Here is a 56,976-nt window from a genome sequence, read left to right on the forward strand (position 1 = left end):
CCGGGCACCGACGCCGTGACCGCGATGCTGCACCTGATGGCGAGTCACATGGACCAGATCCTGCCGAACGCCGAGCCGGTGCTGGTCGACGTCCGGCGCGGCGTCACCCACCGTCTCGACGCCGCGGCCCGGCCCGCGCATGTGGAGAGCTGGCTGGCCGGCGAGGCGGCGGCCTTCACCGCGATGTGGGCCGCCACCGCAACCGACACCACCACCACCAGCACCGCCGCCTGATCCACCCGTCCGCCCCGGCGTGCCTCGTCACGCCGGGGCGGCCCGTGGCCGGACTGCCGGTCCGGTGGAGGCGCCGCCCGTACCGGTGGCGTTAAGCTGCCTGGCGTGAGTCTCAACCTCGGCAACCTCGGCCCGCCGCGCTCCTGACCGGAGCGCCCGTCGCGCTCCCTCGCGGAGCGCGCCCCTGACCGATCGAGCATCGCTCGGCCGGTCTCCTTTCGCTGCGCTCCGGTGCCCGCCGACACCGACTCACTTCTTCTTTCCGGAGCGCACGTGTTCAGCAAACGTTTCACCCTGTCCAATTCCGCGACGGCCGGCGCCCGCCTGAGCCTGTTGCAACTCTCCGCCGCCGGCATCCTCTGGGGCACCGCCGGCGTCGTCGTCCAGGTCGTCGCCGAAAGCACCGGGCTCGGCGCCGTCGCGATCGGCTTCTACCGGCTGCTCTCCGCGGCCGCCGTTTTGCTGCTGCTCGGCCTGTTCACCCGGGACTCCACGCCGGCCACCGGTGCGCGGCAACTGCTCGCGGCGTTTCGCGGCGCGCCCGTGGTGATCGTCCTGGCCGGCGCCGGGCTCGCCGCCTACCAGGCGCTGTACTTCGTCGCGGTCCGGCTGGGCGGCGTCAGCATCGCCACCGTGGTCAGCCTCGGCATCGCGCCGGTGCTGCTCAGCGCCTGGGAGACCGCACGCACCCGGCAGCGTCCGGGCACCGGGGTCCTGGCCGCCTCCGCGGCGGCGCTCCTCGGGCTCGCGCTGATCGCCGGGGCCACGGTCGACACCGGCGCGCCGGCCGCCGGGCTCGGGCTGCTCGCCGCCGTCGGGTCCGGTGTCGTCTACGCCGCGTCGACCGCGTTGAGCCGGCACACCACCCAGGGCGTGCAGCCGCTGACCCTGACCACCCTGTCGTGCACGATCGGCGCGATCACCCTGCTGCCGATCGCCGCCGTGGAGGGGCTCGCGTTCACGCCGCAGGCGAAGCCGATCGCACTGCTGGGTTATGCCGGGGCGATCACGACGGCGCTGGCATACGCGCTGTTCTACACCGGGTTGCGGCGCACGACGGGCAGTGTCGCCGTCGTGGTCACGCTGCTGGAGCCGCTCACCGCGGCCCTGCTCGCCGTGCTGCTGATCGACGAGCCGCTCGGCGCCGCCACGATCGCCGGCGGGGCGTTGCTGCTCGGCGCGGTGGCGACGCTGTACGTCGGCGCCGCCCAGCCGACAGAGCCGGCAGCCGAGCGGGCAGGGGAACCGGCAGCTGGGCTGGCAGGGGAGCCGGCAGCCGGGCCGGTTGGATCAGCAACCGAGCCGGCTGAGATCCAGCCCGCCGAGACCCGAGCCTGACAGCACTCAGAACCAGCCGGTCCGGCTGGCGCACAGCGCGGTCCGAACGCCCGGACAACAGCACTCAGAACCAGCCGGTCCGGCCGGCGCACAACGTAGTCCGAACGCCCGGACAACAGCACTCAGAACCAGCCGGTCCGGCCGGCGCACAGCGCGGTCCGAACGCCCGGACAACAGCACTGAGAACCAGCTCGCCCCGGCCGGCTGGCTCTCAGTGCTGCCAAACGCCGCCACGACGACACTGAGCACCAGCCGGCCCGCAAGAGTCCAAGATTCACGGCTGAGGGGAACCAACAGAACTCCGCTCGGCCAGCGGTCCCTGGCGTTCCGCGCCCGAACTCAACATTCACCGGGCGACCATCCCCGCCCCGCCCGGGGGGCACGCGACCGGCCGGGGTCAGGTGACTTCCAGGGGGAGGCGGATCAAAACCGTCGTTCCGGACTCGCCGCCGGTCAGCTCCACACTGCCATGATGCCGCTCCACCACGGCCCGGCTCAGGGTCAGCCCGAGCCCACTGCCCGGAATCGTCCGGTCGCTACCCCGGCTGGTCCGATAATGCCCGGTGAACAGCTCCTCCCGTTCCGCCCGGGGCACGTCGCCCGCCGCGTCCGAGACGGACAGTTCGGCGGCCCGGCCGGTGCTGCGCAGCGTCACCGCGACGTGGCCGCCGTCCGGGCTGTACCGGACCGCGCTGCCCAGCAGGTTCTGCACGATGTGGCGCAGCCGGTCCCGGTCGCACGGCACGATCAGCTCGCCGGGCAGGTCGGCGTCGATCACCACGGGCGCGCCGTCGATGGCCCGCCGGGTTCGCTCGACGACGTCGCGGACGACCGCGGCCAGGTCGACGGGTGTGCGCCGGACGTCCGCGTGCCCGGCGTCCAGGGCGGACAGTTCCAGCAGCTCGTTGATGATCTCGCGGAGGGAGAGGGTGTTCCGTTCGATCACCTGGATCAGCCGGGGACCGTCGCGGACCAGTGTCGCCTCGTCGGCTTCGCGGAGCAGTTCGGTGTACGCGCTGATCGACGTGAGCGGGGTCCGCAGCTCGTGCCCGATCAGCGCGAGGTACTCGTTCTTGCTGCGGGTCAGCTGGCGCTGCAGGTCCTCCACCCGGCTGCGCTCGACGAACTGGCCGAGGTGCGCGGCGATCCCGGACATCAGGGCGAGCAGCTCGTCCTCCGGGTCCTCGATCGCGTCGGCGAAGACGGTCAGCACCCCGATCGGGCCGGAGCCGTCGTGCACCGGGATGGCGACGGCGGTGTGCAGCCGGTCGGCCGAGGTGTCCGGTGAGATCAGGCTCTGCGGCCGTCCCACGTCCCGGATCCAGAGCGGCTTGTCGACCTGCCAGGCGCGTCCGGCGAGTCCCTGGCCGTACGCGAGCCGCTCCGGCACCGGGATCTCCCCCGGCCAGCCCGGCGCGCTCCACCGCGCCGCCGCCCGGATCGTCCCCTCCTCGACCAGCCACAGCTCGGCGTGCACCCAGTCGAGCGCGCCGACCACCGCCTCCAGCACCCGCGGCCCGGCCGCCTCGATGCTGGGCGCCTCGGTGAGGGCGGTCGTCACGGCGAGCTCGCAGCTGCGGAACCGTTCGGCGCGGCGCTGCCGGGTGACGTCCTGCACGGCCTGGACGGCGCCGAGCACCCGGCCGTCGACGCCGTGGAAGGGCTGGGCGTCCATCACGTAGTAGTGGGTGCGCCGGCTGCGGCCGTGCAGGGCGAGCGGCTCGTCCCGGATCACCTCGCCGCGCAGCGCGCGGACCAGGCCCAGGTCGTCGCGGGTGAGCGGGGTGCCGGTGGCGTCGGTGAGGCCGGGGACCGGCTCGGTGCCGAAGACCGTGTCACCCCAGAGGCGGCGCATCCGCTCGTTGACGAACGCGATCCGGCCTTCCGCGTCGCAGGCGACCACCCCGTCGTGCAGGCTGTCCAGCACGGCGTCGAGGAACCGGTGCTGCTGCTCGAGTTCGTGCCGCGCGATCTGCTCACCGATCAGCAGGGTCGCCACCTCGGACGCCTCGGAGACGGCCGCGACCTGCTCCGGCGTCCACGGGCGGGGCTGGTGGTCGTAGGCGAAGCAGACCCCGAGGACGGCGCCGGAGCGGTCGTGCACCGGGCAGCCGAGGTACGCACCGCCGCCCCGGCGCAGCAGGCCGTCGTCGATCCGCGGGTCGGCGCGGGCGTTCTCCACGATCAGGGTGGTTCCGTGGCGGACCACGAGCCCGCCGAGGGAGCGGTCCAGCCCGGTTTCGGCGAGCACCTCCCAGTCCGCGGCGACACCCCAGCTGCCGTAGAGGCGCAGCCGGTTCTCCTCGACGAACTGGATGCAGGCGCTGGGCGCTCCGGCGGCGCGGGCCACCAGTGCCGCGAGCTGGTCGGCGGATCCGGAGGTGAGCACGCCGCGGTGCAGGTCGGGCCCGGCGGCGGCGTCGGCGATCAGGTCGCGGAAGGAGCCGGTGGGCGGCCGGGCGGCGGGCGCGGCAGCCGCCGGCGGATGTCCACCGGCGGCCGTCCCCCCGTGAGGTGCGGTCACGCGTGCGAGAGCTCCACGGGTCCGTCCGGACCGCCCGGCGTCGATGCCGGCGTCATCTCGCCGCATGGCTGACCTCCACACTCAAGGGTAGAGGGGCGAAAAGGCTAAAAGGGGTGAAATGCGCGGGCACCCCAGCGGTCGTCCGGCACGCGGACCCGGCGACGGCCCGCGGACTCCCGCGCCCGCCCACCGGACTTCCGGGGACCTAGCTCCGCTCGTACCGTAAATCGGCAATCGGGCGACCGGCCTCGGCGCCGCGCCGTTCGAACTTGGTCTCCGGCCGCGCATGCGGCGTCGCCGGAAGGCGGCGCAGACCCGGATCCGCGTCCAAGGTCTCCGCCATCGCCTCCGCGTAGTGCGGCCAGTCGGTCGCGCAGTGCAGCACGCCGCCCGGCCGCAGGCGCTCGCGCAGCAGCGCCACGTTGCCCGGCCGGATCAGGCGCCGTTTGTGGTGCCGCGCTTTCGGCCACGGGTCCGGGAAGAAGACGTGCACGGCGTCCAGCGCTTCCGCCGGGATGCGGTGCACCAGCTCCATCGCGTCGCCGTGCGCCACCCGGACGTTGGTCAGGCCCCGCTCGCCGACGAGGGCGAGCAGGTTGCCGATGCCCGGCGTGTGCACCTCGACACCGAGGAAATCCCGGTCCGGATCGGCCGCGGCCATCGCCGCGGTCGCATCACCCATGCCGAAACCGATTTCCAGTACGACCGGAGCGGTGCGCCCGAACAATCCGGCGAGATCGAGCTCAGTCCGGTCACCATCGATGACAGTCAGTCCCAGATGGGGCCAGAGGGTGGTGTGGGCATCCGCATGGCGGGTGCTCATCCGTCCCCGGCGAGGGTGGAACGTGCGAATGGGCCGGATGTTCGTCTCAGTCATGGCGGCCCCAGTGTAGTTTTACCGGCTCACCGGCTGCACGCTCGGCTGCGAGCCGGACTTGAGCGGCACACGCAGGCCGTTCGCCAGGCCCACCACGGTCACCCAGGACGTCCCGGCCTTCTCGCTGGTGATCACGGCCCGGCTGGCGTCCACGTAATCGAGCTCGCGGTCCATCGCGTTGCCGATCGTCCTCGTCGCGCCGGTCACCGCGTCGTACTCGACCAGGTGCACCGGCTTGTTCTCGGACGCGACCTCACCCTCCTGGTACGCGGTGAACGCCAGCTTGGCGCCGTCCGACCGCCAGCTCGGCACGACCGCGAAACCGCTGTTCTGGACGCCGCCACCGCCGTACGCCGCGACCGTCTTCTCCCGGCCGGTCGGCAGGTCGCCGAGGCTCAGGCAGGAGTCGTAGATCGACTCGCAGTCGCCGCCGCGGAACGCCAGCTGACGCCCGTCCGGCGACCACGCGACCGCGTTGTCCGTGCTCAGCTCCTTCTGCACGCTGCTCTTGGCGGCCTCGGTCTCGCCCGGCAGCTCCTCGCTCCGGCAGTCCCGCGGGAAGAGCACCGCCGGGGCGCCCTTGCCGTCGGTCCGGATCTGGTAGACGCCCGGGCCGCCGCTGCAGGAGAGCGACGCGAACGCGATCCACTTGCCGTCCGGCGACCAGGACGGTCCGGCGGCCGGACGGGTGGTGAGCCGGCGCTGGCCGGTGCCGTTCGCGTTCATCGTCCAGAGCTGTCCGCTCTTCAGGAACGCGATCTGCTTGCCGTTCGGCGACCAGCGCGGGCGGGCACTCTTCCCGCCGGTGGTGAGCCGGGTCTCGGCGCCGCCCTTGCTGGTGTAGACATCGCCGTTGCGGACGTAGGCGACCAGGCCGGGCAGCTGCGCGGCCGCCGCCTGCTGTGCCGACGTGCCCTGCTCGCTGCTGACGGCGGTCTGCGCGCCGCCGGTGGCCTGGCCGGCTGCCGCCTGCGCCGCGCCAGGGTGGCACACCGCGCAACAGATGCCGACCGCCGCCGCTACCGCCACGTTCCCCGCGACATGACCGATGCTCTTCATGGCCGAACGCCCCCCGAAGTTCTGCCTCTGCTCTGCACTTGCACCGGAAGCATCGTCGCAACCGGCTCGCTGCTGAGCGGGAACCGCGCGGAGACCGAAAAATCACAGCTGTTCGGACGACCGCGGGGTGGATTCCGGGCTCGAATCCACCCCGCGACCGGTCAGCGCCTCGGGCGGACCACCGCTGCCGCTCCCCCGCCGCGCCGGACCGGCTCGGCCGACGCGATCAGGCCGCCGCCGCGGGTGAACTCGATCGCGGTGGCCGCGCCCAGCTCGGCCACGTCCGGGCCGAACGTGTGACCCAGCGCGGTGAGCTGCGGGCCGTACCGGGCACGGAACGCCGGCTCGGCCTGGATCCCGGCGCTGTTGCGCTGCGAGGCCCGCGGCGCGGCCATCGCCTCCGGCAGGGTCATCCCCAGGTCCAGGCGGTTGACGAGCACCTGCAGGACGGTCGTGATGATCGTCGCGCCACCCGGCGAGCCGAGCGCGAGGAACGGCTTGCCGTCCTTCAGGACGATCGTCGGCGACATCGAGCTGCGCGGGCGCTTGCCGGGGCCGGGCAGGTTCGGGTCGGCCGCCGTCCCCTGCGTCGGGGCGAAGTTGAAGTCGGTCAGTTCGTTGTTGAGAAGAAAACCCCGATCGGGTACGACCATCGCATTGCCGCCGGTCTGCTCGATCGTGAAGGTGTACTCGACGACGTTGCCCCACCGGTCGGCCACGGTCAGGTTCGTGGTGCTCTGCCCCTGCTCGACGGGTTTGCCCACGGTCGTCGGGGTGCAGCCGCTGGCGGTGATGTCACCCGGCGGGACCGGCTTGGTGAGCGCCTTGCCGGGGTCGATCCGGCAGGCCCGCTGGGCGGCCCACCGGTCGGAGAGCAGCTGCTTCACCGTCTGCGGGGAGGTGTCCGCGCCGACGTAGCGGTTCCGGTCGGCGAAGGCCAGCGCCGACGCCTCCAGGTAGTAGTGCAGTTTCTCGGTCGCCGAGGCGGAGCCCGGCAGGCCCTTCTCGATGATGTTGAGCGCCTCGCTGACCGCGATGCCGCCGCTGGACGGCGTGTTCATGCCGTAGACGGTGAGGCCGCGGTAGTCGGACCTGGTCGGCGACGGGAAGCGCAGCCGGTACCGTGCCAGGTCGGCCTTGGTCAGCTCGCCGGGCCGGATCGGGTACGCCCAGGCGCCCGTCGGGTCGTCCGCGACCGGCGGGTTCCGGACCGTCTCGATCAGGTCGTCCGCGATCGCGCCGCGGTAGAACACGCCGGAGCCCTGCTTCGCGATCAGCCGGTAGGTGTCCGCGAGATCCGGGTTCCGCAGGGTCGAGCCGACCGCGGGCGGCGCGCCGCCGGGGAGGTAGATCTCCCGGGTCGAGTCGAACTGCCCGAACGCCGCGGCGTTGTCGGCGACCTGCTGGCGGAACGTGGCGTCCACTCCGAAGCCCCGCTCGGCGACCCGGGCGGCCGGGCGCAGGCCCTCGGCGAGCGACCGGGTGCCCCACTTGCGGGCCGCCGCCTCCCAGGTGGCGACCGTGCCGGGGACCCCGACCGAGAGGCCGCTCACCCGGGCCTCGGAGAAGTCGTACGGCAACCCGTCCGCCGGATCGATGAAGTAGTCCTCGGTCATCGTGGCCGGACCGGTCTCCCGCCCGTCGATCGTGGAGACGCTGCGCCGCTTGGCGTCGTAGTAGACGAAGAAGCCGCCGCCACCGATCCCGGCCGAGAACGGCTCGGTCACGCCCAGGGTGGCCGCCGCGGCGATCGCGGCGTCGACCGCGTTGCCGCCCTTGCGCAGCACGTCGAGGCCGACGGCGGTGGCCGTGGCGTCCACCGTGGCGACCGCGCCGCCGTACCCGGTGGCGGTCGGGCCGAGACCCGGCGCGCCGGCGGCGGAGGCCGGTGGCGCCGCGGCCACGACACCCAGGGTGGTGAGGGAAAGCGCTGTGAGCGCGGGCAGGAACCGCATCGGCCCTCCAGACAGGACAGTGTCGGTTGTCAATTCCCTGCCTACCGGTGATCCGGGCGGGGCACAACCGCAGGGATCGATATCAGCCGACGCCGTAGGGCACCGGCTGGACGGGCGGGCAGGTCGCGCCCGCGGCCGGCAGGGTCAGGTCGATCAGGTACCGGTCGGCGGCGCCGGACACGCAGTCGCTGTGGCTGTACGCGACGTGCCCCCACCCTTCGTAGGTGAGCAGCCGGGCGGACGGGCCGAGCTGCCGCGCCACGTTCGCCGCCCAGGAGTACGCGGTCGCCGGGTCGTGCCGGGCGTTGACCAGCAGCGTCGGCCCTTTCGCGGCCGGGATCGGGCGCTGCGGGTCGGCGGGCGGGTCGGGCCAGCCGTCGCAGCCGGAGACCGCGGTCAGCGCGAGCGGCGAGGCGGTCATCTGCGGCGCACGGGCGGCGAGACCGTCGATCAGGGCGCGGTACCCGGGCCAGCCGCCGACCGGCAGCGACCAGTCCCGGCACATCACCGCCGGGAAGCTGTGCGGGGTGAGGTCCACGTCGAGCGCCGCACGGCGGCCGGCCGGCGCGGGCTCGTACGCTGCCTTGAGGTAGTAGGCGAACGAGTACCACTGCGGGTCGTAGAACGCGCTGAATGCCGCCGAGATCAGGTCCCACTTGCTCAGCAGGGCCGGCGGATCGTACGGGTCCTGCAGCGTGCCCGCCTCGGCCCGCTGCATCAGCGCCGCCCAGATCGCCCGGATGTCCCGCCCGCGCAGCGCGCACTGCTCGTCGCGGGCGCACCAGGTGACGAACTCGTCGAAGGAGTCCTGCGCGGACTCCGCGGTCCGGCCGACGAAGGCGGCCAGGTCGGCGCTGTGGTCCATCACGCTGTCCAGCACCATGGCGCGCAGCCGGTCCGGGTACTTCTCGGCGTAGAGCTGCCCGATCAGCGAGCCGTAGGACGCGCCGTAGAAGCTGATCCGCTCCTCGCCGAGGGCGATCCGGGCGGCGTCCATGTCCCGGACCACGTTGCCGGTCCCGGCGTGATGGAAGACCGGGCCGCTGCGTGACTCGCAGTCCGCCGCGAGCCGCTTGTTGTACGCGGCCAGCTGCCCGAACTCGGCCTCGGTGGCGGCGAGTGGGGACGGTTTCGCGTCGACCAGGTCCTGGGCGCAGAGGATCGGGGCGCTGCGCCCGACTCCGCGCGGGTCGATGCCGACGATGTCGAACCGGCGTTCCACCTCGTCGCCGAAGTACTCGGTGTCGAGCGCCTGGTTGACGGCCGACGCGCCGGGCCCGCCGGGGTTGACCATCAGCACGCCGATCCGCCGGGTCGGGTCGCCGGCCGGTCGCCGGGCCAGGGTCAGCTCGATCGACGGCCCGTACGGCGCCGACCAGTCGGCCGGGACCCGCATGGTGCCGCACTGGGCCTTCTCGTCCTCCGGGCACGGCTCCCAGTGGATCGCCGGGGGACCCCCGGACCGGATCCTCGGCGGCACCCCCTGCGCCGGAGCGGCCGGGGACGGCTGTGGCCCGTACCCGAGAAGGGTGGTGAGGGTGAGGACCGCGGCCGTGACCGACCGCCGGAATCGCTGGTGTCCCGCTCGCAAAACCTCTCTCCGCCCTGCGCGGCCGGCGCACCGCGCGGCACCCATCTTTCTGCGGATCGCCCCCGCTAATCCGGCAAACAGCCACATTTAGCACAGATTGGGCGGTTGGAGCGAGCCGGTGGTCGTGGCAACGTGGAGCGATGAACGTCATCCGCACCACACGCCTGGCCATCGCCGCGACCGGCGCGGCGCTGCTGACCGCCTGCTCCGCCGAGAGCGGAGGGAAGGCGGCGCCCACCCTGCAGCCGGTGCCGGCGGTGTCGCATACCGGTTCGCCTGCCGTGGAGAGCACCGGGAAAGCGGCGGCGCCGGACTTCGCCGCCCCGGAGACCGTGGCGACCGGGATCGGCGTGCCGTGGGGCCTGGCGTTCCTCCCCGACGGCAGCGCGCTGGTGTCCGAGCGGGACAGCGGGCGGGTGCTCCAGGTCAAGCCCGGAGGTGAGCCGCGCGAGGTCTACACCGTGCCGGGCGTGGACGCGGGCGGCGAGGGCGGGCTGCTCGGGCTGGCCGTGCACGAGGACTGGGTCTACGCGTACTTCACCGGCGAGCGGGACAACCGGATCGTCCGCTTCACGCTGGAGAACCCGCAGCCGCAGGTGATCTTCGAGGGGATCACGAAGGGTGGGCGGCACAACGGCGGGCGGATCGCGTTCGGGCCGGACGGCATGCTCTACGTCGGCACCGGCGACGCGAGCGAGGAACCCCGGTCACAGGACCGGGACGACCCGAGCGGCAAGATTCTGCGGCTCACGCCGGAGGGCGATCCGGCGCCGGGCAACCCGTGGGAGGGCTCCCCGGTCTGGACCCTGGGTCACCGCAACGTGCAGGGCCTGGCCTGGGACGACCAGGGCCGGATGTACGGGATCGAGTTCGGGCAGAGCACCTGGGACGAGATGAACGTCATCGAGAAGGGGAAGAACTACGGCTGGCCCGAGGTGGAGGGCCGCGGCGGGAAGTCCGGGTTCGCCGACCCGATCGTGCAGTGGACCACCGACGAGGCCTCGCCGAGTGGCGCGGCGGTCGCCGGAGACACGCTCTACGTGGCGGCGCTGCGGGGCGAGCGCCTGTGGACGGTCCCGCTCGGCGGCGGTTCCACCCGCGCCGAGCTCACCGGGAAGTACGGCCGGCTCCGCACGGTCGCCGTGGCCCCCGACGGTTCGCTGTGGGTGACCACATCGAACACCGACGGCCGCGGCGACCAGCGTGACGGCGATGACCGGATCCTGCGCTTCCCCGCGCGATGACGGTTGCGCGATGACGGTTACCGATGGGACGGAGGGAGTTGGGGCAGGGCCGAGATGGCGTGCGCGTACTGCTCGATCTGACGCTTGTTGGGCACCACGCCGTACACCCTGAGCTGATCCTTGATCTCCTGCTTGATCACGTCCTCGCTCTGCCCACGGTGGGACTTCATGACCTGGTTGACGACGTAGTCGACCCGGAGCTGTACCTGCCAGCCGGGTGAGCGGCGGCCTCCCGAGGTGAGGCCGCTCAGTGCGGAGAGGGCTTCCATGCCCGGGTTATCGGACGCACAGGTAGCTGTCTTGAAGATATGAGGACCCTGTGCAACACGACCGCAACCCGGGCACACCGCCCTGGCCATCAAACCGCCCGGCCAACGGACCGCCCGGCCATCAGACCGCCCAGCCAACGGACCGCCCGGCCATCGGACCGCCCGGCCATCACTGGGCCGGGCCGGACTCCTCCTCGGGCTGCGCCGGCACCGGCTTGGGCGGGTTGAGACGCAGCCAGATCAGGAAGAACGCGCCCAGGGCGAGCATCGCGAGGCCCATCCAGAGGTTGATCCGGACGCCCTCGGCCTTGTCGATCTCGGCCTGGCTGTCGAAGATCCCGAGCGTCGTGACGATCACGCCGTAGACGACGAACAGGCCACCGATCACCAGGCGTACGTCGAAGAGTTTGTTCTTTCCGGAAGTCGGTTCACTCATCGTCGGCTCCTCACCAGACCGGGATGTACAGGACGACGGCCAGGACCAGCGCGAGCGTGCCGAGCAGCACCGGGTTGCGCCACCAGACCCGCTCGCCGGAGATGATCACGTCACTGGAGGTGGACTGGCCGCCCAGCCCGTAGACCAGGCCGCGCAGCTCGTCGTCGGACTTGCTGGTGCCCCGCGTGACGACGGTGACCACCACCGCGACCACGACCGCGGTCAGGAACGCGGCGCCGGCGCCCCAGAAGCTCTCCTCCAGGTCGGAGTTGAAGTGGAAGACGTCGGTGAGGTGGCCGATGTACAGCGTCAGGGAGGCCAGGAAGCCGAGCAGCAGGGACCAGAAACCGGCCCACGGCGTCATCTTCTTCCAGAACATGCCGACGATGAACGTCGCGAACAGGGGCGCGTTGAAGAGGCTGAACAGCGCCTGGATGTAGTTCATGATGTTGGAGAAGCCGGCCGCGATGAACGCGGTGCCGATGCCGACCAGCACACCGCCGATCGTGGCGATCCGGCCGACCCGGATGTAGTGGGCGTCGTCCCGGTCCTTGCGGATGTAGGCGCGCCAGATGTCGTACGTGAAGACGGTGTTGAAACCGCTCACGTTGGCCGCCATGCCGGCCATGAAGGAGGCGATCAGACCCGTCACCGCGACACCGAGCACGCCGTTCGGCAGCAGGTCACGCATCAGCAGCGGGATGGCGTTGTTGTAGACCAGGTCGCCGTTCTCCGCGCCGAGGCCCTTGACCGTGACCAGGGCGATCAGGCCGGGGATGACGGTCACGGCCGGGATCAGCAGCTTCGGGAAGGCGCCGATGATCGGCGTACGCCGGGCCGCGCTCATGTCCTTGGCGCTGAGCGCACGCTGCACCTCGGCGAAGTTCGTCGTCCAGTACCCGAAGGAGAGCACGAAACCGAGACCGAAGATGATGCCGATCCAGTTCGCGCCGAGCGGGTTCCCGGTGCCGGCGGTGTCCGCGAAGGTGTGCAGGCCGGCTTCGCCGAGCGGACTCTCCCGGACCTTCTCCATCAGGCCGTCGATGCCGCCGACCTTGACCAGGCCGACCACGGTGATCGGGATCAGACCGGCCAGGATGACGAAGAACTGCAGCACCTCGTTGTAGATCGCCGAGGAGAGACCGCCGAGCGTGATGTAGATCAGCACGATCGCCGCGCCGATCACGATCGACAGCCAGAGCGGCCAGCCCAGCAGGGCCTGCAGGATCAGAGCCAGGGCGTACAGGTTCACGCCGGCGATCAGCACCTGCGCGAGCGCGAAGCTCAGCGCGTTGAAGAGGTGGGTGGGCCGGTTGAAGCGCCGCCGCAGGAACTCGGGGACGCTGTGCACCTTGGAGCCGTAGTAGAACGGCATCATCACGATGCCGAGGAACACCATGGCCGGCACCGCGCCGACCCAGTAGTAGTGGAGCGTCATCAGGCCGTACTCGGCGCCGTTGGCGGCCATGCCGATGATTTCCAGGGCGCCCAGGTTGGCCGAGACGAAGGCCAGACCGGTCACCCAGGCAGGCATCGACCGCCCGGACAGGAAGAAGTCGGCACTGCTCTTGATCGCACGGCGGGCGGCGAATCCGATCCCTAGCACCGTGACGAAGTAAAGAGTGAGAATCAGGTAATCGACGATGCCCACATCCAGCCGAAGACCCTCTGCAGCCAGTGTTCGCACGGGCCCACCTCCATTGGTCGGCCCGTGCTATGCCCAGATCGAAGATTTTTCACACGAAACTCACAGCGTGGCGATCATCTCCGGTGTGACCTCGGTGATGGTGCCGACCACCCGGCTCGCCCCGGCGAGGGCGTCGGCCGCCGGCGGGTAGACGCCGTGCGGCACCGCGATCACCGTGAGACCGGCCGCGGCGGCCGACCGCAGACCGTTGCTGGAGTCCTCGATCGCCGCGCAGTCCGCCGGGGTGAGGCCCATCTTCGCGACAGCGGTCAGGTAGACATCCGGCGCCGGCTTGCCGCGCGGCACCTCCTCGGTGGAGAGCGTCACCTCGAACGCGCCGGTCAGCCCGGCGGTCTGGAGCACCTGGTCGATCAGGATCCGCGCGGACGAGCTGGCCAGCGCCAGCCGGTAACCCTGCCGCAGGGAGCGGACAACCTCGACCGAGCCGGGGATCAGCGGCAGCGCCTCGCGGTACCGCTCCGCCATCCGCCCGAGCACGTCCGCCGCCACCTGCTCGGCGGTGCGCGGCACGCCCACCTCGTCGGCCAGGTGCGCCGACCACTCGCCGGTGCTCATGCCCATCATCCGGTCCTGGCTGTCCGGCAGGAACTCACGCCCGAACTCGGCCACATAGCCGCGCCGGACCTCCTCCCAGACCTCCTCGGTATCGATGATCACGCCATCCAGATCGAACACCACAGCTTTGACACTCACATCGAAAACCCTACCCCATGTGTACGGTGGGTAACCGCGCCACAACCGCACAGGGGGTAGGGGGTCCTGTTCCGGCCGCTGAGATGATCACTATCAACCGTTAGGCCCGGTTGCTGCGGGGTTGCAGGCAGGTAGCTTCGGCACTGCACCGCAGCCGAGCCGGGAGCCGTCGCACCATGCCAGTTTCACCGCGTGACCGCGCCACCGCGGGTAACCGTCCGGCGTCACCCTCCGTAAGCGTGGTGATCCCGGCCGGCGACCCGGCGAACCTGCCCGTGCTGCTGCGCGCGCTGCCACCGGCCGACGAGGTGATCGTCGTGGTCGGTCGCGGCGAGGACACCACCCGCGCGCTCCCCCGCTCGCCCCGGATGATCCGGCAGACCCGGTCCGGCGTCGGCAACGCCGTGGCCTGCGGGGTGGACGCCAGCACCGGCGACATCGTCGTGACGCTCCCCGGCGACGGCTCCTGCGACCCGGCCGAGATGCCCCGCCTGCTGGCCGCACTGCGCGAGGGCGCCGACGTGGTGCACGGCTCCCGTTACCTGTCCGGCCGTCCCGGCGTGCTCGACCGGGTGCTGCTCTGGTTCCTGCGGGTGCTCTTCGGCTGCCGGCCCAGCGACCCCGGTCACGGATATCGTGCCTTCTGGCGGGACAGCGCCACCCGGCTCGGCCTGCCGGTGATCACCGGCTTCGACCCGGTCCGCGGCGACGGGCCGGAGATCGAGGCGCTGCTCGCCGTCCGGATCGCCACGTCCGGCCTGCACGGCGCCGAGGTGCCGACCACCGTTCATCCGCGGGTGGCCGGAACGCCGCTGCTCACCGCCGCGCGAGCCCTGGTGGCCGAGTACGCGGCCCGCCGCCGGGCCGCCCGCGCCGGCGCACCGGAGAGCATCGTGGTGCTGACCGGCCGAGCCCCGCTGAACCCGCCCCACCACTCAGCCGACGCTCGCGGCGGGGTCTCCCACACGGCCGGGGTTTCCCACACGGCCGGGGCTTCCCGCGCGGCCGGGGCCTCCCGCGCGGCCGGGGCCTCCCGCGCGGCCGGGGCCTCCCGCGCGGCCGGGGCTTCCGGTCCGGCCTGGCCGGCGCCGAATCAGCGCCGGACCACCGCGTCGGCTGACCTTCCCAACAGCGGCCTGCTCCCCGGCGACCGAGGTTTCACCGACCGCCGCCCCGCCGAACGGACCCGCGCCACCGGAAACGCCGACCTCCGGTTCGCGGGGCGAGGCCGGGGCAAGCCGAAACTCGACCCGGCGGAGAACCTCACCCGCCGCCGCTGGCGCGACCAGAGCGCCCGCGACACCGGTTCCGCCCGCCCCAACCTCCGCGTGATCAACGGCGAGGGAACCGGCCCGTCCCCCCGCCGCAACGACCACCTGCGCTCGGTCTAGCTCACCGGGGGCGCCGAAGGCTGGGCGCGGGAGCGGAGGTGCGGGAGGATCTCCGTGGAGTAGAGGCGCAGGAAGCGCTCCTGGTCCGGCCCCGGGGCGTGGAAGACCAGGTGCTTGAAGCCCATGTCGAGGTACTCGGCGACCTTCGCGGCGTGCTCGGCCGGGTCGGAGGAGACGATCCAGCGGGAGACGGTCCGGTCCACCGGGAGGGCGTCGGCGAGACGCTGCATCTCGATCGGGTCCTCGACGCCGGTCTTCTCCTCCGGGGAGAGGGCGAGCGCACCCCAGTAATGGGTGTCGTTGCGGGCCCGCTCGATGTCGTCGTCGAAGGAGACCTTCACCTCGATCATCAGGTCCAGGTCGTCGATGGCGCGCCCGGCCTTCTCGGCGCCCTCCTTGACCGCGGGCAGCAGCGTGTCGGTGTAGAGACCGTGCCCCTTGCCGCTGGTCGTGATGAAGCCGTCGGCGATCCGGCCGGCGAGCCGGGTCGCGGCCGGGCCGGACGCGCCGATGTAGATCGGGACGGGCGTCTCCGGCTTGTCGTAGATCGTGGCGTTCTCGGTCTTGTAGAACTGGCCTTCGTACGTGACCCGGTCCTCGGCCCACAGCTTCTGGATCAGCAGGACCGCCTCCTTGAGCCGGGCGAACCGCTCCTTGCCGTCCGGCCACGCGGTGCCGAGCAGCACCTCGTTGAGCGACTCGCCGGAGCCGACGCCGAGGATGGCGCGGCCCGGCGCGAGGCAGCCCAGCGTCGCGAACGCCTGCGCGACCACGGCCGGGTGGTAACGGAACGTCGGCGTCAGCACGCTGGTGCCGATCAGAACCTTCTGGGTACGGGCGGCGAGCGCCCCCAGCCATGGGAGGGCCGCCGGAGCGTGCCCGCCGTCGTGCCGCCACGGCTGCAGGTGATCACTGACGAAGACCGAGTCGAAACCCGACTCCTCCGCGAGAATGCCGTACTTGAGCAGCTCAGCCGGTGCGAACTGCTCGGCCGACGCCTTGTACCCGAACCGAATCATGAAACGAGACTATCCCGCGGCACGGTACGCCTTGCCCGCCTCGGTGGGGGTCTTCCCATCTTTGTAAAGCCCGAAGTCGGCGCTGTCGCCGACGGCGGGCAGGCCGAACCAGGCGTACCGGGCGACGAACCTGCGTTTCTCCAGGCCGGCCGTGGCGCCCTTGATGAAGGCGACCTTCTGGGCGTCACTGGGATAGCGCGGGGACCCACCGAAGTCGATCAGCCCGAACTCGGTGATCCAGATCGGTTTGCCGTAGCGCTGGTGCACCGCGTCGACGTACCCCAGGAACTGGTTCACCGCGGCCTTGCTGAAGTCGGAGCCGTACCAGTGCAGGGCGATCGCGTCGACCCGCAGGCCCCGCTCGGACGCGCCGGTCATGAAGCGGTCCAGCCAGCCGCCGGCGGTGTCCCCACCGAACGCGACGGCGGGGCTGACCAGCTTCATCCCGGTCGCCTCCAGTTTCGGCCAGGCGTCCAGGGCGGCCTCGACGGTCATGTTCGACTGCTCGGCCAGGTCCGGCTCGTTGAAACCGAGCAGCCAGTCGTCGCCCTCGGCCGCAGCCTGCTTCAGGGTGGCGGTGGTGACATTCGCGGCGCCCCAGATCATCGGTACGAACGCGACGCCGGCCGGGCCGGGCACGTCGTCGTCGCTGGGTCCCCAGTCGTAGTACCAGGAGGCGCCGACGTCCTTCAGGGCCGCTTTCGACCCGGTGAACGTCCAGACGGCGGCGCCCTTCTTCACGGAGGTCCCGGTGGTGACGGGCGGCGCGGTGGACGGCTTGCGGGAGGGTTGCGGTGAGGGCGGCCGGGACGGTGAGCGGGACGGCGCGACCGACGGCGCGAGCGACGGCGGCGCCGAGACGGACGGTGCCGGCGACGGGGAGGCGGGCAGGGCCACGGGCTCGGCCACGGCGACCCGTGCGGCAGGTGGCGGCGACTCCCGGTCGGCGACGACGAGCGCGGCACCCCCGGCGACCGCCGTCGCGGCGAGCATCCCGGCGAGCGCCTTCTGCGCCAGCGAGCCGCCCGCCTTCGCCGGAAGACTCACCGTGACGGTGGGGGATGCGGTGGGGGCAGCTGCGGGCGTACCGGAAAGGGTGGTGAAGTAAGCCGGCGGCAGAGGCACCAGGGCCATGCCCGCCAGGAGCCGCTCGGCGGCGATCAGATCGTGCCAGGCGGAGGCGCAGACGCCGCACTCGCGGGTGTGCCGGGCGATCCGTTTGCGCCAGAGCGGGCCGGGCCGGCCGTCCCACGAGATGAGCAGGGCGTCCAGATCCGCGCAGCGGGGTGCGCGGTGCAGCGCCCGGACCACCGCCCGGGCCGTCTCCAGCTGCAGCTTCATCCGCTGGATGCGCACCGCGGCGTGCTGACGGCCGACGCCCGTCGCGTCCACGATCTCGTCCCGGGTGAGCTCGCCGGACGCCTCGAGCCACCAGAGCGAGAGCAGCTCCCGGTTCTCCTCGTCCAGCCAGCGGGTCGCCTCGGCGGTCTCCCGGCGCTGACCGGAGAGCTCCAGGCGGGTGATCGCCAGATCGGTGAAATCGGCGCCCGGATCGCGCAGGTCGGCGTCGAGGAGCTCGTCCGGCGCGCTGTGCCGGCTGCGGAACCGCTCGCGCACCTGGCGGACCGTGATGGCCACCAGCCACGAGCGGAAGGACTCGGGTTCGCGCAGCTCGCCGAGGTTGCGCAGGACCCGGATCATGACTTCCTGGACCACGTCGTCGACGTCCGCGTGACCCTCCAGCGCGCGGCCCACGATGGTGTAGACCAGCGGCAGGTATCCGGCGACCAGGCGGTCCACGGCGGCCGGGTCCCCGGCGCGGGCGGCGATCACCGTCGCGAGGTCGGGTTGTCGAGCCATGAAACCGCCTTTCCTGGGCATGCACGCGTCCACCGGATAGGGAGACGTGCGCGCAGGCCATGGATAACACGAATCGGGGAGCGGCTTGCGGGCCCGTGGTTAGCGGACGGCCCGACCGGGCACAGAAAGCGCATGCGTATGTCGGTCCGGCTCAATCTGCCGCGCGAGGTGGACAGCGTCCCCGCCGTGCGCCGACTGTTGCGATGCGCGCTGACGATCCTGCGAGTGGATCGTCAGGCCGGCACGGATCTGGAGATCGCGCTCACCGAGGCGTGCGCCAACGTGGTGAAGCACGCCACCGGCGCGGAGAACTTCGAGGTACGCCTCGACGTCGGTCAGGACCGCTGCTCGATCGACGTGGTCGACGAGGGTTCCGGCTTCGACGCCGCCGCGATGAGCGCCGAGACCCCCACCTCCGACAGCGAGCGGGGGCGTGGCCTCTTCCTGATCCGGGCACTCGGCGAGAACGTGCGGATGCAGTCGAGCGCTCGTACCGGAAGTCTCATCCACTTCGAGAAATCCTTCGCCTGACCCTTCTACCCGACGCCGGACGGGCCAGTGGCCTGTCCGGCGTAAAATTTGCTTGCCGTATAACAAATACCTGTCCGTCTTTGACTGGGGAGGAGTGTGGAGGTGTCCGACCAACCGGTCGCACTCGGCGTCTCGCTGCGTGCGGCGTCACCCGACCGTCTTCCCGAAGTGGCCGCCGACCATCTGCGCAACCGCTTCGGGGCCGAGCCGGTCGAGGTGTTCCTCGCCGACCTGACCCAGTCCTCGCTCTGCCCGCTGATCAACGGGACGAACCCGGACCCCGCCGCGCTGCGCTGCCTCGGCAGCCAGCGGACCGCCACCTCGACCACCGCGAACGGCGCGAGCCGGGTGCACCTGCCGCTGACCTGCTGGGGTGAGCGGATCGGGGTGCTGCGGCTAGACCTGCCGTCCCCACCGGAGCCGGAGGTCGCCGAGCAGCTGGCCGCGGCCGCCGACGAGCTGGCCACCGCGCTGCGGGCCGCCGACACGAGCACCGATCGGTACCGCCGGGCACAGCGCCGGGCGCGGCTCACCATGGCCGCCGAACTGCAGTGGGAGCTGCTGCCCGGGCGGTCACTGGGTGACGAGCGGTTCCTCGTGGCGGGACAGCTCGATCCGGCGTACGACGTTCGCGGCGACCACTTCGACTGGGCGCTGGACGGCGAGCGGCTGACGCTCACCGTGCTGAACGGATTCGGTGACGGCATGGAGGCCTCCCTGCTCACCACCGTCGCCGTCAACGCGATGCGCAACGCCCGGCGCTGCGGCGCCGACATCGTCGAGCAGGCCGAGCTGGCCTCCGACGCGGTGCACGCCCGCCGGGCCGGCGCCGCGCACGTCGCCACCCTGCTGCTCGAGGTGGACCTGGTCAGCGGGCAGGTCGCGGCGGTCGACGCCGGGTCGCCACGCTGCCTGATCGCCCGGGACGGCGAGATCGAGGCGGTGGAGCTGGAGCAGCAGCTGCCGTTCGGCATGTTTCCCGAGGCGCACTACGAGATCCAGCGGTTCCGGCTCGAACCCGGCGACCGGATGCTCGTGGTCAGTGACGGCGTGCACGCCGCGGTGCCCGGCGGCCGTTCACCGTTCGGCGAGTCCGCCCTGGTCACAGCGATTCGACGGACACGGTTGCAGCCGGCTACCGAGGCAGTGGGTACCGTGATGAGAAGTCTGCACGACTACCACGCCGGCGCCGAGCCCGAGGACGATGCCGTGACAGTGTGTCTCGACTGGCGGCGCTGACACCGATTCGACAGGCGGTCCGTCGGGTAGAACTGCAGACTCACGGGTCCGCGACTTCGACAACGGGGATCGGCATGGAACGCGCCAACGAGCTAGCCGCGGCCATCGAGTCGTCGGTGGAGGCGCTGACGGCCGTCCTCGATCGTGCCCGCCTGGCGCAGACGCCGATGGTGCCGCCGGCCCAGCTGCGGGTGCTCACCATCGTGGCCGGCACCCGGCACACCAACATGAGCCGGCTCGCGGAGGCGCTCGACGTGGTGCCGTCGTCGGCCAGCCGGCTCTGCGACAGGCTGGAGGCGACCGGTCTGCTGCGCCGCGTCGCCGACCCCCGGGACCGCCGGGAGGTGCGGTTGCTGCTCACCCCCGCCGCCCGCCGGCTCCTCGCCGACCTGCGCGACCGCCGCCGGCAGGCGCTCGGCGAGGTGCTCGACCGGATGCCGCCGGCCGCCCGCGCCGACCTGCTGAAGGCGTTGCAGAGCTTCGGGGAGGCGGCGAACGCGGCCGAGGCGGACGGCAGCCTGAAGTCCGCCTGACCGCACGAGTACGCTTTCGCTGTGCGTATCGGCATCGTCATCCTCCCTGACCAGCGCTGGTCCGAATCCCGCGAACGCTGGCGTCTCGCCGAGGAGTACGGTTTCGACCACGCCTGGACCTATGACCACCTCGGCTGGCGTGACCTGGCCGACGGCCCCTGGTTCGACGCCGTCCCGACGCTGACCGCCGCGGCGGCCGTCACGGAGCGGATCAGGCTGGGCACCTACGTCGCCTCGCCGAACTTCCGGCACCCGGTGCACTTCGCCCGCGAGGCGCTGGCGCTCGACGACATCTCCGGCGGCCGGTTGCTGCTCGGCCTCGGCGCCGGCGGCATCGGCTTCGACTCGGCGGTGCTCGGGCAGCCGGAGCTCACCCCGCGCCAGCGGGTCGACCGGTTCGCCGAGTTCCTGGAGCTGTTCGACACGATCCTGCGCAACCCGTCAACGACGTGGTCCGGGTCATGGTTCTCCGCGGTGGACGCCCGCAGCATCCCCGGGCCGGTCCAGCTTCCCCGGCCGCCGTTCGTGGTGGCCGCGGGCGGGCCGCGGGCGCTGAGGCTGGCCGCGAAGTACGGCGAGGGCTGGGTCACCACCGGCGACGCCTATCTCGACACCGCCGAGGAATGGTGGGCGTCGATCCGTAAGGCGCGGGACAGGTTCGAGGCCGCTCTCGACGCGGCCGGCCGGCCGGCGGACGAGGTGGATCGCTATCTCAACCTCGACACGTCGCCGGTTTACTCAATGAGCAGCGTGGGCGCGTTCGCCGACGCCGTGGGCCGGGCCCGGGAGCTGGGATTCACCGATGTGATCACGCATTGGCCCCGGGAGTCGAGCTGGTACGCCGGGGACGAGAAGGTGCTCGAAGCGGTCGCCGCCGAGCTGCCCGGCATCCGTTTAGGTTAAGTGCCTTTACAGGCACTTCTTGTCCAATTCGGACGCGCTCAGTGGGATTTCTCACGGATGCCGTGCCGGTGGCGCGGCACCGGCACGGCATCACGTGGTGAATCAGCGGCCGTTCGCCGCCCGGTACGCGTTGCTTACCTCCTGCGGAATGCGGCCCCGCTCGGAGATTTTGTGCCCGTTACGGATCGCCCACTCGCGGATCAACCGGTTCTCGTCGCGCGAGCCGGCGGTGCGGGCCGGCGCCGCCGCACGCGAGCCGATCCGGGCACTCGTGGTCCGGCCCAGCCGAGTGCCGGCCGTGATGTACGGATCCAGCACCTTACGCAGCTTTCCGGCATTGGCCTCGGAAAGGTCGATCGTGTAGCTGACGCCATCGAGACTGAACTCGACCGTCCGATCCGCCTTCTTGCCGTCCAGATCGTCGATCAGGGTGGTGATTACCTGCCGCGCCATAACGACTCCCGAGAGAAATTAATCAACCGCGCCCAGTCTCGCTCGCGACTGGCACATGGCGCAACTCCCCACCGCGATCCGGCAATTCTTTCTGTGCTTCTTTACCGAATAGCGACCCGGTAATAGCGCCGAATCGGCGAGAAAGCCCGGGTTGACCGAGGCCCCGGCTCTCGCGTTAGGGTCTGGCCCATGCAGGACGAGCAGGTCGCCTGGCGGGAGCAGCAGAAGCTGGCCGTGGCCGGTCGCGCGGCAGCCCTCGAGGCGGACCGCGCGGCGGAGGCCCGGCAGGCGGAGGCGTTGCTGGACAGCTTCGTGCGCGCCGCCGCGGAGCGTGGCCTCGACCCGCACCTGCTCAGCGCCCGCACACTGGACGGACGCTCCACCTACAAGACACACGTCCGCGGGTGGTACCTCAAGTCCGACCGGTCGATCGCCGTCGGCGAGGACGGGGAGTACTACATCCTCACCGTCCCGCCCTCACTGCGCGCCCGATTCGCCGGCGCCGATCTGTCACCGAGCCGGGCCCGGCTGATCGTCGGAGCGGGCGGCGGCGACGGGGACCCGATTCCGTTGAGGCAATTGCTGGACCGGCGCTTGGAGGCGGGAGCCCGTTGGCCGTGAAGATCATTGCGGCCCTGAGCGCCATCGTGCTCCTGTTCACCCCCGTGCCGGCCGTGGCCGGGTCACGCGCGGGAATCGTGCCGGCCGTGGCCGGGTCACGCACCGGAATCGTGCCGGCCGTGGCCGGGTCACGCGCGGAGATCCCGTGCCCGAAGCCGAAGATCGCCAAGCCGAGTGCCCCGCCCCGGCCCACCCCGCCGCCCGAGAACGCCGAGCAGATGGCGGTCGGCGGCGCGGACCTCGCCACCCACGGGCTGGTCATCCCGGACGGCGCCAAGAACCCCCCGGCGCTCACCGCCACCACCTGGATGGTCGCCGACCTGGACACCGGCGAGGTGCTCGGCGCCTGCGGCCCGCACGTGCACCAGACCCCGGCCAGCGTGCAGAAGATGCTGCTCGCCGCGACCGCGATCGCCGACCTCGACCCGAAGAAGCAGGTCACCGTCACCCGCGGCGACCTCGACATCGAACCCGGCAGCTCGGCTGTCGGTCTCGTGGTCGGCGGCAAGTACCAGATCTCCACGCTCTGGCTGGGCCTGCTGCTCAACTCCGGCAACGACGCCGCGAACGCGCTGGCCCGGATGGCCGGTGGCGGCGGCACGGACGGCGTCACCAAGACCGTCGACGCGATGAACGCCCTCGCGAAGTCGATCGGCGCGTACCAGACGCACGCCGTCACACCGTCCGGATTGGACGGCAAGGGGCAGTTCACCAGCGCGTACGATCTCGCGCTGATCGCCCGGGTGTGCTTCGAGAACGCCGACTTCCGTAAGTACGCGCTGACCAAGGTCGCGCAGATGCCCGCGCAGAAGTCACCGAAGGTCGGCGGCTTCCAGTTCCAGAACGAGAACAAGCTGATCTACAACTACCCCGGGGCGATGGGCGGCAAGACCGGGTTCACGACGGTCGCCCGGCACAGCTACGTGGGCGCGGCAGAACGCGGCGGGCGCCGGCTGGTCGCCACGCTGCTCGGCGCCGAAGCCCGGCCGCAGCGGGGCTGGGAGCAGGGTGCGGCGCTGCTCGACTGGGGATTCTCGCTGCCGAAGGGCACCTCGGTCGGCAGCCTGGTCACTCCCGAGGAGATCGCCGAGAGCACGAAGGCGCCGGCGGCCGACGCGCCGGAACCGGCCATCGACGAGACGGTGCCGGCAGCGCAGCAGGACGCGCCGCGCGGGTTGTCGGTGGCGGCCGCGCTCACGGTGGCGGTGATGCTCGCCGTGGCGCCGCTGCTCCTGCTGCTGATCCAGCGCCGCCGCCGGAGACTGAGCCGCCGCTTTTGAACGCGCACCCCACTCCACACGCAAGCGGGGAAAAGCCGAGCGTGTGTGGAGTCCGGGCGCGCTGTGCACCCACTCCACACGCGGACGGACGCACGCGAGAAGACGCGCGGGCCGGACACGCGGGCAGGCCCGGCGTCTCGGGGACGCCGGGCCTTCGCGCGATGCGGAACGGGTGGGTCAGGCGGCCGCGGCGGCGAGGCCCCGGCCGACCGTGGTGTGGCCGTGCTCGTTGGTCATCGCGAGGCGGCTGCGCATGCTCGTGTTGTTCGCGATGTTGGCGTAGTAGGACGCGCGGCGGCGAGCCACGATGCTCTCCGGGTTCTCCGGCACCGGCGCGAGCTCCGGGTTGAGGTGGGTGTTCAGGCCGTCCTTGAGCAGCGACAGGGCCTCGGCGCGCAGCTGGCTGACCCGGCTCTCGGTGACGCCCAGGTCGGCGGCGATGTCGGCCATCGGGCGCTCCCGCAGGAAGTACTCGGTGACGACGGTCTGCAGGCGCTCCGGCAGCGACGCGATCGCGTGGTGCAGGTAGCCGATCTGCTCGCGGCGCAGCAGCATCTCCTCCGGGCCCGGCGCGCGCTCGGTGACCATGTCGTCGGCGCTGCTGGTGGTGAAGCCCTGCAGCGAGAGGACCGTCGCCCGCTGCACGTCGGTGTCGGTCTGCTGCAGGTCGGTCGTGGTGGTGCCGAGCGCCTGGGCCAGCTCGTCCGCGGACGGCGTGCGGCCCAGCGTGGTGGTGAGCTGCTGGCGCGTGGTGTCGGTGGTACGGGCCTTGGACCGCACCGAGCGGGTCGCCCAGTCCAGCGCGCGAAGCTCGTCGAGGAGCGCGCCGCGGATCCGGGTGCCGGCGAACCGGTTGAACGGGACGCCGCGCTCCGGGTCCCAGCTACGCGCCGCGGTGACCAGGGCGTGCAGGCCGGCACTGGTCAGGTCGTCGCGGTGGATGTGATTGGGGATCCGGCTGAGCATGTCCCGCACCAGGTGACCGACGAGCGGCATGTGGGTGCGGATCAGCTCCTCCTGCTCGGCGGCGGTGAGCACCGGGCCGGTGGTGGCGGCAAGGTCGGCAGCGGTAGCAACGTTGCTGGTCAAGTCGTCTCCCCCGTGTGTGTCGGCGCCTTGCGGCACCGGCTGACAGGAGAAAGATTCGCGAGCGGAGGGTGCACGACCGGGTCACGCACAGTTGCATGCCGGTTGTACCCGGCGGACCGTCGGCGGCGTTGTCCAGCTATCGGCGGAGGGCCGGGCGGCTTGAGGGTTCTACGCTGTGCGCCATGGATCTCAGCGACACCGGTGGCGCGATCACCCTCCTGTCCGGCCTGCTGATCGCGATCGGGGCGATCGGCGTGATGCTGCCGGTGCTGCCCGGACTGTTGCTGAGCTGGTCGGGTGTGCTGCTCTGGGCGCTGCTCGGCGACGGCAGCGCGGCGGTGCGGTGGGCGGTTCTCGGCGTCGCCACGCTGATCGCCGGCGCCGGCCTGGTGATCAAGTTCCTGTGGCCGGGCAAGAAGCTGAAGACCACCGGCGTGCCGAACTCGGCGCTGCTGGCCGGCGGCGTGCTCGGCCTGATCGGGTTCTTCGTGGTGCCGGTGATCGGCCTGGTGCTCGGTTTCGTCCTCGGCGTCTGGCTGGTCGAGGTGAACCGGCTGGGTTCCGCGCGGGCCTGGCCGTCGACCCGGTCGGCGATCGCGGCGGTCGGGCTGTCGCTGCTCGTGGAGCTGGCGGCGGCCCTGGCGATCGCGATCACCTGGGTGATCGGTCTGCTGGCGGCATGAGAAGCCCGCGCGGAACGAAGCGGTAAGAGCGGAACCAGGGCGTCAGCCGAGGCTGGACAGCACCTCGGGCAGCTCACCGGTGTACAGGATGCCCAGGCGACGGGTCGCCCGGGTGACCGCCACGTACAGGTCGGAGAGACCGCGCGGGCTCTCCGCGATGATCTCGCCCGGTTCGACGACGAGCACCGAGTCGAACTCCAGGCCCTTCGCCTGCCGCACGGTCATCAGCACCACGTGGTTGAGCAGGTCGGGCTGCTCCCCCACGGCCGCGCCGGGAACCGCCGCGACCAGAGCCTCGCCGAGGGACCCCTCCAGCGCGTCCGGCACCAGCACGCCGAGACGGCCCTCCTCGATCAGGGCGGCCTCCTTGCGTACGTCGGCGATCAGCTCCTCGGCGAGCGTGACCGGCGGCACCCGGCGTGCCCACGGCGTGACGCCGGCCGAGCGGACCGAGCGCGGCGGGCGCAGGTTCGGGTCGACCGCGGCGAGCACGTCGGCCGCGACCGCCATCACCTCGGCCGGCGTGCGGTAGTTGACGGTCAGCTCGACGAGACGCCAGCGCTGCGCCACGTACGGCTCGAAGACCTGCTCCCACGTCGTGGTGCCGGAGAGCTCGGAGGTCTGCGCGACGTCGCCGACGGCGGTTACCGACCGGCTCGGGCAGCGCCGCATCAGCAGCCGCCACGCCATCGGCGAGAGCTCCTGCGCCTCGTCGACGATCACATGACCGAAGACCCAGGTACGGTCCGCGGCGGCCCGTTCCGCGGCGGTCCGGGTGTCGATCACCTCGTGCCGTTCGACGAACGAGCTCGCGTCGACCACGTCGAGCGCGGAGAGCACCTCGTCACGCTCGGCGCCCTCGTCCTCGAAGTCCAGCGAACGGGAACCCTCGACGATCTCGAGCACACCTTCCGCGTACTCGATCGCGGCTTTTCTCTGCCGCTGCTGCTCGCGGACCTTCAGGGTGTCGTCGATGCCGAGCAGCTCGGCGAGCTCGTCGAGCAGCGGCACGTCGGCGGGCGCCCAGCCGGCGTCGCGGGCGCGCAGCAGCAGGGCGCGCTCGCCGGCCGTGCAACCGGCCGATTCCAGCCGGGTGTCGTCGGAGAGCAGGTCGCGCAGCACCTGACGCGGGGTGAGCACCGGCCAGAACTCGAAGAGCGCCTGCTGCACGTCGATGTCCTCGCGCAGCTCACGGCGGGTCTCCGCGAGGTCGGCCTCGGAGAGCAGGTTGTCACCGCCGAGCGGGTCGGCGCCGATCCGCTCGGCGATCTGCAGCGACAGCGCGTGGATCGCCTCGGTCACGAAGATCTGCCGGGCCACGTTGTGCGGGCGGCCGGAGCGGCGGGCCACGGACCGGGCGTCCTCCAGCACGGCCCGCTCGATGCGCACCGGGTACCCGTCGTGGTCGACCTCGACGAAGTCGTCCGGCACGGTCTGCCGGTCGGCGACCGCGTTCTCCAGCACGTCGAGCATGTGCAGGCTGCCCTTGAGCGCCGAGGTGGCCGGCGACTCGACGGCCCGGGCCCGGATGCCGGGGAACATGTCGCCGAGCGTGGCGAGCAGCACACCGGTCTCCGCGAGCGACGGCAGCACCTGGGAGATGTACCGCAGGAACGTGGTGTTCGGCCCGAGGATCAGAACCCCGGACCGGGTCAGCTGTTCCCGGTACGTGTAGAGCAGGTACGCCGCCCGATGCAGCGCGACAGCGGTCTTGCCGGTGCCCGGGCCGCCCTGCACGACGAGCACACCGGGCAGTCCGGAACGGATCACCTCGTCCTGTTCCGCCTGGATGGTCTCGACGATGTCGCGCATCCGGCCGGTGCGGTTGGCGGTGAGCGCGGAGAGCAGCGCCGCCTCACCTGTCACGTCCTCCCGGCCGGTGCCGTCGCCGGCCGAGATGTCGAGCACCTCGTCGTCGATGCCGGTCAGGACCCGGCCGCGGGTGCGCAGGTGACGCCGCCGCGTGACGCCGAGCGGGTGGACCGCGGTGGCGAGGTAGAACGGCCGGGCCGCGGGCGCCCGCCAGTCGACCAGCAGCGGGTCCTGATCACGATCCTCCGCGAAAAGGCCGAGACGACCGATATAACGCGGATTTTCTGCTGAGAAGTCGAGACGGCCGAAGCACAGACCGTTCTCCACCGAATTGAACTGCGCGAGCTGTTCGGAATAGTGGCTGCGGGTGGCCTCGCGCTGGGCCCGCCCCTGTGGCGTGCCGCCGGCCTCCAGCAGGATGCTGCGCAAACGGCTGTCGGCCTGCTCACGCAGCTGATCCAGTCGCCCGTAGAGCGTGGTCAAGTACGCCTGTTCAGAATCGATCTCGGCGCCCGAGCTTGACAAAGTCGCCCCTTTTCGTGCTATCATTCCGGCGCTGGCAACCATTTGATGGTTGCCATTTTGTGTTTCTGCCAATGCTTTCGGCAAACGACCAGACTAGCTCACGTTCCACGGGTTACGGGGCGGGGTCGTTCTGTCCGCAATCCGTCTGGACACGCCGGGGCCGTTACGCGTGGCGGGCGGGGCTCATTAACCGGGGCATGGACTACAACCACCCGTACACCCGTCTCGGCGCCCTGGCCCTCGCCGCGGTCGCCACGCTCGGCGTCACCTCCGCCTGTTCCTCCGACGACGAGGCCCCGTCCGGCAGCGCCGCCGCGGCGGCCCCCGCACCGGAGCAGAAGACGCTCGACGGCGCGAAGGCAGCGGCGCAGACGGTGTTCGACAGGTTCAGCGGCGGCGACTTCGCCGGGGCCTGGGAGCTCTACACCGCCGCCGGCAAGAAGGCGATCAGCAAGGCCGACTACGTCAAGCTCAACGAGGTCTGCTCGCGCAAGGGCCTCGCGATCACGCTGACCAGCGCCCGGATGGAGGGCACCGACCGGGCCATCGTGATCGCGAAGCAGCTCGTCGCGGCGCAGTCGTACACGATGATCTACGAGAAGGACGCGTGGAAGCTGGAGCCGGCCAAGGAGGGTCTGGCCCTCTACAAGCTGGGTGCGGTGAAGGCCATCGCCGCCCAGAAGAAGGCCGGCACCTGCGCGAACGCCTGATCCCCGCGTCAGGCGGCCACCGGCAGCCCTTCCGGACTGGTCATCGCGAGCCGGCTGCGCAGCGTGCCCCGGCTCGCGATCCGGTCGTAGTACGCCGCCCGGCGCCGTGCCACGCAGCCCTCCTTCGGCGGGTTCTGCGCCGCGAGGGACGGCTCCAGGTGTGTGTTCAGCCCGTCCCGGAGCAGGACCAGCGCCTCGGCGCGCAGCTGCGAGACCCGGGACTCGCTGACACCGAGGTCGGCCGCGATGTCAGCCATCGGCCGCTCGTCGAAGAAGTAGCCCTGCACCACCACGCGCAGCCGCTCCGGCAGTACGTCCACGGCGTTGCGCAGATACCCGAGGCGCTCCCGGCGCAGCAGCATCTCCTCCGGGCCGGCACCCGGCTCGGTGACCACGTCGTCGGCGGTCGCGGTCGCGAAGCCCTGAAGGCTGAAGACCGTCGCGCGCTGCACGTCGTCGGCCGCGGCCTCGATGTCCTCGACGGTGCAGCCGAGCCGTTCGGCCACCTCCGGCACGGTCGGGGTGCGGCCCAGCTCGGCCATCAGCTCCTCACGCGCCGCGTCGGTGCGCCGGGCCCGCTGCCGCACCGAGCGGCTGGCCCAGTCCAGGCCGCGCAGCTCGTCCAGGAGCGCGCCGCGGATCCGGGTGGCGGCGAAGCGGGGGAACGGCACACCGCGCTCGGCGTCGAAACCGCGTGCCGCGGCGACCAGCGCCGCGTACCCTGCGGAGAGCAGGTCGTCCCGGTTCACGTGAGCGGGGACCCGGGTCAGCATCTCCCGGACAAGGTGCCCGACGAGCGGCATGTTCGCCCGTACGATGTCTTCGCCACGCCTCTCCGTGGCAGATGTCTCACCGGTCATCAGGGGTCTCCTCGATCGCCTGCCGGGCGGGGATCCCGGCGCTGAGGAGAAAGATCCGGCCTGCTGAGTGCTGCGCGGTTCGCCATCGGGTGCGAACCGGTTGCGGTCCGTACCCGGTACAATGATCGGGAGCGGCCGGCACTCTTGGCCTAGGCCGCCCTCGGGTCGACCACCACGCGCCGCGGCAGGGAAACATGGTCAGCGCCGGGTGCCACGACCCTCGACGACGTTGGAGTTCGTAACTTAATGACCACCTTCTCCGAGCTCGGCGTGCCCGCCGCTCTCGCCACGGCACTCACCGGTCTCGGCATCACCACCCCGTTTCCGATCCAGGCGGCCACGCTGCCCGACACCCTCGCGGGCCGGGACGTGCTGGGCCGCGGACGCACCGGGTCCGGCAAGACTTACGCGTTCGTCATCCCGGTGGTGGCCCGCCTGGCCGCCGCGTCCCGCAAGCCCAGGGCCGGCCGCCCGCGCGCGCTGATCCTGGCGCCCACCCGCGAGCTCGCCACCCAGATCGAGGCCACGCTGCGCCCGCTCGCCGACGCGGCCGGGCTGCGCACCCTCGTGGTGTTCGGCGGCGTCGGGGCGAACCCGCAGATCCGGGCGCTGAAGGCCGGCGTCGACGTGCTCGTCGCCTGCCCGGGCCGGCTCGACGACCACATCCGCAACGGCCACGCCGCACTGGACGATGTGGAGATCACCGTCCTGGACGAGGCCGACCACATGGCCGACCTGGGCTTCCTGCCGGTGGTGCGGCGGCTGCTGTCGCAGACCCCGGCCGGCGGCCAGCGGCTGCTCTTCTCGGCCACCCTGGACAACGGCGTGGACGTGCTGGTGCAGCGCTTCATGCGCTCGCCGATCACGCACGCCGTGGACTCGGCCGCGCAGGCGCCGGTCGAGATGGAGCACCACGTGCTGCACGTCCAGCACGACGACCGGTTCGGCGTTCTCGTCGAGTTGCTCGCCGCGCCGGGCCGCTCGGTGGTGTTCACCCGGACCAAGCGCCGCGCCAAGGTGCTGACCCGCCAGCTGAACGCGGCCGGGGTCCCCGCCGTGGAGCTGCACGGCAACCTCGCGCAGAACGCGCGCAACCGCAACCTGTCGGCGTTCTCCGACGGCACCGCGGAGACCCTGGTGGCGACGGACATCGCGGCCCGGGGCATCCACGTCGACGACGTCGCGCTGGTCATCCACGCCGACCCGCCGGTGGAGCACAAGGCGTACCTGCACCGCTCCGGCCGGACCGCCCGGGCCGGCGCCCGCGGCACGGTGATCACCCTGATGACCGACGACCAGCAGGCGGACGTCCGCGACCTGGCGCGCAAGGCCGGCATCCGGCCGGCGACGCACCGCACGCGCCCCGGTGACGTGCTGCTGGAGAAGCTGGCGCCGGGCGAGCGGACCTTCCTCTCCCCCGCCTCGATCTCGGCCGCGCTCGCCCAGTCCGCCGCCGCTGCCGCCCCGGCCGCCGCCACGGGCCGGAACGCCGAAGCGGGTGGGAACGCCGAGGCGGGCGCGGAGACCGAGGGCGCCGGTCGTCCGCGTCGCCGCCGGGGTGGCCGCGGCCGCCGTTCCGCCACCGCTGCGGCGCCGGCCCGGACCACACCTGCCGAGTCCCGCACCCCCAAGAAGTCGCCGGCTCCGGACGGCGGCAAGGCGCACAACGCGGGCCAGGCACGGACCGCGAGCTCGTCGCGCGGGTCCGGCCAGGCGCGTGGTTCGGCGCCCCGATCGGGTACGCCCCAGCAGCGTCCCGCCTCCTCCGGCGGCGCGGCGGCCTTCTCCGCCCGCAGCACGGGCCGCCGCTCCGGCCGGTAGTTCGCGAGTTCTCAGGCCGGCGCCGCCACCGGGACGGCGTGCAGGTCGAGGTGAATGTGGACGGTCCGGCCGATGATCCCGCGGCCGGCCCGGACACCGGCGGCGACCCGGTCCACCGCGCAGCGCGCGACCAGCCGGTATCCGTCGTCGAACCGCTCGGCCGGCGACAGGTCGAGGACCACCTCGCAGGAGCCACCACGGACCGCGAGCACCCCGCTCAACTGCCACCCTTGCGGGGTACGGCGGCAGCGGGTGCTCCGGAACCCGATCTCCGGATGGTTCGCCGCGTCCAGGAACCGTCTTCCCCGGATGTCTGAGTCCCGGCGCGGGTCGTCGGTGGTGAAACTGGCCGCGTCCAGCTCGGCCGAGGCGATCGAGCGTTCCGGGTCCTCGGCCACGGTCACCGTCCCGCCGGTGAGCGACATCGTCGCGGTGACCGGTTTCAGGCCGAACGCGTGGGTCGCGACAAGCCGGCACACGGACCGTCCGGCGTCGATGCGGTAGGTTCCTGCGCTGATCTCGGTGAGTGTGTTCATGCTGTTCAGGCTGCCGCCGGACGGCACACCACGCCTCAGTGCCAGTACTGATTCCCGGCACGCAGCCGGGCCGCGAGCTGGGTCCGGTTGGTGACGCCGAGCTTGCCGATGGCGTTGCGCACGTGGGTCTCAACGGTCCGCTCGGAGATGTGCAGCCGGGCGGCGATCTCCCGGTTGGCGAGGCCCTCGGCGGCCAGATCCGCCACCTGGAGTTCCCGCCCGGTCAGCTCGTCCCGGCACAGCTCGGCAGCGGCGGCCGCCACCGCGGTCAGCCCGAGCCGGCGCGCGGTGGCGAGCGCCGCCGCGGCCAGGGTGTGCGCGCGGCGCCCGTCGCAGGTGCGCACGACCTCGGCGTACGCCACCCGGGCCTGTGCCGCGAAGGCGACCGCGCCGATCCGGTCCTCCATCGCGACGGCGTCGGCCAGGTGCCGCTCGGCGGCCTCGCGCTCGCCGATCGCCGCGGCGATCACACCCAGCGAGCGGTCCATCGCGCCGTGGCAGGCGGTCATCGTGTTGAGGTACCGGCCGGCCAGCGGCAGCGCCCGCGCGTAGACGGCTCGTGCCAGGCCGGTCCAGCCCAGCCAGGCGGCGATCTCACCGGCGCTGAGCAGGATGTAGTTGTGACGCACGTCCGGCGCCAGGTCCGGCAGCATGTCGCGCAGGGCCCGGCAGGCCGCGGCGGCGGTGTCCCGGTCGGCGCCGAGCATGGCGAGCCGGCCGATCTGGGCCACCGCGATCGGCTCGGAACCGAAGCGGGCCAGGGCGGCGGGCAGCCCGCCGGGCCACTCCGGCACCCGGCCGGTGAACGGGGCAAGACAGGCCAGGAAGGCCACGTGCAGTTCCCGGGCCGGCTGCTCCTCGAACGTCCCGGCCAGCGCGAACGCCTCGGCCGCGACGTCGGCGGCGGCACCCGGGCGGCCGGCCAGCAGCAGCCGGGCGGCACGCGCCCGGAGCAGGTGCCAGCGGGCCACCGACCAGCCGAGCCGGTCGGCGAGGGCCGCCAGCGCCGCGGTCTCGGCGTCGTACCCGGTCAGGTCGCCGACGGTGAGCCGCACGTCGAGACGCCACAGCCGGCCCCAGAGCTCGGCCTCCGCCCGGCTGCCGGCGGCCGCCAGGTCGAGGCTGCGCGCGGCCAGATCGAGCACCTCCTCGGGCGCCACCGCCGGGTCGAGCACCTCGTGCCGGGCATGCACCGCGGCGGCGATCGCGTCCGGGTCGTCGCTGCACTCGGCGAGCGCGAGGGCCGCGCGGCTTATCGGCTCGGCGCGGGTGTGCCCGCCGATCTCCACGAGCAGGGTGGCCTGCTGGGCGAGGAGACGGGCCCGCACGGCGTCCGGCAGTGGACCGGGGATGGCGAGGGCCCGCTCGCAGAGGTGGAGCAGGGTGGATGCCACCTGGCCGCCGAAACCCCGTACCCCCGATGCCGCCGCCGCGCCGAGATCCGGCCGCCGCTCGGCCTCGGCCACCGCCATGGCCGCGTCGCAGTCCGCGACCGCGACCGAGAGCCGCCCGTCGTGGCAGGCGGCCTCGGCCCGGCCAGGCGCAGCCACGGGTCGTCCGGCGCGAACTCCAGGGCCTGACCCAGCCAGGTCGCGGCGGCGCTGTGGTCCCGCTGCCGGGTCGCGGCCCGCGCTGCCGCCTCGCACGCCTGACGCGCGGCACGCCGGGACGCCTCGTCCACCACGGCACGGACCCGATGGCGTGCCGTCTCGCCAGGCCGGGCGCCGGAGACCTCGAGCGCGTCGGCGATCCGCCGGTGGGCGTCGATCCGCTCGGGCCGGGACAGCGCGGCGTACCGGGCCTGGCGGACCAGCTCGTGGGCGAACCGCAGCCGGTCCGGCGCCCACGGGTCCTCGACCAGCACACCCGCGTCGATCGCCTCGGTGACCAGCGGCTCGATCGGGGTCGCGGCGATCCGGCCGAGCACGGTGACGTCCACGTCCGCGCCGAGCGCCGCGGCCAGGCCGAGCATCTCCCGGGTCGGCGGGGAGAGCGCGGCGATCCGGCGGCCGACCAGCCGCAGCAGGCCGTCCGGCAGGTCCATCCCACCGGCCGGGTGTCGCAGCCGGTCACCGGCCGCGAGCAGCCGGGCCAGCTCACGGGTGTAGAGCGGGTTGCCGCCGCCGAGCCGGTGCACCACCCCCGGCCATGAGGCGTGCACCGCCGTCCCGGCCCGCTGCGCGAGATAGGTGGCCACGGTCGGCGGATCCCAGGGGGTCAGGGCGAGCGTCTCGGCGCCGGCCAATTCCCGATCGAGGGTACGGGCCGTCGCGATCACCAGCAGCCGGGTGCCCGCCACCTCACGGCAGACCAGCTCCAGCAGCGCGAGCGAGGCCGGGTCGGCCCAGTGCAGATCCTCCAGCACGAGCACCAGCCCGCCGTCCCGGCCCGCGGCGGCCGTGCGCAGCGCGCCGAGAACCGCGTGCATGACCCGGAACCGGGCGGCGGCCGGCGTCTCCCCGGTGTCTCCGGCGCCCACGGTGTCCAGCAGGTCCGGGGTGAGGCCGGGCAGCCCGCAGTCGAGCAGCCGCCGCCACGGCCAGAACGCGGGAGCGCCCTCGTCCGGGTCGGCGCGGCCGGTCAGCACCGTGACGCCGGCCGCCGCCGCCCGCGCGACGGCCTCCTCGACCACGGCCGTCTTGCCGATGCCCGCCTCTCCGGTCAGCAACGCGACCGCGCCCGAGCCGGCGGCGGCATCCGCGCGCAGCCGGTCCAGCGCGACCACCTCGGCCACCCGGGCGACGAGCCTCGTTCCCATGCGGGCATTCTGCGCCGCCGGGACCGTCCTGACTGTCAGGCCTCCGGCACGCTGACCGAGATCTCGTCCCCGAGGGTGAATCCCGCGCACAGCTCCAGCTCGTCGCCGCTCCAGAACCGTCCCGGGTCGTACCAGTTCGCCTTGCGGCCGCGCGGCAGCAGCCCCATGTCCTCGTAGGTCACCGCGACCACCTCGGCGCAGTACGCCTTCTCCAGCGTCGCCTCGCTGACCTGGCCGTCGGTGCGCTGCCAGGGCAGCCGGATCTGCGGCACCCGGCCGCGCGCCCAGCGGAAGGCCAGCTGCGAGGTGGACGGGAACGGGGTGCCGTCGAGGCGAGCCACCGTCTTCAGCGCCTTGTCCTCCATCGCCCGGGTCACGCCGGGGTCGAGCTGACGCAGGTAACCGCGCTGCCCGTACCGGCGGGCCCAGACCGTCACCGCGTCGCGCAGGTCGTGCAGCTGCACGCCGCGGCGGAAGGCCCCGGACCACATGTCGGGCAGGGACTTGCCCAGCTCGGCGTGCCACATGAGCGGCGGCATGTCCTCGATCACCAGGGACATGCCGACGTGGTTCACCGGGCTGTTGGTGAGCGTCTGGATGGCACGATCCGGGCCGGACCGGCCCCGGAAGATCCAGATGTCACCCGTACGCGTCAGATCGATGGCCTCGTCGAGGCTGAGTTCGGCAACCACGTGTCTATCCTCAGCTGATGCGTTGGTGGAAGGTAGTGGGACTGGCAGGGCTGGCCGGCGTCGCGGCGACCGGCGCGGTGATCGCGCGGGCCGAGCGGCGACGGCGAGCGTACACACCGGACGAGATCCGGCAGAAGTTGCACGACCGGGTCAGCGAGGCGACCTCGGACTGATCTTCTCCAGGCACGCTCAGACCACGTCGGTGTCGCGCAGCACGGACCAGAGGCCGGCGCCGTCCGGGGCGGAGAACCAGGTCTTGCCGCCGGACGGCACCACCTCGGCCGTCTCGGACGGGCCCGGGATCGCGCCGGCCAGCACCGCCTGGGTGGGCGAGAGCCGGCGTATCGCGACGGCCGACACGTTCTCCGGGTGGGACCGGGCGAACTCGGAGTAGATCTCCTGGTCGTGCTGGCCGTCGTCGCCGATCAGCAGCCAGCGGATGTGCGGGAACTCGTCGGCGAGCCGGCGCAGCGACTTGCGCTTGTGTTCCTGGCCGCTGCGGAACCAGCGGTCCGGCGTGGGACCCCAGTCGGTCAGCAGGATCGGGCCGGCCGGGTAGAGGTGCCGGCTCAGGAACCGGGTCAGCGCCGGCGCGACGTTCCACGCGCCGGTGGACAGGTAGATCACCGGCGCGCCGGGGTGCGCGTTGACCATGCGCTCGTAGAGGACCGCCATGCCGGGCACCGCGGTCCGCGCGTGCTCGTCCAGCACGAACGTGTTCCACGCCGCGAGCAGCGGGCGCGGCAGCGCGGTGACCATGACCGTGTCGTCGATGTCGGAGATGACGCCGAATTTCACCGCCGGGTCGATCACCCGGATCGGCGCGTCGACCGGCGCCGCGCCCTCGGTGTGCAGCCGGGCCGTGCCCCATCCGGGCTCCAGATCGCCTTTGACCTTGCAGTCCACGTAACCGCTGCGGTCGGACCGGGTCTCGGTGACCGTGCCGCCGAGCTCGATGCGGACCACGGCGCCGTTCACCGGGGTGGTGGTGAAGCTGCGCCAGCCGCGGACCTTCTCCCGGCGCTTGCTGACCGTGCCGGGGCGGGCCAGCAGCACCCGGCCCATCACCCGGGCCCAGCCGGGCGCACCGTAACCGGTGTAGGCCGTGATGTACGGCTTCCAGCCCCGGCCCACGAGGCGGCGCTCGATGATGTCGTGAATCGCGTCCTCGACGAGGGCGGCCCGGTGCATGGCCGCACGGTTCACCGATGTGCTGTCACCTGCGGGAGTTACCGTCACCATCGCCTCCTTACCCCGAGACCGCCGCGGGTCACGTTACCCAAGGCATCTGTACGGCCGATGGGAACGGTAGGGGTGTCCGGCATGGACATCAGGCGGCGGCGGGCAGTTCGGCTCCCGTCCACTGCTCCGACCACCACTGCTGGTCCGCGGCCTGCGACGCGGGTCCGCGCAGCCGGGCCGCGGCGGCCTCGGCGCGCAGGTCACGCAGGGTTTCGGCGGCGGCCTCGGCGCTGCGCCACGCGGCCTGCTCCGCGGCGACCGCCTTCCGGTACGCCTCCAGCCGGTGCTCGCGGACCGCCGCGTGCAGCGCCGCCTCCTGCTGGACAGGATGCAGTCGCGGGTTCCAGCCGCGGTGCGCGTAGACGTCGTTGAGCTGGCCGATCGACAGGTCCTGGGTGCGGCACAGCTCGGTGGCGGCCCGATGCAGGTAGCGCTGGCGGTCGACGTTCTCGCCCGGCTTGCGGCGGCGGCTCATCAACGGGTACGCGGTGGCCGCCGCGATCCGCCGGGCGTCCGCCTCGGCCTGCTCGTACGCCGTCCACGCCGCGTCGACCGCCTGCTGGGACTCCAGCCACTCGGCCCGGCGCCGCCCGGCGGCTGCGGACGCCTCGGCGACGGCGCTCTCCACCTCCGCCGCGTACGGGTTCTCGTCCGGCTCGGGCGCGGGCAGGGCGGTCGCACGCGGCAGCCGCGCGCACACCACCGCCACGGCGAGCAGCAGCAGGATGGTCAGCCAGATAGCGGCGGCCTGCGGCACGGCGCTCAGAAAGCTCTGCAGTGCGGAATCCATGGAACACCCCCAAGAAGGAAGACACGGCCGGCATCGACGGGTGCGGATGGCCGGTCGGCTGTCCGCACCTCAGGCGGCCGGAGGCGCGCGCGGGCCGGTGGCCTGCGGGACCTCCCCGGCCTTCAGCGCGGGGAACGCGGTGACAGCGAAATCCGCCAGGGGGGTGGGCGGAGCCGGGACGGCGGACGTGACGGGCAGGTGCAGGGTGGCCGCGAGCGCCAGCACGGCGAGGTGGGCCAGGAAGCGCAGAAGACGCCGCCCGGCCCGCGGGCGGTGCGCGTCCCGCACCTTCTCGATCACGGGATCCAACCTATCGGAGCGCAGGTCAACGCGCACGGCCTCGCGAGGTCACGCCCACCCGAAGGGATGGCACACGCGGTCACCCGGGCGAGGGACCATGGGTGTCATGGACTTGTCTGTGGTGGAGCAGGTGGCGCGGCTGGACGCGTGGATCGCCGAGGGTGGCGTCGCGGTGCTCACCGGCGCCGGCCTCTCGACCGACTCCGGGATACCGGACTACCGGGGCCCGTCCGGCTCGGCCCGGCGCGGCACCCCGATGACGTATCAGACGTTCACCTCGGACCCGATCGCCCGCCGGCGGTACTGGGCGCGCAGCCACCTGGGCTGGCGCACGATCGGCGGGGCACGGCCCAACGAGGGGCACGCGGCGGTGGCCCGCTGGCAGGAGTCCGGGCTGCTGGCCGGGCTGATCACGCAGAACGTGGACGGGCTGCACCAGGCGGCCGGCGCGCGGGACGTGGTCGAGCTGCACGGCAACCTGTCCCGGATCGTCTGCCTGGACTGCCGGGAGCTGACCTCGCGGGTCGAGCTGGAGCACCGGCTGACCGCGGCGAACCCGGACTTCGCCGCGGTCGCCACGACGATCAATCCGGACGGCGACGTGGAGCTCGACGACGACGAGCTCTCCGGGTTCACGGTGGTGCCCTGCCGGTCCTGCGGCGGGGTGCTGAAACCCGACGTCGTGTACTTCGGCGAGACCGTGCCGGCCGACCGGGTGACACGGTCGTTCGAGCTGGTCGAGACCGCCCGTACGCTGCTGGTTCTCGGTTCCTCGCTGACCGTGATGTCGGGGCGGCGGTTCGTGCTGCGCGCGGTCCGGGAGGGCATCCGGGTGGCGATCGTGAACCGGGGCGTGACCCGCGGCGAGCCGTACGCCGACATGGTCATCGATGCCCCGCTCGGCGTCGTCCTTCCCAATCTGGCGACGGATACCGATAACCACCGATTTGTAAACACGGTTACCGTCTCGAAACCTAAATAGATCCCTCGGCACGTTGACGTGACGGCCCTCACTGGGGTTGACTGCCGAAACCGGTACCGAAACCGGTTCCGAAACCCTTCAGCAACATCGGAGGAGCAGTGCCGATCACCATCGCCGACGTCGCGGCGCGGGCCAAGGTCAGCAAGACCACGGTCTCGCGGGTGCTGAACGGCAAGGGCGAGCTCGACGAGACGACCGCCGCGCGGGTGCGCGCGGTCATCGAGGAGCTGGGCTACGTGCCCAGCGCGCGGGCGGTCAACCTGGCCCGCGGGCGCACCCGGGTGGTCGGCATGCTGGTGCCCTCGCTGACCTGGCCCTGGATGGGCGAGGTGCTGCAGGGCGCGGTCGACGTCCTCGAAGCGGAGAACTACGGCCTGCTGCTCTTCACCTGCAACCGCGGCGACGACTCGATGCGGCAGTTCGCCGCGCAGGTCGCCGCCAAGTCCTTCGACGGCCTGCTCGTGATCGAGCCGGAGGGCACCCTCGACTACATCGCCAACCTGCACGCCCGCGGCCTGCCGATGGTTCTCATCGACGACCGGGACCAGATCTCCGGCGGATCGATACCGACCGTCGGCACCACCAATCACACCGGCGCCGCGGATGCCGCGCACCACCTGCTGGGCATCGGGCGCCACAAGCCGCTCGTGATCACCGGGCCGTCCCGCTTCGGCTGCACCCAGCAGCGGACCGACGGCTTCCTCTCGGTCTACGCGGACGCCGGAATCCCGCTCTCCGCGGACCGGGTCATGCTCGGTGACTTCAAGGTCGGCTGCGGTGTGGACAACATCCGGCAGGCGATCGAGACCGGCATCGAGTTCGACGCGGTCTTCTGCCACAACGACCTCTCCGCGTTCGGCGCCATGCAGGCGATCCAGGAGAGCGGCCGGAGCGTCCCGGGCGATGTCGCGGTGGTCGGTTTCGACGACATCCCGATGGCGGCGCACGCCAAGCCCGCGCTCACCACGGTCCATCAGCCCCTGCGGGAGATGGGCGAGGCGGCGGCGCGCACGCTGCTGGCCCACTTCGAAGGAGCCCCGCTCCCGAACCGGCCGACGATAATCCCGGCCACCTTCACCGTCCGCGACTCGACCGCCGCCTAGGCGGAGACCTCGATATCCACCGGCCGCTATGACGGCCGGGAAACAGCGACACCCAGCGACCGGCCCAGGCCGGCCGCGCGGTACTGCACGCCCTCCGGGCACCCCTCTCACCCCGCATTGAATCCGAGGAGTTTTGCGATGCAGAGAAGGAAACTGTTCGCGGTCGCCCTGGCCGGCGCGCTCGCCACAGGCGGGTTGTCCGCGTGCGGTGACTCGCCGAACGCCAACAACAAGAACGCCGCCAAGGGCGAGCAGGTCGACTACCTGTCGATCGGCATGCCCAACGGCACGGTGACCGAGAGCAACAACCCCTTCGTCCAGACCTCGGCCGCCGCCGGGCTCGGCTACCGCTGGATGATCTTCGAGCCGCTCGGCCAGTGGAACAACACCAAGCCGTCCGAGCCGCTGACCCCGTGGCTGGCCAGCTCGATCACGTGGTCGCCGGACTACAAGACCGTCGACCTGGTGATCCGGGACGGCGCCACCTGGTCGGACGGCAAGCCGCTGACCGCCGAGGACGTGGTGTTCACCCACACCATGATCAAGGGCAACGACGCGCTCAACCTCTTCGCCATCCCGTACGACCAGATCACCGCGGACGGCAACAAGGTCAAGATGACCTTCAAGACGTCGCAGTTCACCACGCACCACAAGGTCATCGGCCAGACCCCGATCGTGCCGAAGCACATCTGGGAGAAGCTGTCCGACCCGGCCACCGACCCGATCAAGGAGCCGGTCGGCAGTGGCCCGTACGCGTTGAAGTCGTTCTCCCAGCAGGCGACGATCCTTACCGCCCGAGAGAGCGGTTACTGGGGCACCCAGCCGAAGGTCAAGGAGCTGCGCTACACCTCCTTCGCCGACAACAACGCGCAGGCCACGGCCCTTGCCACGGGTACGTCGGAGTGGAGCTTCGTCTTCATCCCGAACTACGAGCAGACCTTCGTCGCCAAGGACCCGGAGCACTACAAGGTCTGGGCGCCGGGCGTGCTGGGCATCCACGGCCTCTACATCAACACCACCAAGAAGCCGTTCGACGACCCCGCGCTGCGCCGGGCCATGAACATGGTCATCAACCGCAACGACATCTTCGTGCAGGCCGAGGCCGGCTACTTCCACCCGGAGATCAAGAGCGTCACCGGTCTGCCCGAGGGCGCGGGTGACGCCTACATCGCCGACGAGTACAAGGGCAAGACGTTCTCGGTCGACGTCGAGGGCGCCAAGGCGCTGCTGACCCAGTCCGGCTACAAGCTGGAGGGCAACGTCCTCAAGGACAAGACCGGCAAGCCGGTCACCATCAAGCTCTCCGACCCGGCGCCGTGGTCCGACTACCAGACCTCGCTGGAGATCATCAAGAGCAACCTCGCGGAGATCGGCATCGCCGCCACCGTGGAGAAGCCGAACCAGAACGTCTGGGACGCGAACGTCCAGAAGGGCGACTTCGAGGCCTCCATGCGGTGGACCAACGGCGGCTCGACGCCGTTCGACATCTACCAGACCGTCATGGACGGCGACCTGATGAAGCCGATCGGCACCGCCGCGCAGCAGGGCAACTTCGGCCGTTTCGACAGCCCGGAGGCGACCGCCGCGCTGAAGGCGTACTCGAACGCGACCGACGAGGGCGCCCGCAAGACCGCGCTCGCCACGATCCAGAAGATCTTCGTGGAGCAGGCCCCGATGCTGCCGGTCGGCTCGGACAACGTCGGCGCCGCGTACAGCACCAAGAACTGGATCGGCTGGCCCACGGACGCGGACTCCTACGCGCCCGCGCAGCCCACGCAGGCGGCCGCACTGCAGGTCGTCCTGAAGCTGCAGCCCGCCAACTCCTGATCGCCTCGCGGGCGTCCCGGCCGCACCGGGACGCCCGCGTCACCTCCAGTACAAAAGGAACCCCGGCATGACGTCGATTCCCGACACGAAGGCGCCGGCCGGCGAGGTGGTGCTTGAGGCGATCGGCCTGACCAAGCACTTCCCCGTCCGCCGGCGACTCCGTGATCTGTTCTCCGGGCGGCACGACGCGGTGCACGCCGTCGACGATGTGAACCTCACGCTGCGGCGCGGGCGGGTGGTCGCCCTCGTCGGCGAGTCCGGCTCCGGCAAGTCCACCGTGGCGCGCCTGCTCGCCCAGCTCTACCCGCGCACCGGCGGTGACATCCGGCTGCACGGCACGTCGACCCGGGTCACGTCCGGATCGGCGTTCCGCCGGTACTGCGCCCAGGTCCAGATGATCTTCCAGGACCCGTTCGCGTCGCTGAACCCGGTGCACACCATCCGGTACCACCTGAGCCGGTCGCTGCAGATCCACGGCAACGCCGGCGACGACCTGGAGACCGCGCTGCACCAGCTCCTGGAACGGGTCTCGCTGACGCCGCCCGAGCGGTACCTGGACAAGTTCCCGCACGAGCTCTCCGGCGGCCAGCGGCAGCGCGTCGCGATCGCCCGCGCGCTCGGCGCCGAGCCGAAGGCGCTGCTCGCCGACGAGCCGGTGTCCATGCTGGACGTCTCGATCCGGCTCGGCGTGCTGAATCTGCTGCGCGACCTGAAGGAACGCCTGAACCTCGCGATCCTCTACATCACCCACGACATCGCCTCGGCGCGGTACTTCGCGGACGAGACCATGGTCATGTACGCCGGGCGGATGGTCGAGGGCGGGGACTCGGAGACGGTCACCCAGGCGCCGGCTCACCCGTACACCCGGTTGTTGATCGAATCGGCGCCGGACCCGGATCGTCTCACCGGTCTCTCCGAAGCCGCAGGCGAGGAGCGCGGCAACGGCGAGCCGCCGAGCCTGATCCACCCGCCCACCGGATGCCGTTTCCATCCGCGCTGCCCGGTCGCGATGCCGCGGTGCTCGGTCGAGCTGCCTGTGCCGCTGGAGATCGGTGACGTGCCCGGCCACTGGGCGGCCTGCTGGCTCTACGACGGTGAGGGCGCCCGGTGAAGTACTTCCTGCAGCGCCTCGCGTTCTACCTCTTCACCGCGTGGGCCGCGATCACGCTGAACTTCTTCATCCCCCGGCTCATCCCGGGCGACCCGGTGCAGGCGCTGGTCACCAAGTACCAGGGTCAGCTGAGCAGCAAGGCGATCGAGTCGCTCTACGTCCTGTTCGGACTCGACAAGGACGCCAGCCTCTGGTCGGAGTACGTGACCTACTGGAAGCAGCTGCTCACCGGCGATCTGGGCCTGTCGTTCACGTTCTTCCCGACGCCGGTCTCCGAGATCATCTCGAACAGCCTGCCGTGGACCCTGCTGCTGGTCGGCATCACCACGGTGATCAGCTTCTTCCTCGGCACCGGCCTCGGCATCCTGGCCGGCTGGCGGCGCGGATCGTGGGCCGACGGTCTGCTGCCGGTCACCACGTTCCTCTCCTCGGTGCCGTACTTCTGGCTCGGGATCATCGCGATCTACCTGCTCACCGGGCCGGACAGCTTCTTCCCGTCGTCCGGCGGATTCGACGCGGGCCTGGTGCCGGCCTGGGACCTCTACTTCATCCCGAGCGCGATCCAGCACAGCCTGCTGCCCGCGCTGACCATCCTGATCTCGTCGGTCAGCGGCTGGATCCTCAGCATGCGCAACATGATGGTGACCGTCGCCTCCGAGGACTACATCACCGTGGCGCACGCGAAGGGGCTCTCCGACCGCCGGGTCGCGATGAGCTACGCGGCCCGCAACGCGCTGCTGCCGAACGTCTCCGGGTTCGCGCTCTCGCTCGGCTTCATCGTCGGCGGCACCCTGCTCGTGGAGATCGTCTTCTCCTACCCGGGCGTCGGCTTCCAGCTCTTCCAGGCGCTCGGCGCCTCGGACTACCCGCTCATGCAGGGCATCTTCCTGATCATCACGATCTCCGTGCTGGTGGCGAACCTGCTGGCGGACATCGCGTACCTGCTTCTCGACCCGCGCACTCGCAAGGAGGGCTGAGCGGTGTCCATCCCCACCTCCAGCATCGAGCAGGTCATCCCGGTACAGGGGTCGATGGCCCAGCCCGCCAAGGTCCGTCGCCGCCGCTTCCGCTTCGTGGCCAACAAGAAGGCCGCCACCGGCCTGATCATCCTCGGCGTCTACCTGCTGTTCGCGGTCATCGGGCCGTGGGTGGCGCCCTACGACCCGGGCGCGCGCAGCAACGCCCTGGTCCAGCCGCCGTCCGCCGATCACTGGATGGGCACCACCCATCTCGGTCAGGACGTCCTCAGCCAGCTGCTGACCGGCACCCGCAGCGTCATCTTCGTCGGCTTCTTCGCCGGCATCGTGGCGACGGTGCTCTCGGTGCTGATCGGGGTGACCGCGGGGTACGTCGGCGGCAAGACCGACGAGGTGCTCTCCGCGCTCTCCAACGTCTTCCTGGTGATCCCCGCACTACCCCTGATCATCATCATCACGTCCACCCTGGAGAGCGCCGAGGACTGGCTGATCGCGCTGGTCATCGGCCTCACCTCGTGGTCCTGGAACGCGCGGGTGCTGCGGGCGCAGACGCTGTCGCTGCGCCGGCGGGACTTCGTCGAGGCGGCCCGCGCGGCGGGTGAGCGGACCTGGCGGGTGATCGGGTTCGAGCTGCTGCCGAACCTGACCGCGGTGATCGCCTCCGGTTTCGTCGGCACGGTCATCTTCGCGGTGCTCTCCGAGATCACCCTGGCCTTCATCGGCGTCACCTCGGCCACCACCTGGAACTGGGGAACCATCCTGTTCTGGGCGCAGGGCCAGCAGGCGCTCGCCCAGAACGCCTGGTGGTGGTTCGTGCCGGCCGGTCTCGCGATCGCGATCCTCGGCACCGCGCTCTCGCTGATCAACTTCGGGATCGACGAGTTCGTCAGCCCGCGCCTGCGCAGCATGGGTTCGACGAAGCTGCGCACCGCCACCGGCAAGACCGTCCGGATGCGGATCGGATTCACGCCCGTCATCCAGAAGGAGACCGCGCCATGACCGCGCCCGTCCTCGAGATCCGCAACCTGAACGTCGAGTACGGCCTGGGCGCCGAGGCGGTCCACGCGGTCCGCGACGTCAGCCTCACGCTACACCGCGGTGAGGTGCTCGGTCTGGCCGGCGAGAGCGGATCGGGCAAGTCCACCCTCGCGTACGGGATGACCCGCCTCCTCCCGCCCCCCGGTGTGATCACCGGCGGCCAGGTCGTCTACCACCCCGCCGAGGGCGACCCGTACGACGTGCTCGGCCTCTCCGACCGCGACCTGCGCGGCTTCCGGTGGAACGAGACGGCGATCGTCTTCCAGGGCGCGATGAACTCGCTCAACCCGGTGCACAAGATCTCCACCCAGCTCACCGACGTGCTCAAGGCGCACGACCCGCGGATGAGCGAGCACAGCCGCAACGCCCGGGCCCGCGAGATGCTCAAGCTGGTCGGCATCTCACCGGACCGGATGGAGGCGTACCCGCATCAGCTCTCCGGCGGCATGCGGCAGCGCGTCATGATCGGTATGGCGCTGATCCTGCAGCCGCAGGTGGTGATCATGGATGAGCCGACCACCGCGCTCGACGTGGTCATGCAGCGGCAGATCCTCGGTCAGCTGATCGAGCTGCGGGAACGGCTCGGCTTCTCGGTCATCTTCATCACGCACGACCTGTCGTTGCTCGTCGAGTTCTCGAACCGGATCGCCATCATGTACGGCGGGCGGATCGTCGAGGAGGCGCCGGCCGCGGCCGTCTACCGGGACGCGCTCCACCCGTACTCCGCGGGGTTGCTCGGATCGTTCCCGGCCCTGCGCGGGCCGCGCCGGGAGCTGACCGGCATCCCCGGCTCGCCGCCGGACCTCAAGGGCATGCCGAGTGGCTGCTCCTTCCATCCGCGGTGCGCGAGGGCGTTCGATCCGTGCGCGGACACCATCCCGATCCTCGGCCGCCCGGACACCCCCGACGGCGCCACCCGATCCGTCGCCTGCTGGTTGCACCCGGCCGCGCAGCCCGTCGGGTCATGACCTCGACCCGTGGGCCCGTGCGGCGCCAGCCGCCCGGTCAGGCTGGTTGCACCCGGCCGCGCAGCCGGTTTCCTGAGCAGCGGGCCGGTCCCCTGCCGTCGGGACCGGCCCGCACCATTCCTGGGAGTGATTTCGTGACATTCACGTGGGGCGTGGCGACCTCGGCCTATCAGATCGAGGGCGCCGCTTTCACCGACGGCCGCACGGCGTCCATCTGGGACACGTTCGCCCGGGACGTGGTCGGCGAGACCGGTGAGGTGGCGTGCGACCACTACCACCGGATGCCGGACGACGTTCAGCTGATCAAGAGTCTCGGCGTGGACGCGTACCGTTTCTCGGTCTCCTGGCCGCGGGTGCAGCCGGGCGGAAAGGGTCCGGCGAACCCGGCCGGCCTGGACTTCTACGACCGGCTGGTGGACGAGCTGCTGGCGGCCGGGATCGACCCGTGGCTCACGCTCTACCACTGGGATCTGCCGCAGGAGCTGGAGGACGCCGGCGGGTGGCCGGTGCGGGACACCGCGTACCGGTTCGCGGACTACTCCGCGCTGGTCTTCGACCGGCTGTCGGATCGCGTACGCAACTGGGGAACCGTCAACGAGCCGTGGTGCGTGGCCTATCTCGGGTACGAGCACGGGGTGCACGCGCCGGGCCGCAGGGATTTCCAGGCGGCGCTCGACGCCACGCATCACCTGCTGCTCGGGCACGGGCTGGTGGCCTCGTCACTGCGCCGCGAGGGCACCGTCGTCGGACCGGCCCTCAACATCGGGACGGCCACGCCGGCCTCCGGCGACCCGATCGACATCGCCGCCGCACGTCTCGCCGACGGCATGGGCACCCGGATCTTCCTCGATCCGATCGCGCGGGGCGCCTACCCCGCCGACGTCCTCGAGCATCTTGCCGCCCGCGGCCACGAACTGCCGGTCCGCGACGGCGACCTGAAGATCATCTCGGCGCCGATCGACATCCTGGGTGTCAACTTCTACTTCGGACAGGATTTCTCCGGGTACGGCGTCGACGGCGCCACCGCCGACGCGAACGGCCTGCCGATCGTCCGCGAGATCATGCCGGACGTGCCCCGCACCGCGCTCGGCTGGCCGATCACTCCGGACCGGTTCACCACGCTGCTGCTGCGGCTGCAACACGACTACGGGATCCCGCTCGCCGTGACCGAGAACGGCGCCGTCTACGAGGACGTGCCGGACGCCGGCGGTTTCATCGCCGATCACGAGCGGACCGCGTACCTCGCCGCCCATGTCGACGCGGTCTTCGCGGCCCGGTCGGCCGGTGCCGACGTGCGCGGCTATTTCGCCTGGTCACTGATGGACAACTTCGAGTGGGCCGAGGGATACACGAAGCGGTTCGGCCTGGTGCACGTCGACTACGAGACCCAGATGCGCTCGCTGAAAAGGAGCGCGCTCTGGTTCCGGGACCGCGTACGCTCCGGCGCATGACCGATTACCTCGATGTGAACCGCGCCAACTGGGACGAGCGGGCCGCCCCGCACGCCGCCTCACCGGACTACCACGTCGAGGACTTCGCGACCGATCCCGCGTACCTGAGCCAGGTCGTCCGCTTCGACATGCCGCGCCTCGGTGACATCGCCGGGCTGCGCGGCGTGCACCTGCAGTGCCACATCGGGACCGACACGATCTCGCTGTCCCGGCTCGGCGCGACCATGACCGGGCTCGACTTCTCCGGTGCCTCGGTGGAGCAGGCCCGGGCGATCGCCGCCCGCGCGGGCGCGGACGTCACGTTCGTGCAGAGCGACGTCTACGCGGCGCGGGAGGCGCTCGACGGCGAGTTCGACCTGGTCTACACCGGGATCGGCGCGCTCGGCTGGCTGCCCGACATCACGCGGTGGGCGCGGACCGTGGCGTCGCTGCTCGCCCCGGGCGGCCGCCTGTTCATCCGGGAAGGTCACCCGATCCTCTGGGCGCTCGACTACGACCGTACCGATGGGGTCATCGCTCTTTCCGAACCCTATTTCGAGCACGAGGAACCACAGATCTACGACGAGCCCGGTACGTACGTGACGAGCGACCACCAGTTCCAGCACACCACCACTCACGAGTGGAACCACGGTCTCGGCGAGATCGTCACCGCGGTCCTCGACGCCGGGCTCACGCTGACCGGGCTCGAGGAGCATCAATCGGTGCCGTGGGACGCGCTGCCCGGCCGGATGCGGGAGATCGGCGGCGGTGAACATCAGCTGATCGAGAAGCCTTCCCGCCTCCCGCACACCTACACGCTTCAGGCCCGCCGTTTAACGAACTGACGCTGCGGGGTACCTCCGGGCCATCCCCGGCTGAGGAGGTCCCCGATGCGTATCGGTGCGGTCATAGTTGTCATCTGGCTCGTGCTCGGCGTGGTCGCGGCGTTCGAGCGCGGCTACTTCAAGAACACCGGCGACGCGAGCTGTGCCGAGGCGGGCACGGTCATCGTCACCACGATCGCCGGCCCGCTGAACTGGATGGGCGTCAACCCGAAGATCACCTGTGACGTCCCGGATGTCCCGGAGCCGAGCGAGTAGGTCTTGGCTCTCTTTCGCTCTTGAGCTGGAGCGCGCTCCAGCTACTAGCGTCGATGTCATGGAACTCAGAGACTTCGGCAGGCTGGGACGGATCAGCGCGCTCACGCTCGGCGGTGGTGGCCTCGGCGGTGTCTGGGGCGCCACCGACCGCAGCGAGGCGGTGGCAACCGTCCACGCCGCGATCGACGCCGGCATCACGATGTTCGACGTGGCCCCGAGTTACGGCGACGACTTCGAGGCCGAACGAGTGATCGGCGAGGCGCTCCGCAACTCACCCGACGTCCAGGTCACCTCGAAGGTCCAGGTCCACGACGTCCCACCGGGCGGCGACTTCGCCCGTTTGATCAGCAGCAGCCTCGAAGGCTCCCTGACCCGCCTCGGCCGCGACCACCTGGACCTCTTCCTCCTGCACACCCAGCTGCTCCCCCGCGACGGCTCCGCCACCGCTCCCGGCACGATCCACTGGCAGTCCTACCAGGACGCCGTGGTCCCCGCCTTCGAGCACCTCCGCGAAACCGGCAGGATCCGCGCCTGGGGCATAACCGCCGTAGGCCACCCCGCATCAGTGCTGGACGCGCTGCGCGCGCCGGCCCGCCCCAACGCCGCCCAGGTGATAGTCAACCCGCTCGACCTGAACGGCGACATGTGGATCTATCCCACAGTCCCCTCTGAGAATCAGGCCGTTCTCGCCACCGCGCAATCACAGGGTGTGCCGGTCCTGGGCATCCGCGTAGCCGCAGCCGGCTCCCTGACCGACTCCCTGGACCGTTCCGTCCCGCCGGACCACCCGGCAGCAATCGACTTCGCCCGAGCGGCCCCGTTCCGCGAACTAGCCGCCGACTGGGGCACATCCGCAGCAACCCTGGCCCACCGCTACGCCCTGAGCGTCCCCGGCGTAGCAAGCGTCATCCTCGGCGTGAAGAACCGAGCCGAGCTGACCGAATGCCTGAAAGCCGAAGCGGAAGGCCCGTTGCCTCCCGAGCAGCTCGCCGCCCTGAGAGTCCTCCGCCCCTGACCCGCGTCACCAAGCGCGCCCATGCAAGGCTTTGGGGGCGGAGATCGCCCACGCAGGGATCAAGCCTGACCGCCCGGAGTGGGTGATCTCCGCCCCCAAGACCGCCCAGCTCGCGCCTAGTAGTGCTTTGTCATGATCCGCGTCGGCGGGCTCGTTTCCGTTGCGGGAACGGGGTTCGGCAGGTCGGGCATGCGCCGATGAGGTAGACGAGCAGGAGTTGCAGGCGTCGGAGTACGGCGTAGAGGGTCATTCCGGCGCATGGGTTTTTGGGTCGAGGCGTTGCAGGGTGAGGAAGATGTGTGCCGCGGAGACGAGGGTGACGTGGTGGTGCCATCCCTGCCAGGTGCGGCCTTCGTAGTGGTCGAGGCCGAGACCGGTCTTGACTTCGCGGTAGTCGTGTTCGATGCGCCAGCGCAGTTTCGCCCAGCGGATCAGGGTGCGTCTCGCGGTCCGGGCGGGTAGGTCAGAGAGCCAGTACTTGATCGGCTCCGGGTTGCCGGGCGGCCATTCGGCGATGAGCCAGGCCTCAGGTAGGTCCTCGCCGCGGTGCGCGGACAGCAGGGTTCGCCCGGCCGGACGGACCCGGGTGAACACGAAGTGCGAGGACATCAGGAGCGGGCGGCCGCCGCGGCTGCGGGAGCCGGGTCGCCAGGTCACTCTCCGGGCTTTGCCGGTGCCGGTGGTGATCAGTTCGGTGAGGGTCGGCGCCGGCTGCTGGTAGCGGGGCGTGGGATAGGAGCCGACGCCGGCGTAGTCCCCGGCCGTGCGGATCGTCGAGGCCGGGTAAGCGGTGAGCCTGCCGCTGACCTGCACCAGGTGGGGCAGCCCGCGTTCGGTCAGGGCGAGGCGGAACTCTGCGGCGTCGCCGTAGCCGCAGTCGGCCACGATCAGCGGCGGGCGATGTCCCCATCGCAGCAGTTCGTCGATCATGTCCAGGGCGAGGCGCCACTTCTCCCGATGGGTCACGTCGTCGCTGATCCCGGCGCGGCGGCGACGGTTGTGGACATCGCTGGTGGCCTTTGGTGAGGCGGGATCCCAGGACTCCGGCAGAAACAGTCGCCAGTCCACGGGGCAGGATGCGGTGTCGGTGACCATGCTGACGCTTACGGCGATCTGGCAGTTGGTGACCTTGCCCGCGGTGCCGGTGTACTGCCGGGCCACACACGGCGAAGCGGTGCCGCATTTGAGCAGGCCGGTGTCGTCGATGGCCCATGCCGTCGGGACGATCGCCTGGTCGGCCAGCGCGGCGATCCGTCGCCGGACCGGCTCGACCTGCCACGGACTGTTGGTCACGAAGTGGTTCAACGCCTGCTCATGCACGCCCTGCAGCCGAGCGGCCATCGGCTGGATCGACTTACGCCGTCCGTCGATCATCAGCCCTTGCAGATACGCGGCCGCACGATCCTGCCAGCCGGCCCTGGTCAGCGAGGCGAACACGTCCGACGCGAACTCGGCCAAGTCGTCACGCAACCGGTCAGCCTCAGCAACGTCCATACCTCAACGACAGCAACCCACCGTCAACAAGTCACCATCAGCCACTCGAAAGTGACAAAGCACTACTAGTCCCGCTCGATCAGATGCCCGACGAGCTGCGGCCCCATGATGACGGCCGTCCCCGACCCATCACGCCGGGAGTCAACCTCAGGCAGCTCAACAGGGTCCCCGGTAGAAGACGCCCCGACGGGGCGAGGACCGACCCACGCCACGGACAGCGCCGTCTCCCCCTTCAGGAACCGCTGCACCCGAACCCCACCGGTGGCCCGCCCCTTCGCCGGGTACAGCCCGAAGGGGGTGACCTTCACCTGGGTCCCGGTCGACGTGACCACCATCGGCTCCCCGTGCTGCGGGTCCGACGTGGACACCGCGTTGAACGACAGAACCTCCGCCTCGGCGGCGACGTTGATCCCGGCCATCCCGCCGCCCTTGAGCCCCTGCGGCCGCACGAGTTTCGCCGGGAACCGCAGCAGCGACGCATCCGACGTGACGAAGACCAGCGACTCCGCCCCGTCGGTGAGCCACGTCGCCTGAAGGACCTCGTCACCCTCCTTCAGGGTGATCACCTCGAACTCGTCGGAGCGGACCGGCCACTCCGGCGCGCACACCTTGACGATGCCCTGCTTCGTCCCGAGCGCGAGCCCCGGCGAGTCCCCGGCCGCGAGCGGCGCCATGCCGACGACTCTCTCGCCCTTGTGCAGCGGGACCAGCTCGGACGCGGACATCCCGCCGCGCAGCGACACGGTGCCCGACTGGTCGGGCAGCACGGGCAGGGTCAGCACGTCGGTCTTGAACGCGCGCCCCCGGTTGGTGACGAGCAGGATCCGCCCGCGGGCCGTGGAGTGGATGACCGCGCGTACCGCATCGTGTTTGATCCGGCCGCTGCGCTTGCGCGCCTCGGTGCTCTCCTCGCTCTCCGCCGCGGTCCGGGCGATCAGCCCGGTCGCGGAGAGGATCACCTGGCAGGGGTCGTCGGCGACCTCGAGCGGGCCGGCCGGCACCGACGCGGCGAGCACCTCCTTGAGATCACCGTCGATCAGCGTGGTGTGCCGCGGGCGGCCGAACTCGGTCGCCACCTCGGCGAGCTCGTCGGAGACGACCTGCTTGAGGACGTCCTCGTTGTCCAGGATCCGGGTCAGCTCGGCGATCTCGTTGCGCAGCCGCTCCTGCTCGGTCTCCAGCTCGATCCGGTCGAACCGGGTGAGCCGCCGCAGCGGAGTGTCCAGAATGTACGTCGCCTGGATCTCGGAGAGCCCGAACTCGCTCATCAGCCCGGCCTTGGCGGCGGCCGCGTCGTCGCTGGCCCGGATCAGCGCGACCACCCGGTCGATGTCGATCAGGGCGATCAGCAGGCCATCGACCAGGTGCAGGCGGTCCTCGCGCTTGGTGCGCCGGAACGTGGTCCGCCGGGTCACCACGTCGTAGCGGTGCTGGACGAAGACTTCGAGCAGCGCCTTGAGCCCGAGGGTCCGCGGCTGCCCGTCGACGAGCACCAGGTTGTTGATGCCGAACGAGCTCTCGAGCGGGGTGAGCCGGTAGAGGTCGGCGAGCAGCGCCGTCGGGTTCACGCCGATCTTGCACTCGATGACCAGGCGGGTGCCGTGCTCGCGGTCGGTGAGGTCCTTGACGTCGGAGATCCCGACCAGGCGCGCCGCCTGCCGCTGGCCGCGCCGCGGACCGGAGGTGATCAGCTTGCCCTTCACCTCGTCGGTGATCGCCTCGATGATCTTCTCGGCGCCGACGCCGTAGGGCAGCTCGGTCACGGTGATCGCCTGGCGGCCACGGCCGCCCTCGAGCAAGCCGGTCTGCGCGCGGGCCCGGATGCGCACCACGCCACGGCCGGTCTCGTAGGCCCGGCGCACCTCGTCCAGGCCGAGCAGCTGCCCGCCGGTGGGCAGGTCGGGGCCGGGGACGAAGCGCATCAGCTCGTCGAGGTCGGCCTCCGGGTGGGTGATCAGGTGCCGGGCGGCGGCCACGACCTCGCCCAGGTTGTGCGGGATCATGTTGGTCGCCATCCCGACCGCGATCCCGGACGTGCCGTTGACCAGCAGGTTCGGGAAGGCCGCCGGCAGCACCTTCGGCTCCTGCTCAGAGCCGTCATAGGTGGGCTTGAAGTCGACCGTGCCCTCGCCGAGCTCGCCGACCAGCAGCATCGCCTCGGGCGACATGCGCGCCTCGGTGTACCGCGCGGCGGCCGGACCGTCGTCGGGCGAGCCGAAGTTGCCGTGGCCGTCGATGAGCGGCGTATTGAGCGAGAAGTCCTGGGCGAGCCGGACCAGGGCGTCGTAGATCGCCACGTCGCCGTGCGGGTGGTACTTACCCATCACGTCGCCGACGACCCGGGCACTCTTCACGTACGGCCGGTCGGGGCGGTGGTTCTGCTCGGACATCGACCAGAGGATCCGCCGGTGCACGGGCTTGAGCCCGTCCCGCGCGTCGGGCAGCGCCCGTGAGTGGATCACCGAGTACGCGTACTCCAGGTAGGAGTCCTCGACCTCGGTGGTGAGCGGGTTGTCGATGACCCGGGCGCCTGGCTGGTCGAACGCGGACAGGTCGACACGGTTCTCGGATTTGCGGCGTGCCATCAATGACCTCTCAGGCGTCGATCGTCTCTTGGTCGATCCGGCCGGCGGCCTCGATCAACCAGTTCTTCCGGGGTTCGACACGCTCACCCATGAGCAGCTCGAGGGTGGCCTCGGCGCGCTCGGCGTCCTCGATGGTGATCCGCCGGACGGTCCGCGCCGCCGGGTTCATCGTGGTCTCCCAGAGCTCGTCGGCGTCCATCTCACCGAGGCCCTTGAACCGCGGCACGGGTTTCTGCACCTGACGGCCGCCGCGCTCGAAGCGCGAGACGGTGCTCTCCATCTCCTGCTGGGTGTACGTGTAGATGGTCTCCGCGTTGCGGCCCTTGGTGACCACCTTGTGCAGCGGCGGCATCGCGGCGAAGAGCCGGCCGTGCTCGATGACCGGCCGCATGTACTTCGCGAAGAGCGTGATCAGCAGGGTCCGGATGTGCGAGCCGTCGACATCCGCGTCCGCCATGATCATGACCCGGCCGTACCGCATCGCGCCGATCTCGAACGTGCGCCCGGAGCCGGCGCCCAGCACCTGCACGATCGCCGAGCACTCGGCGTTGTCGAGCACCTGCTGCAGGCTGGCTTTCTGCACGTTGAGGATCTTGCCGCGGATCGGGAGCAGCGCTTGATATTCCGAGGAGCGGGCCATCCGGGCGGTGCCGAGCGCGGAGTCACCCTCGACGATGAACAGCTCGGAGCGGTCGATGCCGATGGCGCGGCAGTCGACCAGCTTGGCCGGCATCGACGCGCCCTCGAGCGCGGTCTTGCGGCGGGCGGCGTCCTTCTGCTGTTTCTGGGTGAGGCGGACGCGGGCGGCGTCCACCACTTTCTGCAGGACCGTGCGCGCCTCGGCCTTGGTCTTCCGGTTCTCGATCCACTCTTTCACGTACGCCTCGACGAGCCCCTGCATCACCCGGGTGACGCCGGCCGTGGAGAGCTCGTCCTTGGTCTGCGAGGTGAACTGCGGCTCCGGGACCCGGACGTGGATGACCGCCGTCATGCCCTCCAGCAGGTCGTCCAGAACCGGCGGCTCCTCCTTGGGCTTGAGCAGCCCGCGGGTGTTGCGGACGGCCTCGGTCAGCGACCGCACCAGAGCCCGCTCGAAGCCCTTGCGGTGGGTGCCGCCGTGCACGTTGCGGATCGTGTTGGTGAAGCACTCGACGGTGCGCTCGTAACCGGTGCCCCAGCGGAAGGCGACCTCGATCTGGGCGTGACGAACCACGTTCGACTGCATGACGCCGTTGGCGTCGGCGGCGTTCTCCTTGTAGGTGCCCTCGCCGGTGACCATGAGGATGCCGGAGACCGGCTTGTCACCCGACGGGGTCAGAAACTCGACCATGTCGGTGAGCCCGTTGGGGTAGTGGAAGGTCTCGGTGGCCGGTTCCTCGGCGGTCGCGTCGAACAGTGTGTACTGAACGCCGGGGACCAGGAACGCGGTGTTGCGCAGCTTGGTGCGGACCGCGTCGACGTCGAGCCGGGCGCCGGTCTCGAAGTAGCGAGCGTCGTACCAGTATCGGATGCTGGTGCCGGAGGGCTCGCCGCGCTTCATCTTGCGCACGACGCGCAGGCCGGCCTCGCGGGTGAAGGAGGCCTCCGGGCCGGGGCCGTCGAAGGAGCCGGGCACGCCGCGCTGGAACGAGATCTCGTGGACCTTGCCGTCCCGCTTGACCGTGACGTCGAAGCGCAGGGCCAGCGCGTTGACCGCGGAGGCGCCGACGCCGTGCAGGCCGCCGGAGGTCTTGTAACCCGAGCCGCCGAACTTGCCGCCCGCGTGCAGCCGGGTCAGCACCAGCTCGACGCCGGAGAGGCCGGACTTGCCGTGCACGTCGGTGGGGATGCCGCGGCCGTCGTCGTCGACCTGGACCGAGCCGTCGGAGTGCAGCGTCACCGCGACCTTGGTGGCGAACCCCGCCACGCCCTCGTCGGTGCAGTTGTCGATGATCTCGTTCGCGAGGTGGTTGATGCCCCGGCTGTCCGTGGACCCGATGTACATACCCGGGCGTTTGCGGACAGCGTCCAGCCCTTCCAGGTGCGTGAGGTCGTCAGCCCCGTACAAGGTCTCTGGCTGTGCGGTCACGAGGCAGTACTCCCGATCGGCCATGGGTGGTCAAGACGGCGCGAGCCTACCCGGCGCCTGTGACACTTCTGCCCCAGGCGAGGCAGGTCTCAACCACACCGTGGCCTAAATCAGGTTAAAACCAGACAAAAACTAGGCAACTGCCGCCAGCGAGGCGGTCTGTGGCTGCAACGCGCGGAACAGATCCAGAGGGTACGGCTTACCGGGCACCGACACCGGCGGAAGCTCCTGATACGCGATCAGCGTGTCCGTCACCGCGCGGGTGGCGGCGCACACCACCACGGTGTCGTGCGGCGCGTACGACTGAAGCCGCGACGCGGTCGTCACCACGCTGCCGCTGACCATCGCGTAACCGCCGTCGAACGCGGCGAGCGGATCGAGGATCACCTCGCCGGTCGCCAGCCCCACCCGGGTCCGGACCGGGAACCTGCCGGCCAGGAGACGCCCCCTCAACGTCTCCTGGACCGACAGGCCCGCCCGGACGGCCGCAGCGGCCGCCTCCGGGCCGAATCCGGCCTCCCCCGCGCCGAAGACCGCCATCACCGCGTCACCGACGTACTTCTCGACGATGCCGCCGCACGCGCGGACCACTGCGGACACTGCCGAGAAGTAGTCCCGCTGCAACGCCCGGACGTCCGCGCAATCCAGCCGGTCGACAAGCGTGGTGTAGCCCACGATGTCGATGAACAGCACGGTGACGTCTTGGCGCCGCTCCTGTTCGGCCATGGTGATGGTGGTCATGTGTCTCACGCTCCCCCAGGTCACTGCGTTGACCGGGAGTACGGTGCCAGCCCTGGCGAAGACGCGGATCCGCAGAACGACGTATCTCTGACAGCATCGGCCCTCGTCATTTTTGTGACGGAGAACAGGCCGAACCGACGACAACGTGATAGGCCGATTCGCATTAGGCTGCCGGTCATGGAGGGCCAGGAGGACGACGGGCCGCTTGTCGGACGCACCGGCACGCTGGCCGAGATTCAGTCCAACCTGCGCAACGTCGGCACCGGCGGCACCGCCGCGGTGTTCGTGACCGGTGAGAGCAGTGTCGGCAAGAGCCGCCTGCTCCGCGAGACCGCCGACGCCTTGCGCGGGACGGGCTTCGCCGTGCTCTCCGGGACCTGTCTGGACATCGGCGACGCCTCGCCGCTGCACCCGGTGCTGCAGGCGCTGCGGCGGCACGACGGCGCCCCGATCACCGCCACCGCGCCCGGTGACGCCGGCGCCCTGCTCGACCGCGTCTCCCACGACCTGCGCGCGATCGCCGGCGACCAGCAGTTGCTGCTCGTCCTCGACGATCTGCAGTGGGCCGACCGGTCCACCCGTCAGCTCCTGCTCTACCTTCTCGCCGGCCTCGGCGACGTGCGGATCTCGGTGCTCGCCGCGATCCGGGCCGAGGCGCTGCACGGCACCCACCCGCTGCGCCGGGTGCTGGCCGAGCTGCGCCGCCTGCGGTCGGTGCGTGTCGTCGATCTGTCACCGCTCGACCAGGACCAGACCCGCGAGCTGGTCACCGCGATCGCCGGCGACGACGTGGCGACCGAGGACGCCGACCGGGTCTACAAGCGCAGCGGGGGCAACCCGTTCATCGCCGAGGAGCTCGCCCGGGACCTGCGCGACGGCCGGGTCGAGCTCTCCGACACCCTGCGCGAGATCTTCCTGACCAGGGTGGACGAGCTGCCCGCGCACGCGCACCAGGTGGTGC

At 71.2% G+C, this 56,976-nt stretch carries 52 protein-coding genes (2 of these 52 only partly in view); 26 read left to right on the forward strand and 26 right to left on the reverse strand.

Annotation, left to right across the window (positions count from 1 at the left end; translation table 11 throughout):
- Together AMIS_RS31525 and AMIS_RS31530 are read left to right on the forward strand one after the other, a co-directional pair.
- On the forward strand, positions 1-234 hold the 3' portion of the coding sequence (locus AMIS_RS31525; protein WP_014446508.1) for a hypothetical protein. The gene continues 426 nt to the left of window position 1, outside the view; only the last 234 of its 660 coding nucleotides appear in the window; the start codon falls outside the window, past its left edge; the stop codon is at positions 232-234.
- A 273-nt stretch (positions 235-507) separates the two neighbouring features.
- Positions 508-1,572, forward strand: coding sequence for a DMT family transporter (locus AMIS_RS31530; RefSeq protein WP_231859130.1), 1,065 nt, complete (start codon positions 508-510; stop codon positions 1,570-1,572).
- A 397-nt stretch (positions 1,573-1,969) separates the two neighbouring features.
- Here AMIS_RS31530 and AMIS_RS31535 read toward each other — a convergent pair whose 3' ends face one another.
- The 5 genes from AMIS_RS31535 to AMIS_RS31555 all read right to left on the reverse strand — a co-directional run bounded on the left by AMIS_RS31535 (position 1,970) and on the right by AMIS_RS31555 (position 9,578).
- Positions 1,970-4,096 carry a sensor histidine kinase gene (locus AMIS_RS31535; RefSeq protein WP_014446510.1) on the reverse strand — a complete coding sequence of 709 codons (2,127 nt, stop codon included), beginning with the start codon at positions 4,094-4,096 and terminating at the stop codon, positions 1,970-1,972.
- Between the two features lie 205 nt (positions 4,097-4,301).
- Positions 4,302-4,973, reverse strand: coding sequence for a tRNA (guanosine(46)-N7)-methyltransferase TrmB (trmB, locus tag AMIS_RS31540; RefSeq protein WP_063711185.1), 672 nt, complete (start codon positions 4,971-4,973; stop codon positions 4,302-4,304).
- Between the two features lie 18 nt (positions 4,974-4,991).
- Positions 4,992-6,032 carry a TolB family protein gene (locus AMIS_RS31545; protein ID WP_014446512.1) on the reverse strand — a complete coding sequence of 347 codons (1,041 nt, stop codon included), beginning with the start codon at positions 6,030-6,032 and terminating at the stop codon, positions 4,992-4,994.
- Positions 6,033-6,193: 161 nt separating this feature from the next.
- Complete coding sequence (gene ggt / locus AMIS_RS31550) at positions 6,194-7,987, reverse strand: gamma-glutamyltransferase (protein WP_014446513.1); 1,794 nt, start codon at positions 7,985-7,987, stop codon at positions 6,194-6,196.
- A gap of 82 nt (positions 7,988-8,069) precedes the next feature.
- Positions 8,070-9,578 carry an alpha/beta hydrolase gene (locus AMIS_RS31555; protein ID WP_041830180.1) on the reverse strand — a complete coding sequence of 503 codons (1,509 nt, stop codon included), beginning with the start codon at positions 9,576-9,578 and terminating at the stop codon, positions 8,070-8,072.
- 140 nt (positions 9,579-9,718) lie between these two features.
- On the opposite strand from AMIS_RS31555, the gene AMIS_RS31560 reads away from it, so the two are divergent.
- A complete protein-coding gene (locus AMIS_RS31560; RefSeq protein ID WP_014446515.1) occupies positions 9,719-10,822 on the forward strand; it encodes a PQQ-dependent sugar dehydrogenase in 1,104 nt (367 codons plus the stop codon).
- A gap of 17 nt (positions 10,823-10,839) precedes the next feature.
- Here AMIS_RS31560 and AMIS_RS31565 read toward each other — a convergent pair whose 3' ends face one another.
- The 4 genes from AMIS_RS31565 to AMIS_RS31580 form a co-directional block, all read right to left on the reverse strand.
- Positions 10,840-11,091, reverse strand: a complete 252-nt coding sequence (locus AMIS_RS31565; RefSeq protein WP_014446516.1) for a hypothetical protein — start codon at positions 11,089-11,091, stop codon at positions 10,840-10,842.
- Positions 11,092-11,260: 169 nt separating this feature from the next.
- Positions 11,261-11,527, reverse strand: coding sequence for a hypothetical protein (locus AMIS_RS31570; protein ID WP_014446517.1), 267 nt, complete (start codon positions 11,525-11,527; stop codon positions 11,261-11,263).
- Positions 11,528-11,537: 10 nt separating this feature from the next.
- Complete coding sequence (locus AMIS_RS31575; protein ID WP_014446518.1) at positions 11,538-13,214, reverse strand: sodium:solute symporter family protein; 1,677 nt, start codon at positions 13,212-13,214, stop codon at positions 11,538-11,540.
- 60 nt (positions 13,215-13,274) lie between these two features.
- Positions 13,275-13,928 carry an HAD family hydrolase gene (locus tag AMIS_RS31580; protein ID WP_014446519.1) on the reverse strand — a complete coding sequence of 218 codons (654 nt, stop codon included), beginning with the start codon at positions 13,926-13,928 and terminating at the stop codon, positions 13,275-13,277.
- 239 nt (positions 13,929-14,167) lie between these two features.
- Here AMIS_RS31580 and AMIS_RS40970 point away from each other — a divergent pair, with 239 nt between their 5' ends.
- Entirely contained in the window at positions 14,168-15,319 is a 1,152-nt protein-coding gene (locus tag AMIS_RS40970) for a glycosyltransferase family 2 protein (protein ID WP_051042215.1), read from the forward strand.
- Here AMIS_RS40970 and fgd read toward each other — a convergent pair.
- Together fgd and AMIS_RS31595 are read right to left on the reverse strand one after the other, a co-directional pair.
- Positions 15,316-16,338, reverse strand: a complete 1,023-nt coding sequence (gene fgd, locus AMIS_RS31590) for a glucose-6-phosphate dehydrogenase (coenzyme-F420) (protein ID WP_014446521.1) — start codon at positions 16,336-16,338, stop codon at positions 15,316-15,318. The two genes, AMIS_RS40970 and fgd, sit on opposite strands and share 4 nt — an antisense overlap.
- A 9-nt stretch (positions 16,339-16,347) precedes the next feature.
- Positions 16,348-18,198, reverse strand: coding sequence for a sigma-70 family RNA polymerase sigma factor (locus AMIS_RS31595; RefSeq protein WP_041830181.1), 1,851 nt, complete (start codon positions 18,196-18,198; stop codon positions 16,348-16,350).
- Positions 18,199-18,330: 132 nt separating this feature from the next.
- Here AMIS_RS31595 and AMIS_RS31600 point away from each other — a divergent pair, with 132 nt between their 5' ends.
- The 4 genes from AMIS_RS31600 to AMIS_RS31615 all read left to right on the forward strand — a co-directional run bounded on the left by AMIS_RS31600 (position 18,331) and on the right by AMIS_RS31615 (position 21,404).
- Positions 18,331-18,729: an ATP-binding protein gene (locus tag AMIS_RS31600; RefSeq protein WP_041830182.1), complete on the forward strand. Its 399-nt coding sequence runs from the start codon at positions 18,331-18,333 to the stop codon at positions 18,727-18,729.
- A gap of 102 nt (positions 18,730-18,831) precedes the next feature.
- Positions 18,832-19,968, forward strand: coding sequence for a PP2C family protein-serine/threonine phosphatase (locus AMIS_RS31605; RefSeq protein WP_041831489.1), 1,137 nt, complete (start codon positions 18,832-18,834; stop codon positions 19,966-19,968).
- A gap of 74 nt (positions 19,969-20,042) precedes the next feature.
- Complete coding sequence (locus AMIS_RS31610) at positions 20,043-20,501, forward strand: MarR family winged helix-turn-helix transcriptional regulator (RefSeq protein WP_014446525.1); 459 nt, start codon at positions 20,043-20,045, stop codon at positions 20,499-20,501.
- Positions 20,502-20,522: 21 nt separating this feature from the next.
- On the forward strand, positions 20,523-21,404 hold the full coding sequence (locus AMIS_RS31615) for an LLM class flavin-dependent oxidoreductase (protein ID WP_014446526.1): 882 nt from the start codon (positions 20,523-20,525) through the stop codon (positions 21,402-21,404).
- A gap of 102 nt (positions 21,405-21,506) precedes the next feature.
- Here the strand turns inward: AMIS_RS31615 and AMIS_RS31620 are convergent, their stop codons facing one another.
- Positions 21,507-21,857: a histone-like nucleoid-structuring protein Lsr2 gene (locus AMIS_RS31620; protein ID WP_014446527.1), complete on the reverse strand. Its 351-nt coding sequence runs from the start codon at positions 21,855-21,857 to the stop codon at positions 21,507-21,509.
- Positions 21,858-22,046: 189 nt separating this feature from the next.
- Between AMIS_RS31620 and AMIS_RS31625 the strand changes: the two genes are divergently transcribed.
- Together AMIS_RS31625 and AMIS_RS31630 are read left to right on the forward strand one after the other, a co-directional pair.
- Positions 22,047-22,478: a hypothetical protein gene (locus AMIS_RS31625; RefSeq protein ID WP_014446528.1), complete on the forward strand. Its 432-nt coding sequence runs from the start codon at positions 22,047-22,049 to the stop codon at positions 22,476-22,478.
- Entirely contained in the window at positions 22,469-23,758 is a 1,290-nt protein-coding gene (locus AMIS_RS31630) for a D-alanyl-D-alanine carboxypeptidase family protein (RefSeq protein ID WP_157435142.1), read from the forward strand. Before AMIS_RS31625 ends, AMIS_RS31630 begins: the two co-directional genes overlap by 10 nt.
- 177 nt (positions 23,759-23,935) lie before the next feature.
- Here AMIS_RS31630 and AMIS_RS31635 read toward each other — a convergent pair whose 3' ends face one another.
- A complete protein-coding gene (locus tag AMIS_RS31635) occupies positions 23,936-24,847 on the reverse strand; it encodes a sigma-70 family RNA polymerase sigma factor (protein WP_014446530.1) in 912 nt (303 codons plus the stop codon).
- Positions 24,848-25,029: 182 nt separating this feature from the next.
- On the opposite strand from AMIS_RS31635, the gene AMIS_RS31640 reads away from it, so the two are divergent.
- Positions 25,030-25,530 carry a DUF456 domain-containing protein gene (locus AMIS_RS31640; protein WP_014446531.1) on the forward strand — a complete coding sequence of 167 codons (501 nt, stop codon included), beginning with the start codon at positions 25,030-25,032 and terminating at the stop codon, positions 25,528-25,530.
- A 42-nt stretch (positions 25,531-25,572) separates the two neighbouring features.
- On the opposite strand, the gene AMIS_RS31645 is transcribed toward AMIS_RS31640, so the two are convergent.
- A complete protein-coding gene (locus AMIS_RS31645; RefSeq protein ID WP_157435143.1) occupies positions 25,573-27,891 on the reverse strand; it encodes a HelD family protein in 2,319 nt (772 codons plus the stop codon).
- A gap of 173 nt (positions 27,892-28,064) precedes the next feature.
- On the opposite strand from AMIS_RS31645, the gene AMIS_RS31650 reads away from it, so the two are divergent.
- Positions 28,065-28,577, forward strand: a complete 513-nt coding sequence (locus tag AMIS_RS31650; protein WP_014446533.1) for a hypothetical protein — start codon at positions 28,065-28,067, stop codon at positions 28,575-28,577.
- A gap of 8 nt (positions 28,578-28,585) precedes the next feature.
- On the opposite strand, the gene AMIS_RS31655 is transcribed toward AMIS_RS31650, so the two are convergent.
- Positions 28,586-29,437 (reverse strand): sigma-70 family RNA polymerase sigma factor, encoded by an 852-nt coding sequence (locus AMIS_RS31655; RefSeq protein WP_014446534.1) that lies wholly within the window; start codon positions 29,435-29,437, stop codon positions 28,586-28,588.
- 246 nt (positions 29,438-29,683) lie between these two features.
- On the opposite strand from AMIS_RS31655, the gene AMIS_RS31660 reads away from it, so the two are divergent.
- Positions 29,684-31,258, forward strand: a complete 1,575-nt coding sequence (locus AMIS_RS31660; RefSeq protein ID WP_014446535.1) for a DEAD/DEAH box helicase — start codon at positions 29,684-29,686, stop codon at positions 31,256-31,258.
- Positions 31,259-31,269: 11 nt separating this feature from the next.
- Here the strand turns inward: AMIS_RS31660 and AMIS_RS31665 are convergent, their stop codons facing one another.
- From AMIS_RS31665 to AMIS_RS31680, 4 genes are read right to left on the reverse strand one after another with little or no spacing between them, the layout of a single operon-like run.
- Positions 31,270-31,794, reverse strand: a complete 525-nt coding sequence (locus AMIS_RS31665; protein WP_014446536.1) for a YceI family protein — start codon at positions 31,792-31,794, stop codon at positions 31,270-31,272.
- Positions 31,795-31,829: 35 nt separating this feature from the next.
- A complete protein-coding gene (locus tag AMIS_RS44750; protein ID WP_041830183.1) occupies positions 31,830-33,122 on the reverse strand; it encodes a helix-turn-helix domain-containing protein in 1,293 nt (430 codons plus the stop codon).
- Positions 33,047-34,552, reverse strand: coding sequence for an ATP-binding protein (locus AMIS_RS40975; protein ID WP_014446538.1), 1,506 nt, complete (start codon positions 34,550-34,552; stop codon positions 33,047-33,049). The genes AMIS_RS44750 and AMIS_RS40975 overlap by 76 nt, the downstream gene beginning before the upstream one ends.
- 35 nt (positions 34,553-34,587) lie before the next feature.
- Positions 34,588-35,244 (reverse strand): hypothetical protein, encoded by a 657-nt coding sequence (locus AMIS_RS31680; RefSeq protein WP_014446539.1) that lies wholly within the window; start codon positions 35,242-35,244, stop codon positions 34,588-34,590.
- Positions 35,245-35,261: 17 nt separating this feature from the next.
- Between AMIS_RS31680 and AMIS_RS43485 the strand changes: the two genes are divergently transcribed.
- On the forward strand, positions 35,262-35,417 hold the full coding sequence (locus AMIS_RS43485; protein WP_014446540.1) for a hypothetical protein: 156 nt from the start codon (positions 35,262-35,264) through the stop codon (positions 35,415-35,417).
- 16 nt (positions 35,418-35,433) lie between these two features.
- Here AMIS_RS43485 and AMIS_RS31685 read toward each other — a convergent pair whose 3' ends face one another.
- From AMIS_RS31685 to AMIS_RS31695, 3 genes are all read right to left on the reverse strand, one after another.
- Positions 35,434-36,486: an App1 family protein gene (locus AMIS_RS31685; RefSeq protein ID WP_014446541.1), complete on the reverse strand. Its 1,053-nt coding sequence runs from the start codon at positions 36,484-36,486 to the stop codon at positions 35,434-35,436.
- A gap of 88 nt (positions 36,487-36,574) precedes the next feature.
- A complete protein-coding gene (locus AMIS_RS31690) occupies positions 36,575-37,276 on the reverse strand; it encodes a hypothetical protein (protein WP_014446542.1) in 702 nt (233 codons plus the stop codon).
- A gap of 69 nt (positions 37,277-37,345) precedes the next feature.
- A complete protein-coding gene (locus AMIS_RS31695; protein ID WP_041830184.1) occupies positions 37,346-37,576 on the reverse strand; it encodes a hypothetical protein in 231 nt (76 codons plus the stop codon).
- A 97-nt stretch (positions 37,577-37,673) separates the two neighbouring features.
- Here AMIS_RS31695 and AMIS_RS31700 point away from each other — a divergent pair, with 97 nt between their 5' ends.
- From AMIS_RS31700 to AMIS_RS31750, 11 genes are all read left to right on the forward strand, one after another.
- A complete protein-coding gene (locus tag AMIS_RS31700; RefSeq protein WP_014446544.1) occupies positions 37,674-38,558 on the forward strand; it encodes an NAD-dependent protein deacetylase in 885 nt (294 codons plus the stop codon).
- A 98-nt stretch (positions 38,559-38,656) separates the two neighbouring features.
- Positions 38,657-39,661 (forward strand): LacI family DNA-binding transcriptional regulator, encoded by a 1,005-nt coding sequence (locus AMIS_RS31705; protein ID WP_014446545.1) that lies wholly within the window; start codon positions 38,657-38,659, stop codon positions 39,659-39,661.
- A 138-nt stretch (positions 39,662-39,799) separates the two neighbouring features.
- Positions 39,800-41,488 (forward strand): ABC transporter substrate-binding protein, encoded by a 1,689-nt coding sequence (locus tag AMIS_RS31710; protein WP_014446546.1) that lies wholly within the window; start codon positions 39,800-39,802, stop codon positions 41,486-41,488.
- 67 nt (positions 41,489-41,555) lie between these two features.
- Positions 41,556-42,599: an ABC transporter ATP-binding protein gene (locus AMIS_RS31715; protein WP_014446547.1), complete on the forward strand. Its 1,044-nt coding sequence runs from the start codon at positions 41,556-41,558 to the stop codon at positions 42,597-42,599.
- Positions 42,596-43,576, forward strand: a complete 981-nt coding sequence (locus tag AMIS_RS31720) for an ABC transporter permease (RefSeq protein WP_014446548.1) — start codon at positions 42,596-42,598, stop codon at positions 43,574-43,576. Before AMIS_RS31715 ends, AMIS_RS31720 begins: the two co-directional genes overlap by 4 nt.
- Positions 43,577-43,579: 3 nt before the next feature.
- Positions 43,580-44,575: an ABC transporter permease gene (locus AMIS_RS31725; protein WP_014446549.1), complete on the forward strand. Its 996-nt coding sequence runs from the start codon at positions 43,580-43,582 to the stop codon at positions 44,573-44,575.
- Complete coding sequence (locus AMIS_RS31730) at positions 44,572-45,582, forward strand: ABC transporter ATP-binding protein (protein ID WP_014446550.1); 1,011 nt, start codon at positions 44,572-44,574, stop codon at positions 45,580-45,582. Before AMIS_RS31725 ends, AMIS_RS31730 begins: the two co-directional genes overlap by 4 nt.
- Positions 45,583-45,716: 134 nt before the next feature.
- Positions 45,717-47,033: a GH1 family beta-glucosidase gene (locus tag AMIS_RS31735; RefSeq protein ID WP_014446551.1), complete on the forward strand. Its 1,317-nt coding sequence runs from the start codon at positions 45,717-45,719 to the stop codon at positions 47,031-47,033.
- Positions 47,030-47,857 carry a class I SAM-dependent methyltransferase gene (locus AMIS_RS31740; RefSeq protein WP_014446552.1) on the forward strand — a complete coding sequence of 276 codons (828 nt, stop codon included), beginning with the start codon at positions 47,030-47,032 and terminating at the stop codon, positions 47,855-47,857. Before AMIS_RS31735 ends, AMIS_RS31740 begins: the two co-directional genes overlap by 4 nt.
- A gap of 45 nt (positions 47,858-47,902) precedes the next feature.
- A complete protein-coding gene (locus AMIS_RS31745) occupies positions 47,903-48,112 on the forward strand; it encodes a hypothetical protein (protein WP_014446553.1) in 210 nt (69 codons plus the stop codon).
- A 58-nt stretch (positions 48,113-48,170) separates the two neighbouring features.
- On the forward strand, positions 48,171-49,127 hold the full coding sequence (locus tag AMIS_RS31750; protein ID WP_014446554.1) for an aldo/keto reductase: 957 nt from the start codon (positions 48,171-48,173) through the stop codon (positions 49,125-49,127).
- A gap of 246 nt (positions 49,128-49,373) precedes the next feature.
- Here AMIS_RS31750 and AMIS_RS31755 read toward each other — a convergent pair whose 3' ends face one another.
- From AMIS_RS31755 to AMIS_RS31770, 4 genes are all read right to left on the reverse strand, one after another.
- Positions 49,374-50,621 (reverse strand): IS701 family transposase, encoded by a 1,248-nt coding sequence (locus AMIS_RS31755; RefSeq protein ID WP_014443070.1) that lies wholly within the window; start codon positions 50,619-50,621, stop codon positions 49,374-49,376.
- A 65-nt stretch (positions 50,622-50,686) separates the two neighbouring features.
- A complete protein-coding gene (locus tag AMIS_RS31760) occupies positions 50,687-53,206 on the reverse strand; it encodes a DNA gyrase/topoisomerase IV subunit A (RefSeq protein WP_014446555.1) in 2,520 nt (839 codons plus the stop codon).
- Between the two features lie 10 nt (positions 53,207-53,216).
- Positions 53,217-55,298 (reverse strand): DNA gyrase/topoisomerase IV subunit B, encoded by a 2,082-nt coding sequence (locus tag AMIS_RS31765; protein ID WP_014446556.1) that lies wholly within the window; start codon positions 55,296-55,298, stop codon positions 53,217-53,219.
- A 108-nt stretch (positions 55,299-55,406) separates the two neighbouring features.
- Positions 55,407-56,015, reverse strand: coding sequence for an adenylate/guanylate cyclase domain-containing protein (locus AMIS_RS31770; RefSeq protein ID WP_014446557.1), 609 nt, complete (start codon positions 56,013-56,015; stop codon positions 55,407-55,409).
- A 177-nt stretch (positions 56,016-56,192) separates the two neighbouring features.
- Between AMIS_RS31770 and AMIS_RS31775 the strand changes: the two genes are divergently transcribed.
- Positions 56,193-56,976, forward strand: the 5' portion of a protein-coding gene (locus tag AMIS_RS31775) for an ATP-binding protein (protein ID WP_014446558.1). Its footprint extends 2,030 nt past the window's final position; only the first 784 of its 2,814 coding nucleotides appear in the window; its start codon is at positions 56,193-56,195; the stop codon falls past the right edge of the window.

Source organism: Actinoplanes missouriensis 431 (assembly GCF_000284295.1).
GTDB lineage: Bacteria > Actinomycetota > Actinomycetes > Mycobacteriales > Micromonosporaceae > Actinoplanes > Actinoplanes missouriensis.

Bases quoted from the DNA above. Each gene is read 5' to 3' on its own strand.
- AMIS_RS31640 (WP_014446531.1), top strand. From the start codon at position 25,030: ATGGATCTCAGCGACACCGGTGGCGCGATCACCCTCCTGTCCGGCCTG.
- AMIS_RS31765 (WP_014446556.1), bottom strand. From the start codon at position 55,298: ATGGCCGATCGGGAGTACTGCCTCGTGACCGCACAGCCAGAGACCTTG.
- AMIS_RS31715 (WP_014446547.1), top strand. From the start codon at position 41,556: ATGACGTCGATTCCCGACACGAAGGCGCCGGCCGGCGAGGTGGTGCTT.
- AMIS_RS31740 (WP_014446552.1), top strand. From the start codon at position 47,030: ATGACCGATTACCTCGATGTGAACCGCGCCAACTGGGACGAGCGGGCC.
- AMIS_RS31745 (WP_014446553.1), top strand. From the start codon at position 47,903: ATGCGTATCGGTGCGGTCATAGTTGTCATCTGGCTCGTGCTCGGCGTG.
- AMIS_RS31685 (WP_014446541.1), bottom strand. From the start codon at position 36,486: ATGGTGACGGTAACTCCCGCAGGTGACAGCACATCGGTGAACCGTGCG.
- AMIS_RS31645 (WP_157435143.1), bottom strand. From the start codon at position 27,891: ATGATAGCACGAAAAGGGGCGACTTTGTCAAGCTCGGGCGCCGAGATC.
- AMIS_RS31595 (WP_041830181.1), bottom strand. From the start codon at position 18,198: ATGGCTCGACAACCCGACCTCGCGACGGTGATCGCCGCCCGCGCCGGG.
- AMIS_RS40975 (WP_014446538.1), bottom strand. From the start codon at position 34,552: ATGGGAACGAGGCTCGTCGCCCGGGTGGCCGAGGTGGTCGCGCTGGAC.
- AMIS_RS31655 (WP_014446534.1), bottom strand. From the start codon at position 29,437: ATGACCGGTGAGACATCTGCCACGGAGAGGCGTGGCGAAGACATCGTA.
- AMIS_RS31690 (WP_014446542.1), bottom strand. From the start codon at position 37,276: ATGGATTCCGCACTGCAGAGCTTTCTGAGCGCCGTGCCGCAGGCCGCC.
- AMIS_RS31730 (WP_014446550.1), top strand. From the start codon at position 44,572: ATGACCGCGCCCGTCCTCGAGATCCGCAACCTGAACGTCGAGTACGGC.
- ggt (WP_014446513.1), bottom strand. From the start codon at position 7,987: ATGCGGTTCCTGCCCGCGCTCACAGCGCTTTCCCTCACCACCCTGGGT.
- AMIS_RS43485 (WP_014446540.1), top strand. From the start codon at position 35,262: ATGCGTTGGTGGAAGGTAGTGGGACTGGCAGGGCTGGCCGGCGTCGCG.
- AMIS_RS31755 (WP_014443070.1), bottom strand. From the start codon at position 50,621: ATGGACGTTGCTGAGGCTGACCGGTTGCGTGACGACTTGGCCGAGTTC.
- fgd (WP_014446521.1), bottom strand. From the start codon at position 16,338: ATGATTCGGTTCGGGTACAAGGCGTCGGCCGAGCAGTTCGCACCGGCT.
- AMIS_RS31650 (WP_014446533.1), top strand. From the start codon at position 28,065: ATGGACTACAACCACCCGTACACCCGTCTCGGCGCCCTGGCCCTCGCC.
- AMIS_RS31565 (WP_014446516.1), bottom strand. From the start codon at position 11,091: ATGGAAGCCCTCTCCGCACTGAGCGGCCTCACCTCGGGAGGCCGCCGC.
- AMIS_RS31710 (WP_014446546.1), top strand. From the start codon at position 39,800: ATGCAGAGAAGGAAACTGTTCGCGGTCGCCCTGGCCGGCGCGCTCGCC.
- AMIS_RS31760 (WP_014446555.1), bottom strand. From the start codon at position 53,206: ATGGCACGCCGCAAATCCGAGAACCGTGTCGACCTGTCCGCGTTCGAC.
- AMIS_RS31660 (WP_014446535.1), top strand. From the start codon at position 29,684: ATGACCACCTTCTCCGAGCTCGGCGTGCCCGCCGCTCTCGCCACGGCA.
- AMIS_RS31570 (WP_014446517.1), bottom strand. From the start codon at position 11,527: ATGAGTGAACCGACTTCCGGAAAGAACAAACTCTTCGACGTACGCCTG.
- AMIS_RS31665 (WP_014446536.1), bottom strand. From the start codon at position 31,794: ATGAACACACTCACCGAGATCAGCGCAGGAACCTACCGCATCGACGCC.
- trmB (WP_063711185.1), bottom strand. From the start codon at position 4,973: ATGACTGAGACGAACATCCGGCCCATTCGCACGTTCCACCCTCGCCGG.
- AMIS_RS31625 (WP_014446528.1), top strand. From the start codon at position 22,047: ATGCAGGACGAGCAGGTCGCCTGGCGGGAGCAGCAGAAGCTGGCCGTG.
- AMIS_RS31610 (WP_014446525.1), top strand. From the start codon at position 20,043: ATGGAACGCGCCAACGAGCTAGCCGCGGCCATCGAGTCGTCGGTGGAG.
- AMIS_RS31700 (WP_014446544.1), top strand. From the start codon at position 37,674: ATGGGTGTCATGGACTTGTCTGTGGTGGAGCAGGTGGCGCGGCTGGAC.
- AMIS_RS31560 (WP_014446515.1), top strand. From the start codon at position 9,719: ATGAACGTCATCCGCACCACACGCCTGGCCATCGCCGCGACCGGCGCG.
- AMIS_RS31770 (WP_014446557.1), bottom strand. From the start codon at position 56,015: ATGACCACCATCACCATGGCCGAACAGGAGCGGCGCCAAGACGTCACC.
- AMIS_RS31620 (WP_014446527.1), bottom strand. From the start codon at position 21,857: ATGGCGCGGCAGGTAATCACCACCCTGATCGACGATCTGGACGGCAAG.
- AMIS_RS31600 (WP_041830182.1), top strand. From the start codon at position 18,331: ATGCGTATGTCGGTCCGGCTCAATCTGCCGCGCGAGGTGGACAGCGTC.
- AMIS_RS31545 (WP_014446512.1), bottom strand. From the start codon at position 6,032: ATGAAGAGCATCGGTCATGTCGCGGGGAACGTGGCGGTAGCGGCGGCG.
- AMIS_RS31750 (WP_014446554.1), top strand. From the start codon at position 48,171: ATGGAACTCAGAGACTTCGGCAGGCTGGGACGGATCAGCGCGCTCACG.